Annotated in this window: 49 protein-coding genes and 1 pseudogene (1 of these 50 running past the window's edge); 33 read left to right on the top strand and 17 right to left on the bottom strand. The window is 72.0% G+C overall.

Going from position 1 to position 57671, the window contains the following annotated elements:
* The 4 genes from OHA98_RS07275 to OHA98_RS07290 form a co-directional block, all read left to right on the top strand.
* A protein-coding gene (locus OHA98_RS07275; RefSeq protein WP_266923504.1) for an anti-sigma factor crosses the window boundary here: on the top strand, window positions 1–591 show its 3' portion. The gene continues 408 nt to the left of window position 1, outside the view; 591 of the gene's 999 nt are visible here — the last part of the coding sequence; the start codon falls outside the window, past its left edge; its stop codon occupies window positions 589–591.
* An 89-nt stretch (window positions 592–680) separates the two neighbouring features.
* Window positions 681–2564: a S1C family serine protease gene (locus OHA98_RS07280; protein WP_266923506.1), complete on the top strand. Its 1884-nt coding sequence runs from the start codon at window positions 681–683 to the stop codon at window positions 2562–2564.
* A gap of 118 nt (window positions 2565–2682) precedes the next feature.
* The gene (locus tag OHA98_RS07285; RefSeq protein ID WP_266923508.1) at window positions 2683–3183 is read left to right on the top strand and encodes a sec-independent translocase; all 501 of its coding nucleotides are present in this window, start codon (window positions 2683–2685) and stop codon (window positions 3181–3183) included.
* A gap of 124 nt (window positions 3184–3307) precedes the next feature.
* Window positions 3308–3967 (top strand): hypothetical protein, encoded by a 660-nt coding sequence (locus tag OHA98_RS07290; RefSeq protein WP_266923509.1) that lies wholly within the window; start codon window positions 3308–3310, stop codon window positions 3965–3967.
* Between the two features lie 69 nt (window positions 3968–4036).
* Here the strand turns inward: OHA98_RS07290 and OHA98_RS07295 are convergent, their stop codons facing one another.
* Genes OHA98_RS07295 through OHA98_RS07305 form a run of 3 tightly spaced genes read right to left on the bottom strand, consistent with a single transcriptional unit; the run spans window position 4037 to window position 7038 of the window.
* Entirely contained in the window at window positions 4037–5170 is a 1134-nt protein-coding gene (locus tag OHA98_RS07295; protein WP_266923511.1) for an Mrp/NBP35 family ATP-binding protein, read from the bottom strand.
* Between the two features lie 43 nt (window positions 5171–5213).
* Window positions 5214–5774: a DUF1003 domain-containing protein gene (locus tag OHA98_RS07300; RefSeq protein WP_266923513.1), complete on the bottom strand. Its 561-nt coding sequence runs from the start codon at window positions 5772–5774 to the stop codon at window positions 5214–5216.
* Entirely contained in the window at window positions 5764–7038 is a 1275-nt protein-coding gene (locus OHA98_RS07305; RefSeq protein ID WP_266923514.1) for a CBS domain-containing protein, read from the bottom strand. Before OHA98_RS07305 ends, OHA98_RS07300 begins: the two co-directional genes overlap by 11 nt.
* Window positions 7039–7264: 226 nt before the next feature.
* On the opposite strand from OHA98_RS07305, the gene OHA98_RS07310 reads away from it, so the two are divergent.
* On the top strand, window positions 7265–8026 hold the full coding sequence (locus OHA98_RS07310; RefSeq protein ID WP_266923516.1) for a hypothetical protein: 762 nt from the start codon (window positions 7265–7267) through the stop codon (window positions 8024–8026).
* Window positions 8027–8050: 24 nt separating this feature from the next.
* Here the strand turns inward: OHA98_RS07310 and OHA98_RS07315 are convergent, their stop codons facing one another.
* Together OHA98_RS07315 and OHA98_RS07320 are read right to left on the bottom strand one after the other, a co-directional pair.
* Window positions 8051–8572 carry a hypothetical protein gene (locus OHA98_RS07315; RefSeq protein WP_266923517.1) on the bottom strand — a complete coding sequence of 174 codons (522 nt, stop codon included), beginning with the start codon at window positions 8570–8572 and terminating at the stop codon, window positions 8051–8053.
* Window positions 8573–8603: 31 nt separating this feature from the next.
* Window positions 8604–9734, bottom strand: coding sequence for a magnesium and cobalt transport protein CorA (locus OHA98_RS07320; protein WP_266923519.1), 1131 nt, complete (start codon window positions 9732–9734; stop codon window positions 8604–8606).
* 412 nt (window positions 9735–10146) lie between these two features.
* On the opposite strand from OHA98_RS07320, the gene OHA98_RS07325 reads away from it, so the two are divergent.
* The gene (locus OHA98_RS07325; protein ID WP_266923521.1) at window positions 10147–10731 is read left to right on the top strand and encodes a suppressor of fused domain protein; all 585 of its coding nucleotides are present in this window, start codon (window positions 10147–10149) and stop codon (window positions 10729–10731) included.
* A 60-nt stretch (window positions 10732–10791) separates the two neighbouring features.
* Here the strand turns inward: OHA98_RS07325 and OHA98_RS07330 are convergent, their stop codons facing one another.
* Window positions 10792–12024 (bottom strand): MFS transporter, encoded by a 1233-nt coding sequence (locus OHA98_RS07330; protein WP_266923548.1) that lies wholly within the window; start codon window positions 12022–12024, stop codon window positions 10792–10794.
* 157 nt (window positions 12025–12181) lie between these two features.
* Here OHA98_RS07330 and OHA98_RS07335 point away from each other — a divergent pair, with 157 nt between their 5' ends.
* From OHA98_RS07335 to OHA98_RS07345, 3 genes are all read left to right on the top strand, one after another.
* Entirely contained in the window at window positions 12182–12859 is a 678-nt protein-coding gene (locus tag OHA98_RS07335) for a DUF6758 family protein (protein WP_266923550.1), read from the top strand.
* An 88-nt stretch (window positions 12860–12947) separates the two neighbouring features.
* Window positions 12948–13814, top strand: a complete 867-nt coding sequence (locus OHA98_RS07340) for a PHP domain-containing protein (protein WP_266923552.1) — start codon at window positions 12948–12950, stop codon at window positions 13812–13814.
* Window positions 13815–13989: 175 nt separating this feature from the next.
* Window positions 13990–14595: a MarC family protein gene (locus tag OHA98_RS07345; RefSeq protein ID WP_266923553.1), complete on the top strand. Its 606-nt coding sequence runs from the start codon at window positions 13990–13992 to the stop codon at window positions 14593–14595.
* A gap of 118 nt (window positions 14596–14713) precedes the next feature.
* Here the strand turns inward: OHA98_RS07345 and OHA98_RS07350 are convergent, their stop codons facing one another.
* Window positions 14714–14866: a hypothetical protein gene (locus OHA98_RS07350; RefSeq protein WP_266923555.1), complete on the bottom strand. Its 153-nt coding sequence runs from the start codon at window positions 14864–14866 to the stop codon at window positions 14714–14716.
* A 212-nt stretch (window positions 14867–15078) separates the two neighbouring features.
* Between OHA98_RS07350 and OHA98_RS07355 the strand changes: the two genes are divergently transcribed.
* The gene (locus tag OHA98_RS07355) at window positions 15079–15990 is read left to right on the top strand and encodes an NYN domain-containing protein (protein WP_266923557.1); all 912 of its coding nucleotides are present in this window, start codon (window positions 15079–15081) and stop codon (window positions 15988–15990) included.
* A 57-nt stretch (window positions 15991–16047) separates the two neighbouring features.
* Here OHA98_RS07355 and OHA98_RS07360 read toward each other — a convergent pair whose 3' ends face one another.
* Together OHA98_RS07360 and OHA98_RS07365 are read right to left on the bottom strand one after the other, a co-directional pair.
* Window positions 16048–16911, bottom strand: a complete 864-nt coding sequence (locus OHA98_RS07360; protein ID WP_266923559.1) for an alpha/beta fold hydrolase — start codon at window positions 16909–16911, stop codon at window positions 16048–16050.
* Between the two features lie 102 nt (window positions 16912–17013).
* Window positions 17014–19194, bottom strand: a complete 2181-nt coding sequence (locus OHA98_RS07365) for a DEAD/DEAH box helicase (protein WP_266923561.1) — start codon at window positions 19192–19194, stop codon at window positions 17014–17016.
* Between the two features lie 450 nt (window positions 19195–19644).
* On the opposite strand from OHA98_RS07365, the gene OHA98_RS07370 reads away from it, so the two are divergent.
* Window positions 19645–20400: a ferritin-like fold-containing protein gene (locus tag OHA98_RS07370; protein ID WP_266923563.1), complete on the top strand. Its 756-nt coding sequence runs from the start codon at window positions 19645–19647 to the stop codon at window positions 20398–20400.
* Between the two features lie 62 nt (window positions 20401–20462).
* Here OHA98_RS07370 and OHA98_RS07375 read toward each other — a convergent pair whose 3' ends face one another.
* The 4 genes from OHA98_RS07375 to OHA98_RS07390 form a co-directional block, all read right to left on the bottom strand.
* On the bottom strand, window positions 20463–20735 hold the full coding sequence (locus OHA98_RS07375) for a hypothetical protein (protein ID WP_266923565.1): 273 nt from the start codon (window positions 20733–20735) through the stop codon (window positions 20463–20465).
* A gap of 288 nt (window positions 20736–21023) precedes the next feature.
* The gene (locus OHA98_RS07380; protein WP_073717986.1) at window positions 21024–21251 is read right to left on the bottom strand and encodes a DUF3107 domain-containing protein; all 228 of its coding nucleotides are present in this window, start codon (window positions 21249–21251) and stop codon (window positions 21024–21026) included.
* 135 nt (window positions 21252–21386) lie between these two features.
* Window positions 21387–22028, bottom strand: coding sequence for a TetR/AcrR family transcriptional regulator (locus tag OHA98_RS07385; RefSeq protein WP_266923567.1), 642 nt, complete (start codon window positions 22026–22028; stop codon window positions 21387–21389).
* A gap of 169 nt (window positions 22029–22197) precedes the next feature.
* The gene (locus tag OHA98_RS07390) at window positions 22198–22413 is read right to left on the bottom strand and encodes a hypothetical protein (RefSeq protein ID WP_266923568.1); all 216 of its coding nucleotides are present in this window, start codon (window positions 22411–22413) and stop codon (window positions 22198–22200) included.
* Between the two features lie 111 nt (window positions 22414–22524).
* Here OHA98_RS07390 and OHA98_RS07395 point away from each other — a divergent pair, with 111 nt between their 5' ends.
* The 12 genes and pseudogenes from OHA98_RS07395 (at window position 22525) to moeZ (ending at window position 35721) form a co-directional block, all read left to right on the top strand.
* A complete protein-coding gene (locus tag OHA98_RS07395; RefSeq protein WP_266923570.1) occupies window positions 22525–23490 on the top strand; it encodes an alpha/beta fold hydrolase in 966 nt (321 codons plus the stop codon).
* Window positions 23475–24959 (top strand): DUF3152 domain-containing protein, encoded by a 1485-nt coding sequence (locus OHA98_RS07400; protein ID WP_266923572.1) that lies wholly within the window; start codon window positions 23475–23477, stop codon window positions 24957–24959. The genes OHA98_RS07395 and OHA98_RS07400 overlap by 16 nt, the downstream gene beginning before the upstream one ends.
* Before the next feature lie 78 nt (window positions 24960–25037).
* A complete protein-coding gene (locus tag OHA98_RS42630; RefSeq protein ID WP_323179525.1) occupies window positions 25038–25133 on the top strand; it encodes an Ms4533A family Cys-rich leader peptide in 96 nt (31 codons plus the stop codon).
* Between the two features lie 248 nt (window positions 25134–25381).
* On the top strand, window positions 25382–27106 hold the full coding sequence (locus OHA98_RS07405) for an ABC transporter substrate-binding protein (protein WP_266923573.1): 1725 nt from the start codon (window positions 25382–25384) through the stop codon (window positions 27104–27106).
* 2 nt (window positions 27107–27108) lie between these two features.
* The gene (locus tag OHA98_RS07410) at window positions 27109–28203 is read left to right on the top strand and encodes an ABC transporter permease (protein WP_266923575.1); all 1095 of its coding nucleotides are present in this window, start codon (window positions 27109–27111) and stop codon (window positions 28201–28203) included.
* A complete protein-coding gene (locus OHA98_RS07415; protein ID WP_266923577.1) occupies window positions 28200–29189 on the top strand; it encodes an ABC transporter permease in 990 nt (329 codons plus the stop codon). The genes OHA98_RS07410 and OHA98_RS07415 overlap by 4 nt, the downstream gene beginning before the upstream one ends.
* Window positions 29186–30907 carry an ABC transporter ATP-binding protein gene (locus tag OHA98_RS07420; RefSeq protein WP_266923578.1) on the top strand — a complete coding sequence of 574 codons (1722 nt, stop codon included), beginning with the start codon at window positions 29186–29188 and terminating at the stop codon, window positions 30905–30907. The genes OHA98_RS07415 and OHA98_RS07420 overlap by 4 nt, the downstream gene beginning before the upstream one ends.
* Window positions 30908–31097: 190 nt before the next feature.
* Window positions 31098–32036 (top strand): annotated as a pseudogene (locus tag OHA98_RS07425) (DUF3492 domain-containing protein); the annotation flags it as partial.
* Window positions 32037–32104: 68 nt separating this feature from the next.
* On the top strand, window positions 32105–32533 hold the full coding sequence (locus OHA98_RS07430; RefSeq protein WP_266923580.1) for a hypothetical protein: 429 nt from the start codon (window positions 32105–32107) through the stop codon (window positions 32531–32533).
* Between the two features lie 146 nt (window positions 32534–32679).
* Entirely contained in the window at window positions 32680–33645 is a 966-nt protein-coding gene (locus OHA98_RS07435) for an NAD(P)-dependent oxidoreductase (protein WP_266923582.1), read from the top strand.
* Window positions 33633–34457, top strand: coding sequence for a spherulation-specific family 4 protein (locus OHA98_RS07440; RefSeq protein ID WP_266923584.1), 825 nt, complete (start codon window positions 33633–33635; stop codon window positions 34455–34457). The genes OHA98_RS07435 and OHA98_RS07440 overlap by 13 nt, the downstream gene beginning before the upstream one ends.
* 85 nt (window positions 34458–34542) lie before the next feature.
* A complete protein-coding gene (gene moeZ / locus OHA98_RS07445) occupies window positions 34543–35721 on the top strand; it encodes an adenylyltransferase/sulfurtransferase MoeZ (protein ID WP_266923586.1) in 1179 nt (392 codons plus the stop codon).
* A gap of 110 nt (window positions 35722–35831) precedes the next feature.
* Here moeZ and OHA98_RS07450 read toward each other — a convergent pair whose 3' ends face one another.
* From OHA98_RS07450 to OHA98_RS07460, 3 genes are all read right to left on the bottom strand, one after another.
* Window positions 35832–37421, bottom strand: coding sequence for an alpha/beta hydrolase (locus tag OHA98_RS07450; protein ID WP_266923588.1), 1590 nt, complete (start codon window positions 37419–37421; stop codon window positions 35832–35834).
* 101 nt (window positions 37422–37522) lie between these two features.
* Window positions 37523–39121, bottom strand: a complete 1599-nt coding sequence (locus tag OHA98_RS07455; protein WP_266923590.1) for an alpha/beta hydrolase — start codon at window positions 39119–39121, stop codon at window positions 37523–37525.
* Between the two features lie 241 nt (window positions 39122–39362).
* Window positions 39363–42182 carry a lysylphosphatidylglycerol synthase transmembrane domain-containing protein gene (locus OHA98_RS07460; RefSeq protein ID WP_266923591.1) on the bottom strand — a complete coding sequence of 940 codons (2820 nt, stop codon included), beginning with the start codon at window positions 42180–42182 and terminating at the stop codon, window positions 39363–39365.
* Between the two features lie 221 nt (window positions 42183–42403).
* Between OHA98_RS07460 and OHA98_RS07465 the strand changes: the two genes are divergently transcribed.
* From OHA98_RS07465 to nudC, 5 genes are all read left to right on the top strand, one after another.
* Complete coding sequence (locus OHA98_RS07465; protein WP_323179526.1) at window positions 42404–42892, top strand: MGMT family protein; 489 nt, start codon at window positions 42404–42406, stop codon at window positions 42890–42892.
* Window positions 42893–43141: 249 nt separating this feature from the next.
* Window positions 43142–46750, top strand: coding sequence for an ATP-dependent DNA helicase (locus tag OHA98_RS07470; RefSeq protein ID WP_266923595.1), 3609 nt, complete (start codon window positions 43142–43144; stop codon window positions 46748–46750).
* 175 nt (window positions 46751–46925) lie between these two features.
* Window positions 46926–50399: an ATP-dependent helicase gene (locus tag OHA98_RS07475; protein WP_266923597.1), complete on the top strand. Its 3474-nt coding sequence runs from the start codon at window positions 46926–46928 to the stop codon at window positions 50397–50399.
* A 10-nt stretch (window positions 50400–50409) separates the two neighbouring features.
* The gene (locus OHA98_RS07480) at window positions 50410–51816 is read left to right on the top strand and encodes a dipeptidase (protein ID WP_266923599.1); all 1407 of its coding nucleotides are present in this window, start codon (window positions 50410–50412) and stop codon (window positions 51814–51816) included.
* 44 nt (window positions 51817–51860) lie between these two features.
* Complete coding sequence (gene nudC / locus OHA98_RS07485; protein WP_266923601.1) at window positions 51861–52817, top strand: NAD(+) diphosphatase; 957 nt, start codon at window positions 51861–51863, stop codon at window positions 52815–52817.
* Window positions 52818–53017: 200 nt separating this feature from the next.
* Here the strand turns inward: nudC and OHA98_RS07490 are convergent, their stop codons facing one another.
* Window positions 53018–53272, bottom strand: coding sequence for a glutaredoxin domain-containing protein (locus tag OHA98_RS07490; protein ID WP_266923603.1), 255 nt, complete (start codon window positions 53270–53272; stop codon window positions 53018–53020).
* A 271-nt stretch (window positions 53273–53543) separates the two neighbouring features.
* On the opposite strand from OHA98_RS07490, the gene OHA98_RS07495 reads away from it, so the two are divergent.
* From OHA98_RS07495 to OHA98_RS07515, 5 genes are all read left to right on the top strand, one after another.
* On the top strand, window positions 53544–55763 hold the full coding sequence (locus tag OHA98_RS07495) for an ATP-dependent DNA helicase UvrD2 (protein WP_266923605.1): 2220 nt from the start codon (window positions 53544–53546) through the stop codon (window positions 55761–55763).
* A gap of 166 nt (window positions 55764–55929) precedes the next feature.
* Complete coding sequence (locus OHA98_RS07500; RefSeq protein WP_266923607.1) at window positions 55930–56265, top strand: hypothetical protein; 336 nt, start codon at window positions 55930–55932, stop codon at window positions 56263–56265.
* 173 nt (window positions 56266–56438) lie between these two features.
* Complete coding sequence (locus OHA98_RS07505; RefSeq protein ID WP_266923609.1) at window positions 56439–56816, top strand: WhiB family transcriptional regulator; 378 nt, start codon at window positions 56439–56441, stop codon at window positions 56814–56816.
* Complete coding sequence (locus OHA98_RS07510; protein ID WP_266923610.1) at window positions 56813–57172, top strand: hypothetical protein; 360 nt, start codon at window positions 56813–56815, stop codon at window positions 57170–57172. The genes OHA98_RS07505 and OHA98_RS07510 overlap by 4 nt, the downstream gene beginning before the upstream one ends.
* 180 nt (window positions 57173–57352) lie before the next feature.
* Complete coding sequence (locus OHA98_RS07515; protein WP_266927967.1) at window positions 57353–57619, top strand: hypothetical protein; 267 nt, start codon at window positions 57353–57355, stop codon at window positions 57617–57619.
* Window positions 57620–57671 lie beyond the last annotated feature (52 nt).

The raw sequence follows: 57671 nt of genomic DNA on the forward strand, positions 1-57671 counted from the left end.
GTCCTGCCGGGCGGCGGCCCGCGCGGCGCCTTCCGCATCCACGACGTGGCCCGTGACGCCGACCGGTCGCCCTGGCGCGGCCGGAGATTCGCCTTCGCCGCTGCCAGCGCGGTCTCGCTGGCAGCCATCGCGCTCGGCGGCACCCTGCCGCTGGACTCCGCGCCCGACAGCGCGCTCCGTGCCGAGGGCGCGGGCAGCAGCGTGACCCCGATCGACGCCGACGCCCGCGCCGACGCCAGCAATTCCGCGGCCAGCCGCCGGGGCAGCGGCGGTGGCGCGCTCGCCCTGAACGGCGGCGGTCCGGCCACCGGCACCGCGGCGGCCCCGCCCGTCGCCCCCGCGGCCACGCCCGCACCACCGGTCCTCGTGGCGGTGCCCTCGTTGCTCGGCGCCGCGCCGCTCACCGGGCACTCGTTCGCCCTCCCCGTCCTGAACGTGTCCCTGTCGCCGCTGATACGCCCGACCGGCACCACCCCGCTGCTCGCGGCCGCGCTCGGCAGCACTCCGGAACCGAAGCCGGCCCTGCCCCCGGCGCCGGCCTCGGGCATGCCGACCAACGATCACGCACTGCCGCATTCCTCCCGGCGCTGACGGGACCCTGCGCGAGGATTCGCAAACCTGGTTGAATTCCGGGAGGGACGCCTCTGTGGGGGCGTACAGAGGCCAGTTGCGGGGAGAGCATGGACGACGGGAAGCCCACCGGGCCGACGGCGAAGTGGTGGAGCCGCCCCACGCCGGGGCGCGACGACCGCACGGAACCGGCAGGCGTAGCACCCGTCGAGGACTCATCCGTCGAGGACGCCGCGGACGCCGCGGACTCCGCGAGCGCCACCGGCGTGACGAGTGACGCAGACGTCGCGAGTGCCGTGGATGTCGCGGGTGTCGCGGGTGTCGCGGGTGTCGCGGAACCGGCGGACGCCGTGGCGGTGGAGCGCCCGGCGACGGCCGATGAGCGTCCCGCCCCCGCCGGACCGCCGGCCCGCCCCGCCGAGGAGCCGCCGCGGCCGGCCCCCGCGAGGAAGCCCCTGCACGAACCCGACGAGTACAGCACCCCGCCGTACGGCGGTCCCGGCCCGTGGGCTCCCGCGCCGCCCGTCCAGCGGCCGGTGCCGACCCCGGCGCACGGCACCCCCGTACCCCCGCAGTACGCCGGGGCGCACGCGGCTCCCCCCACCGTCGACCCGGGGCCGCAGCCCGGCCCGGTACCGGGCGGTGTGCAGCCCCGGACCCCGCCGCAGCACCTCCCGCCCCATCAGCAGCTCCAGCACCCTGCCCCGCACGGACCGCAGCAGCTCACGCAGCCGGCCCCGCAGCAGGTCCCGCACCAGCAGACCGGGCAGCAGACCGGGCAGCAGACCCCCTCCCAGTGGCTCCAGTACGACCCCTGGGGCGCGCGGCAGCAGCCGCTGACCCAGCAGGGCCCCCCGCTCGGGACCGAACCCGTCGGGCGCCGGAGGAGCCGCCGCGGCACGGTCCTGATCGGGGCCCTTCTGCTGGCGGTGGTCGCGGGCGGGATCGGCGGCGGGATCGGCGCGTACATCGAGCGCAACGGCGGCCTGACCAGCGTCGAGCTGCCGCAGGCGGGCCGGGACAACGGCGGCCGGGCCCCCGACAGTGTCGCGGGGATCGCCGCCAGCGCCCTGCCCAGCGTGGTCACCCTGCACGTCAGCGGTTCCGCCGAGTCCGGCACCGGCACGGGCTTCGTCCTCGACAACGAGGGCCACATCCTCACCAACAACCACGTCGTCTCCCCGGCCGGCTCCAGCGGCGACATCACCGTGACGTTCAGCGGCGGCGAGACGGCGTCCGCCGAGATCGTCGGCAAGGACAGCGGCTACGACCTGGCCGTCGTCAAGGTCACCGGAGTCTCCGGGCTCAAGCCGCTGCCCCTCGGCAACTCCGACAATGTGCAGGTGGGCGACCCGGTGGTGGCCATCGGTGCCCCCTTCGACCTGTCGAACACGGTCACCTCCGGCATCATCAGTGCCAAGCAGCGGCCGATCACCGCGGGCGGCGAGAAGGGCGACGGCACCGACATCAGCTATGTCGACGCGCTCCAGACCGACGCCCCGATCAACCCCGGCAACTCCGGCGGCCCGCTGGTCGACGCCCAGGCCCATGTCATCGGCATCAACAGCGCCATCCGCGCGGCCGACACCGGCGCCGGACCCGAGGGCGGCCAGTCCGGTTCCATCGGCCTCGGCTTCGCCATACCGATCAACCAGGGCAAGCGGGTCGCCGAGGAGCTGATCAACACGGGCAGGGCGACCCACCCCGTGATCGGCGTCACCCTGGACATGAAGTACACGGGTGACGGGGCGAAGGTCGGGGCGAAGGGCGCGGACGGCGGCCCCGCGGTCACCGCCGACGGCCCCGGGGCCAAGGCCGGCATCAAGCCCGGCGACGTCATCCACGAGGTGGAGGGCCAGCGGGTGCACAGCGGCGAGGAGCTGATCGTGAAGATCCGCGCCCACCGGCCCGGGGACAAGCTGAACCTCCGGCTGACCCGCGGTGGTAAAGACCTGTCCATGACTTTGACGCTCGGCTCCGCGAGCGGCACGTAACGGTCACCGGAAGGTACCGCCCGGACAGCTTCGCCAGGTACCTTTGAGCGGTCCGGGCCCTCATCCGGCCTGGCAGGGAACACACGGAGAACACGCGGAGAACACGAGGAGCAGCTAGGTGTTCAATGACATAGGCGCACTGGAGCTGCTGACGCTCATCGTTCTCGCCGTGCTGGTCTTCGGTCCCGACAAGCTTCCGAAGGTCATCCAGGACGTCACGCGCACCATCCGTAAGATCCGCGAGTTCTCGGACAGCGCCAAGGAAGACATCCGCTCGGAGCTCGGGCCGCAGTTCAAGGACTTCGAGTTCGAGGACCTCAACCCCAAGACGTTCGTCCGCAAGCAGCTGATGGACGGCAATGACGACCTGGGGCTGAAGGAGATCCGCGAGAGCTTCGACCTGCGCAAGGAGATGGCCGAGGTCACCGACGCGGTGAACGGGCGCGAGAGCGCGTCGGCCTCCTCCGCCACCAGTGCGGCGAACGGATCGGCGAAGGAGTCGTCGGGCGGCCTCGCCGGCGGTACGGCGAACGGTGCCTCCAGCACCCCTGACCTGCTCAAGAAGCCCGCGCAGCCCGTCAAGGACGAGCGCCCGCCCTTCGACGCCGACGCCACCTGAGACCAGTCAATCCCGACTCGTCCGTACGGTATGGCTATTCTCCATCTGTCCGGTTGCGAGACGCCCGAGCCCGCGGGGGGCGGGCCGCTCCGGACCGCGACAGATCGAGGAGGCGGCCGGGCAGATGGAGACGACAAGTCGGGTAGGCGCGGAAGGTGCGCCCAGCACAGTCACCGCAGAGGGGGTGCCGGCGGCCCGGCGTACGGTCGACGGCTATCTGCGGGCACCGTTCCCCTGGTACGGGCTGGACGAGGCCTTCACCGGGCCGCGCTGGCTGATGCAGGTCGGCACCGCCGCGGACGGCACCGTGCAGCACGGGTCCACCGGACACGGTGACGAGCCCTCGCTGCGGTCCGACGCACGCACGGAGAAGGAACGCTTCGCGGTCGTCGTCACGGTGGCCAGCAGCCCCGTGCGGCGCAGCGGTGACGGTACGGGCGTGCTGGACGCCACCACGGTCTCCTCGGCGGCCTGGCTGGCGGGCTCCGGCCTGCTGGCGTACACCTGGCCGCCGCAGCTGGACCACGCGCTGCGGGACGACTGGCTGGACCAGCAGACCGAGACGGCGTTCGAGCTGGCCGACGACCTCGGCGGCCCGCCCTGGTCGAAGCTCTCGCTCCCGGTGGACGGCGTACCGGTGGAGTTCCACTACCGCGAGTCCGAGTTCGGCTGGGTGCTGGCCGGATCGGCGCACGACGGTGTGCACCTCGGGGCGTACGGGCGGGGGATGAGCGCGTACGGCCTGGGCTTCGCGGTGGTCGGCGACATCACCACGTACGCCTGAAGGTCCACCGGCACACGGCGGCCGGGGTACGACGGGACGACCACCCGTCGTACCCCGGCCGCCGTGCTGTCAGAACTTGTTGCGGGGGGTGATGCCCAGCGACATGCCGGACAGGCCGCGCTGACGGCCGCTCAGCTTGCCCGCGATGGACCGCAGCGCGCTGCCGGCCGGGGAGTCGGGGTCGGACAGGACCACCGGCTTGCCCTCGTCGCCGCCCTCGCGCAGCCGTACGTCGATCGGGATGGAGCCCAGCACCGGCACCTCGGCGCCGACCGTCCTCGTCAGGCCCTCCGCGACCCGCGCACCGCCGCCGGAGCCGAACACATCGACCATCTCGTCGCAGTGCGGGCACGGCATGCCCGACATGTTCTCGACGACGCCGACGATCTTCTGGTGGGTCTGTACGGCGATGGAGCCGGCCCGCTCGGCGACCTCGGCCGCCGCCTGCTGCGGGGTCGTGACGACGAGGATCTCCGCGTTCGGCACGAGCTGTGCCACGGAGATCGCGATGTCACCGGTGCCCGGCGGCAGGTCGAGCAGCAGGACGTCCAGGTCGCCCCAGTACACATCGGCGAGGAACTGCTGGAGCGCGCGGTGCAGCATCGGTCCGCGCCAGACCACGGGGGCGTTGCCCGGGGTGAACATCCCGATGGAGATGACCTTCACACCGTGCGCGGACGGCGGCATGATCATGTTCTCGACCTGGGTCGGCCGGCCGTCCGCGCCGAGCATCCGGGGCACGCTGTGCCCGTAGATGTCCGCGTCCACGACGCCCACCTTGAGCCCGTCGGCCGCCATCGCCGCCGCGAGGTTCACCGTCACCGAGGACTTGCCGACGCCGCCCTTGCCGGAGGCGACCGCGTACACCCGGGTCAGCGAGCCGGGCTGGGCGAACGGCACCTCGCGCTCGGCCGTGCCGCCGCGCAGCGACGACGCCAGTTCCTTGCGCTGCTCGTCGCTCATCACGTCGAGCGTGACGTCGACGCGCGAGACACCCTCGACCCGGGCGACCGCGTCGGTCACGTTCTTGGTGATCGTCTCGCGCATCGGGCAGCCGGAGACCGTGAGATACACCGTGACAGCGACTACACCGTCAGCATCGATCTCGACCGATTTCACCATGCCCAGTTCGGTGATCGGACGGTGGATCTCCGGGTCGTTCACTGTCGACAGTGCTTCACGCACCGCGTCTTCCGTAGCCATAGGGACGATGGTACGGCGCAAGGCCGTACGCGCGGGTAACCCCTCAGCGGTCGCCTTCGTCACTCTCCGCCGGGACGAGCACCTGCCGGTCCTCCATGTCCTTCACCATGTCCTGGAGTTCCGACCTGATCCAGTCCCGGGTGGCGACCTCGCCCAGGCCCATCCGCAGTGCGGCGATCTCCCGGGTGAGGTATTCGGTGTCGGCGATGGAGCGCTCGTTCTGCTTGCGGTCCTGCTCGTGGGTGACCCGGTCCCGGTCGTCCTGCCGGTTCTGCGCGAGCAGGATCAGCGGTGCGGCGTACGAGGCCTGGAGGGAGAGCATCAGCGTCAGGAAGATGAACGGGTACTCGTCGAACCGCAGGGCGGGCGGCGCGAAGATGTTCCACAGCACCCAGACGATGATGATCAGCGTCATCCAGACGATGAACCGCCCGGTGCCCAGGAAGCGGGCGATCCGCTCCGAGAACCGGCCGAACGCCTCCGGGTCGTACTCCGGCAGCAGCTTGCGGCGCGGGTCCTTCGGCTGGTCGATCCGGTTCCGCGGGGGGCGCACGATGCCCGAGGAGCCCGTCGACGCCGCCTTCGAACGCTCCTCACCCGCCATGGCTGATCCCCTCCTCGCCGTGGAAGTCCGTCTCGCGCCAGTCCTCGGGCAGCAGGTGGTCCAGTACGTCGTCGACGGTCACCGCGCCGAGCAGCGAACCGCTCTCGTCCACGACGGGCACCGAGACCAGGTTGTACGCCGCCAGATAGCTGGTCACGGTCGGCAGCGGGGTGTCCGGGGACAGCGGTACGAGGTCGCTGTCGACGATCGAGCTGACCAGGGTGAACGGCGGATCGCGCAGCAGCCGCTGGAAGTGCACCGTGCCCAGGTACTTGCCGGTCGGGGTCTCGTCCGGCGACCGGCAGACGTACACCTGCGCGGCCAGCGCCGGCGACAGGTCCGACTGCCTGACCCGGGCGAGCGCGTCGGCCACTGTCGCGTCCGGGCGCAGCACGATCGGCTCGGTCGTCATCAGCCCGCCCGCGGTGCGCTCCTCGTACGACATCAGACGGCGCACATCGGCCGCGTCGTCCGGCCGCATCAGCGCGAGCAGCCGTTCCTTGTCGTCCTCGGGCAGCTCGGAGAGCAGGTCGGCCGCGTCGTCCGGGTCCATCGCCTCCAGGACGTCGGCGGCCCGCTCCTCCTGGAGCTTGCCGATGATCTCCACCTGGTCGTCCTCGGGCAGCTCCTCCAGGACGTCGGCGAGCCGGTCGTCGTCCAGCGCGGCGGCGACCTCGGCGCGGCGTTTGGGCGAGAGGTGGTGCAGGGCGTTGGCCACATCGGTGGGCCGCAGCCGCTCGAACGTGGCGACCAGGCTCTCGGCACCCTGACCGTGCTCGTCCAGCGAGAAACCGCTGACCGCCGACCACTCCACCGTCAGCGTCTCGCCCTTGCGGCGCAGCGCCCCGCCGCGCCCCTTGCGGACGAAGTACTTGTCGATCTCCCAGTCGCGGCGGGCCGGCAGCTGCTGGATCGCCACATCGAGGACGGTGACCTCCTCGCCGGTCTCCACCAGCCGGACCCGCCGGTCCAGGAACTCACCGAGGATCAGACGTTCGGTGGGCCGTTGCTCGAAGCGCCGCATGTTGACCACGCCCGTGGTGATGACCTGGCCCGACTCGATCCCCGTCACCCGGGTCATCGGCAGGAAGATCCGCCGCCGGCTGAGCACCTCGACGACCAGGCCCAGCAGCCTCGGGGGGCGTCCGCCGACCCGCAGCATCGCCACCAGATCGCGGACCTTGCCGACCTGGTCGCCGTTGGGGTCGAAGACCGGCACACCGGAGAGATGCGAGACGAAGACCCTGGGGACGCCTGCCGCCATCCGATGCGCCTCCTTCGCCCGCCGGTGTCCGTCCGTGACGCGCGCACCGGCGGCACCACGCGTGCCGGCCGGTTCGATTGCGCCGTTATGCCGGGATCAGGCTAGCCCGTGCCGGGCCACTCCGCCCCGGCGGACCCGGCGGCCCGGCTCCCTGCCGAAGGACCCGGATGTCCCGGGTACGCTGCCGTCTGCCACCCCCGCCATGCAGATGAGAGGCAGTGCGCCCGTGACCTCCGTTGCCCCAGCCGTCCGGAACCGTCGCCGGACCGCTCTCGCCGTCGTGCTCTGTGCCGGGCTCACCGCAGCCCTCACAGCATGCGCGGGCGAGGACCCGGACAAGGGGACGAACGGCGTCGGCAGACTCCCGGCCGCCGAGATCGAGACGAAGACCAGAACGGCGGCGGACGCGGCGGACGCGGTGCGGCTCGCGGGCAAGCTCGTCAGCAAGGGCGGCACGTACACCCTCGACATGCAGCTCAACGAGGAGGGCGGCACGGGCTCCGTCACCTCGGGGAAGAGCACCTTCGTGCTGCTCCGGGTCGGTGACGAACTCTTCCTCAAGGCCGACTCCGCCTTCTGGAACCACGAGGAGAGCGACCAGGGTTCGGCCGCCGACCGGGAGGCCGCCGAGAAGCTCGACGGCAAGTACGTCAAGGTCCCCGAGGGCGACCCCACGTACAAGCAGCTGCGTGGCTTCACGGACAAGGAGATCCTGCTCGACGGCCTGCTCTCGCTGCACGGCAAGGTCAGCAAGGGCGACCGGGACACCGTCTCCGGGCTCCGCACGATCCAGATCTACGGCGGAAAGGGCGAGGGCGGCGCGCTCGATGTCGCCCTGGAGGGCAAGCCGTACCCGGTGCGCTTCGCCCGCGGCGGCGGCGGGGGCACCGTCCGCCTCCGGGACTGGAACAAGCCCTTCGTGCTGGAGGCGCCGGCCGAGGACGACACCGTCGACTACGGCGGCCAGCTCCCGAAGTCCTCGGGCTGAGCCGCACCCCGGTTGGGCGCCGCGTCAGCTCCGGCGGCGGCGCTTCAGCAGCAGCCGGGGGAGGGCGTCCGGCACCGGCCGGCGGGTGGTCGCCCCGGTCGGCAGCGGGGGCGCGGCGAGCGAGGTGTCCGGCAGCGCGGTCCGGATCTCGCCGGGCGTCAGCCGTACCACCACGCACTCGCGCGCCCAGCGTTCGGTCATCCGCTCGGCGTCCGGTGCGTTCAGCCGCTTGCCCTTGAGCTCGGCGACCGCGGCCTCCCACTCCTCGGAGTGCGGTACGAGCACGGCGACCGCCGCGTTCCAGACGACGAGACGGCCGCCCTTGTCCTTGCTCCGTACGGTGACCTCGGCGGCGGCCCCGTCGGTGATCCCGGGCGGGAAGGGCTGTTCACCGGGGCCGTCGCCGACGAGATGGGCCGCGCCCTCGTGCCAGACGTGCCACAGCGCGCGGGCGGGCCCGGTGCCCCGTACCCAGATCAGACCGGACTTCTTCGTGGCCTCCTCGACGAGGGCCCGGTCCAGCAGCACGTCAGCAGCAGCAGTCATGGCCGCACTCTATGGGACCGGGCCGGTGTGCTCAGAGCCAGCCGTTGCGCTTGAGGATGCGGTGGATGGAGAAGCAGACCACCCCGATGACACCCATCACCATGGCGTAGCCGTACTTCCACTGCAGCTCGGGCATGTGATCGAAGTTCATGCCGTAGACGCCGCAGATCATCGTCGGTACCGCGATGATGGCCGCCCAGGACGTGATCTTGCGCATGTCCTCGTTCTGGGTGACGGTCGCCTGCGCCAGATTGGCCTGGAGGATCGAGTTCAGCAGCTCGTCGAAGCCGATGACCTCCTCATGGACCCGGGCGAGGTGGTCGGCCACATCACGGAAGTACTTCTGGATGTCGGGGTCGATCAGCCGCATCGGCCGCTCGCTCAGCAGCTGCATCGGGCGCAGCAGCGGCGAGACGGCCCGCCTGAACTCCATCACCTCGCGCTTGAGCTGGTAGATCCGGCCCGCGTCGGAGCCGCGCCGGCTGCCCTTCGCGGGGGTGGAGAAGACATCGATCTCCACCTCGTCTATGTCGTCCTGCACGGCTTCGGCCACGGCGATGTAGCCGTCGACGACATGGTCGGCGATCGAGTGCAGTACGGCGGAGGGGCCCTTGGCGAGCAGCTCCGGGTCGTCCTGGAGGCGGCGGCGCAGGGCGCGCAGCGAGCCGTGCCCGCCGTGCCGGACGGTGATGACGAAGTCCCGGCCGGTGAAGCACATCACCTCGCCGGTCTCGACGACCTCGCTGGTCGCGGTCAGCTCGGCGTGCTCGACGTAGTGGATGGTCTTGAAGACGGTGAACAGGGTGTCGTCGTATCGCTCCAGCTTGGGGCGCTGGTGGGCGTGGACGGCGTCCTCCACGGCGAGCGGGTGGAGGCCGAACTCCCGCGCGATGACGGCGAATTCCTCCTCCGTCGGCTCGTGCAGGCCGATCCACGCGAAGCCGCCGCTCTCCCGCACCCGGAGCATCGCCTCGTGCGGGGTCGGGCAGGCGGACGCCTCGATGCGCCGTCCGTCGCGGTAGACCGCGCAGTCGACGACCGCGCTGGAGGCGGAGGGGTCGCGGGTGGTGTCGTAACCACCGCTGTACGGAGCGCTGTTCTTACGGAGGGACGGGCGCAGGGACGGGCGCACGGCGGCGCGCAGGTCGCGGATCATCGACATGGGCTGACTCCTTCACGGAGGGCCGTCGGCGGGGCGTGGAACAGCCCGGAATGGGGACGTGTGCTCACGTCCGCAAAGCGGGCGGCACCGCGCGGGCGCGATGACGGCATTCGCTACAGACAGGCAAAAACGAAAGGCTCTTCCGTGGTGCGAACTGCCGTGGGGCCGTGACCGGGAAGGGGTCAGATCACCGAGGGAAGGCGTCGTGCGGAAGAGCGGTCGGTACTGCACGGTCGACTTGGATCCATGGCAGTCCCCACCTCCTCCGGCCGGTCCCCCGTGAGGGACGACGTGTCGTCGGGACTGAGAGAGCGACGCTTCTGCGCGCTGTCCCGACCGGCGGCCAGGCTATCAGCCGCCCAGGGCCCAATCCCTTACTTTGCCCATTCGATACGCGCTCTATGCTCGCCGCATGGGAGAAATTCTTGCGCTGGTCGAGGCGCGGCTGCGGACGGCCCTGGGCGAGCCCGACGCACGCGCCGGTGTGACGTTCCTCGGTACCGAACGCATCGAGGTGCTCCGCTTCATCGACGGTGACGTGGTGCGCTACGCCACGCTCGGCATGTCCGCCCAGCCGATGGCCGATCCCACCTCGCCGCTCGCCGATCCGGTGAAGGGGCCCCGGGCCGAACTCGTCCTGTCGGTACGGGCGGGGCTCGCCGACACCGACCAGGTGCTGCGTCCGCTCGCCGTGCTGGCCGCCTCCCCGCAGGTGGAGGGCCTGATCGTGGCCCCGGGTGCCTCGCTGGACCTCGGGCAGCCGCTGTGGACGGCGGCGCCGTTCAGCTCGGTGCTGGTCGCCGAGCCGGGCGGACTGGTCGAGGATCTGGAGCTGGACGAGCCGTACGAGCCGGTGCGCTTCCTGCCGTTGCTGCCGATGACGCACAACGAGGCCGCCTGGAAGCGGGTCCGGGGGGCGCAGGAGCTCCAGGAGCGCTGGCTGTCGCACGGGACGGACCTGCGTGATCCGCTGCGTACGTCCGTGGCGCTGGACTGAACGGCGCGGCCCCCGGGGCGGGACCCGCCGGCCCCCGGGGGCCGGACCCGCGTACGCCGGTCAGTCGGCGAAGACCGTGACGCCGTTCTCGGTGGCGTGCTTCGTCGCCGGCTCCTCGGCCTCGTGGGTCAGCGCCGCGCGCCGGAACAGTACGACGGCCGCTCCGGCCAGCGCGGCGAGCGCGGCGACGACGAACGGGATGTGGATGTCGCTCCACTCCTCGATCCTCGGGGCGAGGAAGGGGGCCGCGGCCGCGGCGAACCAGCGGACGAAGTTGTACCCGGCGCTCGCCACCGGACGCGGCGCGTCGGAGACTCCGAGGGCCAGCTCGGTGTAGACGGTGTTGTTCATGCCGATGAAGGCACCGGAGACGATCGTGCAGACGATGGCCGTGGTGTGGCTGCCGTATCCGAGGACCAGCAGGTCGGCGGCGAGCAGTACCAGCGAGGCGCCGACCACCTTCAGCGAGCCGAAGCGCTTCTGCAGCCGCGGGGCGACGAGCACCGAGAAGACCGCGAGCAGCAGACCCCAGGCGAAGAACACCGCCCCCGACTTGTACGGGGTCATGTTCAGCACGAACGGGGTGAAGGCCAGGATCGTGAAGAACGCGTAGTTGTAGAAGAACGCCGAGGCCGCGACCGAGGCGAGGCCGCCGTGGCCGAGCGCCTTGAGAGGGTCCAGCAGGGAGGTCTTCCGCGCGGGCCCGGGCTGTTCGCGGAGGAACGCGGCGATGCACAGGAAGCCGATCGCCATCAGGGCCGCGGTGCCGAAGAAGGGGTAGCGCCAGCTGGCGTCCCCGAGCAGCGCGCCGAGCAGCGGCCCGCACGCCATGCCGAGGCCGAGCGCCGACTCGTACAGCAGGATCGCGGCGGCGCTGCCGCCGGCCGCCGCGCCGACGATCACCGCGAGCGCGGTGGAGACGAAGAGCGCGTTGCCCAGGCCCCAGCCCGCCCGGAAGCCGACCAGCTCGGCGACGGAGGACGAGGTCCCGGAGAGCGTGGCGAAGACGACGACCAGGGCGAGACCGGTCAGCAGCGTCCTGCGGCCGCCGATCCGGCTGGAGACGAAGCCGGTGACGAGCATCGCGACCGCGGTGATCAGGAAGTACGAGGTGAACAGCAGCGACACCTGACTGGGCGTCGCTTCGAGTCCCTCGGCGATGGACGGCAGAATCGGGTCCACCAGGCCGATTCCCATGAACGCGACGACGGACGCGCCCGCGGTCGCCCATACGGCCTTGGGCTGGCGCAGGATGCTTGACGCTTCCTCGTCGAACGGATCCTCTCCCTGCATGGGTTCTCTCGCTCTCCACTAGGTCGTTGTGTGATGCACAGAATAAGTTAGTCCGCCTAATAAGTGCAAGCTACATCTATTTCTGTGGGCGAGAGCCACGCTGCGGACGGGTGATCGTCCTTGACGCGGCGACCGCCGCGGAGGACCGTTGGCAGTTATGAGGGGCGAACCCAGTTGCCCGAAGTGCGGTGGCCGGGTCAGGGCGCCCGGTCTCTTCGCCGACTCCTGGCAGTGCCCCGCGCATGGTCAGATCCATCCGCTGCAGCCGGTGATCCCGCCCAGCGTCGAGGCGCTCGGGGTGGTCGTGAACCGCGCGCAGGTGCCGGTCTGGATGCCCTGGCCGCTCCCGGTGGGGTGGCTGTTCACGGGTGTGACGTCCGCGGGGGACGACCGCAGCGGAGGCCGCGCGACCGTGGTCGCCTGCTCCGGCCCGGGGCCGCTCGGCGGCATGGGGGAGCTGCTGCTCGTCGCCGAGGAACTGGGCGTCGGGCTCGGTGCGCGCTATGCGGGGATCGAGGGACCCGACCCCGGGCCGCGACTGTGCGTCGACGGAAAACCCGACGCCAAGGTCCTGGCCGCCGGACGCCCCACCCCCCTCTGGCACGTCAGGGGCACCCCGGAGGACCGGGCGGTCTTCGCCGGTGAGGCGCGCGGGCTGTGGCTCTGGGCGATTGTCTGGCCCGAGCAGGCGGGGCTGCTGCTCCACGACGAGCTGGTGCTGACCGATCTGCGTGACGCCGGAGGGGAGTCGGACCTCGTCCCGTGCGGGGCGCTCACTCCCCGGCTGCTCAACGCCCCCGACGGTCCGCCCCGGCAGGGGACCGCCGGGATATAGGGGGTTCGGGGCGGTTATCCTTGAGCGACCCGTCCGGCCCCACCTGTCACTTTCCCCGCCCGTCCCCGCGAGTTCTGGAGTACGCGTCGTGCGCATCGATCTGCACACCCACTCCGCCGCGTCGGACGGCACGGACACTCCCGCCGAACTGGTGGCGGCCGCCGCGGCCACGGGGCTCGACGTCATCGCGCTCACCGACCACGACACCGTCGCCGGACACCGTGAGGCCATCGGCGCGCTACCCGAGGGGCTCACCCTCGTCACCGGCGCGGAGCTCTCCTGCAAGCTCGACGGCGTGGGCCTGCACATGCTGGCGTACCTCTTCGATCCCGAGGAGCCCGAACTGGCCCGCGAACGCGAGCTGGTACGGGACGACCGGGTGCCGCGCGCCCAGGAGATGGTCCGCAAACTCCAGGCGCTCGGTGTCCCGGTGACCTGGGAGCAGGTCGCCCGCATCGCCGGGGACGGCTCCGTCGGCCGGCCGCACGTGGCCACCGCGCTCGTCGAACTCGGCGTCGTCGGGACCGTCTCCGACGCCTTCACGCCCGACTGGCTCGCGGACGGCGGACGGGCGTACGCCGAGAAACACGAACTCGACCCGTTCGACGCGATCCGGCTGGTCCGGGTGGCGGGCGGCGTCACCGTCTTCGCCCACCCGGCCGCCGTGAAGCGCGGCGCCGTGGTGCCCGAGTCCGCCATCGCCCGGCTCGCCGCCGCGGGGCTCGACGGCATAGAGGTCGACCACATGGACCACGACGAGCCCACCAGGGCCCGGCTGCGCGGGCTCGCCCGTGAACTGGGACTGCTGACGACCGGGTCCAGCGACTACCACGGCACCCGCAAGACCGTCCGGCTCGGCGAGTACACGACCGACCCCGAGATCTACGGCGAGATCACCCGGCGCGCCACGGGAGCCTTCCCGGTGCCGGGCGCCGGCGGAACCGGCCACTCGTAGCACCCCCGTTCGCGCGCTCGCGCGCGATCCCGTACCGCACGCACCGCACCACCGCACACGCTCCCGCGCGCCCGGCCGCCGTCATGCGGCAGCCCCCGGCCGCCGCTGAGGCTGCCCCGGCCCGCGGCCGCGCACACTCCCCGTACCGCCCGTTTCTCTCCTCGCAAGGCTCACTGTGTTCGACGTCGCTGTCTTCGGATCCCTTTTTCTCACGCTTTTTGTGATTATGGATCCGCCCGGAATCACTCCGATCTTCCTCGCTCTCACCGCGGGCCGCCCGGCCAAGGTGCAGCGCAAAATGGCGCTCCAGGCGGTCATGGTCGCCTTCGGGGTGATCGCCGTCTTCGGCCTGCTCGGCCAGCAGATCCTGGACTACCTGCATGTCTCCGTGCCCGCGCTGATGATCGCGGGCGGGCTGCTCCTGCTGCTCATCGCGCTGGACCTGCTGACCGGCAAGACCGACGAGCCGACCCAGACCAAGGACGTCAACGTCGCGCTCGTACCGCTGGGCATGCCGCTGCTGGCCGGGCCCGGCGCGATCGTCTCCGTCATCCTGGCGGTGCAGCACGCGGACGGGGTGGGCGGTCAGGTCTCGGTCTGGTCGGCGATCGTCGCCATGCACGTGGTGCTCTGGCTGACCATGCGCTATTCGCTGCTGATCATCCGGGTGATCAAGGACGGCGGTGTGGTGCTGGTGACCCGGCTCGCCGGAATGATGCTCTCGGCCATCGCCGTGCAGCAGATCATCAACGGCGTCACTCAGGTCATCCAGAACGCCTGATCCCGGGCGCGCGCACCACAGCGCCCCCGCGCATCACGGCCCCGCACACCACAGCGCCCCCGCACGGACCATCCGTGCGGGGGCGCTTCGTCTTTACGGCGCAATGCGTGACAAGGCGTTACGAAGCCGAACTGTCGGCCGGGCGGATATAGATGCGCCGGCCCACTGCTGCGGCCTGCTGCACGATCCGGTTGACGGAGGCGGCGTCCACGACGGTGCTGTCCACGGCGGTACCGTCGACATCGTCGAGTCGCATGATCTCGAAGCGCACAAGGCTTCCCTTCGTCTGATCCTCCTGCTGGAGAACTGCTGGGAGGACGGGGCGGGCCCGTCCGCAAGGATGAAGAGCGCAAGGCGTCAGCGTCTCGCGCTCCACAGGGGGTACAACGGCTTGCCCCCTGCAATCATTCCCTACGCTAAGGAAATTTTTTGGATGTCTAAGTACCCGCCAGTAGCTGCGCATGCGCAGACGACGAGGTCCGTATGAACGAGGCGGACGCAGAACCATTCGGCCGGGCCGAGATCGAGGAGCGCCTGGACCGCACCAATCAGCTGCTCCAGCGCGTGCTCGCCGAGGTGTCGAAGACCCCCTCGACGCACGCGATCTTCGTGGACGCGGGCTATGTGTACGCGGCGGCCGGCCTGCTCGTCACCGGCACCGAGGACCGCCGTTCCTTCGACCTCGACGCGGAGGGGCTGATCGAGGCCTTCATCGACAAGGCCCGCACGATCTTCGCGGACAGCAGACTGCTGCGCGTCTACTGGTACGACGGGGCCCGGCGCCGTATCCACACCGTGGAGCAGCAGTCCATCGCCGAACTTCCCGACGTCAAGGTGCGGCTCGGCAACCTCAACGCCAACAACCAGCAGAAGGGCGTCGACTCCCTCATCCGCACCGACCTCGAATCACTGGCCAGGCACCGCGCCATCAGCGACGCGGCCCTCGTCGGCGGCGACGAGGACCTGGTGTCGGCGGTCGAGGCGGCCCAGGGCTACGGCGCCCGCGTCCACCTCTGGGGCATCGAGGCCGCCGAAGGCCGCAACCAGGCCGAGCCGCTGCTCTGGGAGGTCGACAGCCAGCGGACCTTCGACCTCGACTTCTGCCGCCCCTATGTCACCCGGCGGCCCGTCACCACGTACGAGGACGACGCCCCGGCCCCCTCGCGCGAGGACGTCCGCTTCGTCGGTGCGCAGATCGCCGCCACCTGGCTCTCCGCCCGCGGCCGTGAGTCCCTCGCCGACCTGCTGCCCGGACATCCCTATCTGCCGGGCTCGGTCGACCAGGACCTGCTGGTCGAGGCGGAACGGCTGCTCCAGCACTCCCTGCGCGGCCACGCGCACCTGCGGCGCGCGCTGCGGGACGGGTTCTGGCAGCACCTCCAGGCGCAGTACTGAGGCATGACGCGGCCGGGCCGCGCGGGCGATGACGGCCACCGATGCCCTGAAGGGGTGTCAGAGGCTGTCCCAGAACGCGGCCAGGGCAGCGGCCGTCTCCCGCGGCCGGGCCGTGTTGGGGGAGTGCTCGGCGCCCTCGACCGTGGTGCGGCGGGCCCCCAGCCGCCGCGCCATCGCGTCGAACCGCTCCACCGGCCAGACGTCGTCGCGCTCGCCGGAGATCACATGGACGGGCAGCGCGAGGGCGGCCAGTTCCGCCACCCGGTCCGGTTCGCCGGCCAGCTGGGCGCCGGTGGCGATCAGCTGCGCCGGGCTGTGCAGCAGCCAGCGGCGGCGCAGCGCCTCGCCGCCACCGGTGTCCGCGTCCTGCGGCGGGTCGAGGGCCCGCATCGCCTCCCACACCTCGGCCATGCTCAGCACCGACAGCGCGTCGCTGAGCATCTTCACCTTGTCCCGCTGGGCGGCGACGACCTCGGCGGGGCCCGAGGACATGAGCGTCAGGGAGCGGAAGGGGGTGGCGTCGAGCAGGACGGCGGCTCGGGCGATCTGGCCGCCGAGCGAGTGGCCGAGCAGGTGGATCCGGCCGGGGGCGCCGTCGCCCCCCTCGGTGAGCGCGGCCGCCTGGGCGAGTACGTCGCGGGCCAACTCCTCCTGGGCGTATGACTCCTGACGATCCGTCCTCTCGGTCTCGTACTGCCCGCGGCCGTCGACGGTGACCACGCGGTACCCGGCGTCGGAGAGCGGTTCGAGCAGGGCGATGAAGTCCTCCTTGCTGCCGGTGTATCCGGGCAGCAGCAGGGCGGTGGAGTGGGGTGTCCCGGTACGCGGTGCGGCATCCAGCACGGCGAAGTCCCCGCGTGCGGTTCGCAGCACACGGGCACGGGCACAGGAGGGCGGGGTGAAGGTGGGCGGCCGGCTCATACGACGAGGCTATCCCCGGATGTACGTATCGCGCCGGACAGCCGTACGGCCCCGTTCCCGCGAGCTGCGGGAACGGGGCCGTACGGGAGTGATGCGCGGCTGTCAGCCCTCGGTCGTGGCAGCCTCGGCCTTGGCCGTCGCGCGGGTGGCCCGGCGGCGGCGCGGCTTGGCCGGGGCCTCCGCGTCGGCGGCCCCGCCCACCACGGCCTCGGCCTCGGCGACCACGGCGGCCTCGGTCCCGATGGTGGCGGCGCGGGTCGCCCGGCGGCGGCGCGGCTTGGCCTCGGCCTCGTCGGCCGGAACCTGGGTCACCGTCTCCGCGGCGGCCTTCGTCCGCGTGGCCTTCTTCGCCGCGGTCTTCTTCGCCGTGGCGGCCGCCTTCGGCTTCGACTCGGCCTTCGGCTCGGTCTTCGACTCGGCCTTCGGCTCGGTCTTCGGCTTCGCGGCGGCGCGGGGCCGGCGGCGCGGCTTCGTCTCCGGCTCGGGCTCGGACGCCGGGGCGATCTGGAAGTCGACCTCGTCGACGGCCGGCTTCACGACCCGGGCGCGGCGGCGCGGCTTTGCGGCCGGCTCGGCCACCGGCTCGGCGAAGCCGACGGCGACGGCCACGGTCTGGAACTCGGCCGGCGCCTTGACGGCCGGTGCCCCGACCGCGGGGGTCCTGGCCGGGGGTGCCTGCGTGACCGCGTCCTCCACCGGCTTCGCGGCGGCGGTACGGGTGCGGCGGCGGCGCGGCTTGCTCTCCGCCACGGGCTCCGCCTCGGTCACCACAGCGGCGACCGGTGCCGCGGGGGCCTCCGCCACGGCCACAGCGGCCTCGGCGGCGGCCTCGGGGGCACCCACCCGGGTACGGCGGCGGCGACGCGGTGTACGCGGCTCCGCCGGGCCCTCGGCGGCCTCAGGGGCGACGGTGGCCTCGCCGGCCGGTGCGGGCACCGTGGCGGTGCCCTCCTCCAGCGCGGCCCCGCTGCGGGTGCGACGGCGCTGACGCGGCGTACGCGTACGCGGCTCGCGCTCCTCGCGGGCGGGGGCCGGTGCGCTCGCGGCGGACTTGCGGCCCCGGCCGCCCGTCTCGCCGAGGTCCTCGACCTCTTCCGCGCGCAGACCCGCACGGGTGCGCTCGGCACGGGGCAGTACGCCCTTGGTGCCCGCGGGGATGCAGAGTTCCTCGAAGAGGTGCGGCGACGTGGAGTACGTCTCCTGCGGGTCGGGGAACTTCAGGTCCAGCGCCTTGTTGATGAGCTGCCAGCGCGGGATGTCGTCCCAGTCGACCAGGGTGATCGCGATGCCCTTGGCGCCCGCGCGGCCGGTCCGGCCGATGCGGTGGAGGTAGGTCTTCTCGTCCTCCGGCGACTGGTAGTTGATGACGTGGGTCACACCCTCGACATCGATACCGCGGGCCGCGACGTCGGTGCAGACGAGAACGTCCACCTTGCCGTTGCGGAACGCGCGCAGCGCCTGCTCGCGCGCGCCCTGGCCCAGGTCGCCGTGGACCGCGCCGGAGGCGAAGCCGCGCTTCTCCAGCTGCTCGGCGATGTCGGCGGCCGTCCGCTTCGTACGGCAGAAGATCATCGCGAGCCCGCGGCCCTCGGCCTGCAGGATGCGCGAGACCATCTCGGGCTTGTCCATCGAGTGGGCGCGGTAGACGAACTGCGCCGTGTTCTTGACGGTCGAGCCCTCGTCGTCGGGCGACGTGGCGTTGATGTGGGTGGGCTGCGACATGTAGCGGCGCGCGAGGCTGATGACGGCGCCGGGCATGGTCGCCGAGAACAGCATGGTCTGGCGCTTCGGCGGCAGCATCGTGATGATGCGCTCGACGTCGGGCAGGAAGCCGAGGTCCAGCATCTCGTCGGCCTCGTCGAGGACGAGCGCGCGGATGTGGGACAGGTCGAGCTTGCGCTGGCCCGCCAGGTCGAGCAGCCGGCCCGGGGTGCCGACGATCACGTCGACGCCCTTCTTGAGGGCCTCGACCTGGGGCTCGTACGCACGGCCGCCGTAGATCGCGAGAACGCGGACGTTGCGGACCTTGCCGGCGGTCAGCAGGTCGTTGGTGACCTGCTGGCACAACTCACGGGTGGGAACGACGACCAGGGCCTGCGGGGCGTCGGTCAGCTTCTCGGGCGCGGCGCGCCCGGCCTCGACGTCGGCGGGGACGGTGACGCGCTCCAGGAGCGGCAGTCCGAAACCGAGCGTCTTGCCGGTGCCGGTCTTGGCCTGGCCGATGACGTCGGTGCCGGAGAGCGCTACGGGGAGCGTCATCTCCTGGATGGGGAACGGGGACATGATGCCGACTGCCTCAAGGGCTTCGGCCGTCTCGGAAAGGATCCCGAGGTCGCGGAACGTAGTCAGGGTGCTGCCTCTTCTGTGAGACGCGGTCCGAGGCGAACGCGGGGGGTCGTACCGTGCCGGGGTTGGTCATCCGGCCGTGGATGGGCCGGGTGGCGCGGGACCACTGCCGTCGCTCGAGCGCTCGTGCCGCTGAGGGGGCCCCTCATCTGCGGTCGTACGTGTCGTACGCCTCGCGTGGAGGGCTGTCGGGTCGGAGCCGATCGGGCCACCGACCGGGCATCCTCATTCAAGGTCGCGTCCCTGGCACAGGAAAATGCTCAGTAGACGCAATACCACTGTACCCCGGATTCGCGCATGTGTGTTGGGCGAATTCATCGGAACGGTGTGATGTCCGTCGTCGGCCGGGCCTCTCGGCACTCCGCCGAGCGGGCTATTGTGCGCTCCATGGAGACGCCTGACAACGCCGCTGAACCCGCCAACGAAGCGCCCGAATCCCCCGCACCCACCGGAATCGCCGCCCAGGACTGGGCCACCGCGTCCGCCGAGCCGCAGTACCGCGCCGCGGTCGTGGATCTGCTCGGCGCACTCGCCTACGGCGAGCTGGCGGCCTTCGAGCGGCTGGCCGAGGACGCCAAACTCGCACCGACTCTCGGTGACAAGGCGGAACTGGCGAAGATGGCCTCCGCCGAATTCCATCATTTCGAGCAGCTGACGGACCGGCTCACCGCCATCGAGACGGACCCGACCGCCGCGATGGAGCCGTTCGCCAAGGCACTCGACGACTTCCACCGGCAGACCGCGCCGTCGGACTGGCTGGAGGGCCTGGTCAAGGCGTACGTGGGTGACTCGATCGCCAGTGACTTCTACCGCGAGGTCGCGGCCCGGCTCGACACCGACACCCGCTCGCTCGTCCTCGCGGTGCTCGACGACACGGGGCACGGGAACTTCGCGGTCGAGAAGGTGCGCGCCGCGATCGAGGCCGAACCGCGGGTCGGCGGCCGGCTCGCGCTGTGGGCCCGCCGGCTGATGGGCGAGGCGCTCTCCCAGGCCCAGCGGGTGGTCGCCGACCGGGACGCCCTGTCGACGATGCTCGTGGGCGGTGTGGCGGACGGTTTCGACCTGGCCGAGGTCGGACGGATGTTCTCCAGGATCACCGAGGCCCACACCAAGCGCATGGCCGCGCTGGGCCTGGCCGCGTAACCCGCCGGACCCGGCGGTCCCGCCCCGGCCCGGCGGTCCCGCCGCACCGTCGGGTGGCCGGGCTACTGGGCCGCCGCCGCCCGGCCGAGGCGGCGGCCGCGCGGCCGGATCAGCAGGGACAGGGTCACCGCCCCGACGAGCACCGCGCCGGTCAGGGTCGCCAGGACATGGCCGGAGCCCAGCGCCGTGTGGGTCAGATAGGCGCCGAACAGGGCGCCCAACGCGCCGGTGAGGAACACGGGACGGCCGGACGGCAGACGGCCGGGCAGTGAGCGGAGCGCCGCCCAGGAAAGGGCGAGTCCGAGCACGACGGAGCCGAAGGTTTCCCAGATCACAGAGGATCACCTCGCGGGGGTGTGCGGGGCGGGTAAGTCGGTCGAGGCGGTACTACCCGTGGGTCACCGGGCGCAACCCTCCCGCGAGCTGCGGAAACCCGGCCGAGCGCACCCGGCTCCGTGGGGCCCGGGGAAGCGGTCCCGGGAGCGGGGGACAGGGGCCGGGGGAGTGCGGGGAAGCGGCCCGGGAAAGCAGCCCGGGAACACGGGGAAGCAGCCCGGGAACATGAAGAAGCGGTCCGGCGGGATTCCCGCCGGACCGCTTCCCCGTTCACTGCGTCGTGTCGGCTACAGCGCGCCGAACCCCACACGCCGGGTGCTGGGCTCGCCGATCTCCACGTACGCGATCCGGTCGGCCGGCACCAGGACCTTGCGGCCCTTGTCGTCCGTGAGGCTGAGCAGCTGCGCCTTGCCGTTGAGAGCTTCGGCGACCGCGCTCTCGACGTCCTCGGCGGAAAGTCCGCTCTCCAGCACGATCTCGCGGGGCGTGTGCTGCACCCCGATCTTGACCTCCACGGCTATGTCCCTCCGACGGTCAGTCCCTGCGCGGTGAGCCGCGCCGTACGCAGCCACACTAGCCCGCAGGCGCCGGAGGTCATGGCCCGACCGGCAACGCCCGCAGCGAACACGGCCGGCGGCCGCCGCCGTCGGTCAGTGCTGATCGATGCCGTGCAGCGGGAAACCCGCGATGCCGCGCCAGGCGAGCGAGGTCAGGAGCTGGACCGCCGTGTCGCGCGGGATGCTGGACCCGCTGGAGAGCCAGTAGCGGGCCACCACCTGAGAGACACCGCCCAGGCCGACCGCGAGCAGCATGGACTCGTCCTTGGACAGTCCCGTGTCACCGGCGATGACGTCGGAGATGGCCTCCGCGCACTGGAGGGAGACCCGGTCGACCCGTTCGCGGACCGCGGGCTCATTGGTCAGGTCGGACTCGAAGACCAGCCGGAACGCGCCGCCCTCGTCCTCCACGTACGCGAAGTAGGCGTCCATCGTCGCCTCGACACGGAGCTTGTTGTCCGTCGTGGAGGCCAGCGCCGTGCGCACGGCCTGGAGCAGCGACTCGCAGTGCTGGTCGAGCAGGGCCAGATAGAGCTCCAGCTTGCCCGGGAAGTGCTGATAGAGCACCGGCTTGCTGACCCCGGCACGCTCGGCGATGTCGTCCATGGCCGCGGAGTGGTAGCCCTGCGCGACAAAGACCTCCTGCGCGGCCCCCAGCAGCTGATTGCGTCGGGCGCGGCGGGGCAGCCGGGTGCCCCGCGGGCGCGCTGCCTCTGTCTGCTCGATGGCTGTCACGCCGCCTCCCAAATTTGTGATCAAGCACAGCCGTTTCCGTACACGCTGCGCCGTACAGCCATCGTACTTTTCGGTAACCCGGGTGCGCGCGGCGCGGACGCAGAATTTCACGGACCGGACGACTGCGGTAGCCACAGAATCATCGAGTCAGGGAGCAAAGCGGGGCGAATTAGCGGTAATCGTCTTCGTCCTGTGCGACTGTCCGGCTCTGTTCCGCGGCATCCGCCTCATCGACGGTGTTCCGGTCGATGTCCGTCAGCGGTTCGTCGGTCCGCTGCTGGAGGTCGGTCCGCTGTTCGGCGGCGTCGGCTTCGGGGGTCTCCGGGCCCGGTGCGTCCGGCTGAATGTCCTCGAAGGTCTCCGGGTCGCTCGGGTCGACCGTCATGGTGGCTCCCTTCCTTCCCTTGAAGCGTAGGAGCAACCCTCCCGCGCCGCGATGTGTCCTGTGACCGCGAACACATGAATCAGCGCGTGATCGTCTCGTAACATTGCCCGCATGTCTTCGACCGAGCTGCCGGGTACCCGCGCCGCCGCCGCAGCGGTGGCCCCCACGGTCAGTGCCGTCAGGGTCGCGGAGGGCGAGAAACTGCGCTCCGTCTCGCTGCCGGGACTCAGCCTGACCGTCCGTGCCCGGCCGGCGCGGCGGGCCGGGCTGGCTCCGGCGCTCTATGTGCACGGGCTCGGCGGCTCCTCGCAGAACTGGTCGGCGCTGATGCCGCTGCTGGCCGACGTGGTCGACAGCGAGGCCGTCGACCTGCCCGGCTTCGGGGACTCGCCGCCGCCGGACGACGGCAACTACTCGGTGACCGGACACGCCCGTGCGGTGATCCGGCTGCTCGACGCGGGAGGGCGCGGCCCCGTCCATCTCTTCGGCAACTCCCTGGGCGGCGCGGTCGCCACCCGGGTCGCCGCCGTCCGCCCCGACCTGGTGCGCACCCTGACCCTCGTCTCGCCCGCGCTGCCCGAGATCCGGGTGCAGCGGCCCGCCGTGCCGACCGGGCTGCTGGCGAGCCCCGGAGTGGCCAGTCTGTTCTCCCGGCTCACCAGGGACTGGACGGCGGAGCAGCGCACGCGCGGGGTCATGGCACTCTGTTACGGCGATCCGGCGCGGATCTCCGAGGAGGGCTTCCGTCACGCGGTGGCCGAAATGGAGCGACGGCTGGAACTGCCGTACTTCTGGGACGCCATGTCGCGCTCCGCACGGGGCATCGTCGATGCCTATACGTTGGGCGGGCAGCACGGGCTGTGGCGCCAGGCCGAGCGGGTGCTCGCACCGACCCAGCTGGTGTACGGCGGACGGGACCGGCTCGTCTCGTACCGGATGGCACGCAGGGCGTCCGCGGCCTTCCGCGATTCGCGGCTGCTGGCACTGCCCGACGCCGGGCACGTGGCGATGATGGAGTACCCGGAGGCGGTCGCCCAGGCGTTCCGGGAACTGCTCGACGAATGTGGCGGGAGCTGATCCGGGGCGTGGGACGACACAGCCGAAAGGGCCCCGAGGCCACCCGTCCGGAGGCCCCGGCCGCACCGGACCCGGGCGGCGAGCGCGCGACACCCCGCTCCGCACCGGGCAGCGGGCGGCGCAGGCGGACGGCCCCCGGGCCGCCCGGGGGAGAGGGGCACACCCCGTTCCACGAGGCCCCGCAGGTCCGCGGCGGCCACCCCGAACACCGCGAACAGGGCGGCGGCTGGGGAACCGGACCGCAGCACCCGTGGTCCGAGGACCGGCAGATGCCGGGCCGGCCGGCCGTTCCGGGCCAGGGCGGACCGCCCCGCGGGTACGCCGGACCTCCCGGGTCCACGGCCCGTCAGGAGGCCGTGGCGCGCCAGGTCTCGGCCCAGCGGGCGGCGCAGCGCGCGGCCGACGGGCGCACGGCGGCGCGGCCCGCACCCGGCGGCACCCCGCTGATACCGGGCCCGCGCAGGGAGTTCGTCGACGCCTTCGACACCGTGGAACCCTCCGCCGCCCCGCCCCCCGGGATGCCGGGGGCGGTCGCCCCTCCCGCCGGCCCGCGCCTCCCGGACACCGACGGGCAGGACGGCCCCCGGGGTCCGTCCGGCACCGGGCGTCCGTCCGCCCCCCGGGGCGCCGGTGACCGCGGTGGCTCCCGGTCCGGCCGGGGCGGCATGGGCCGGACCGTCACCGGTATCGCCGCCGCGGCGGTGACCACCGTGCTCGCGGTCGTGGTGGCCGGACAGGTGGCCCAGGACGCCGAGGAGCGGTCGGGCACCCCGCGCACGGCAGGCGTGGACCGGGACGACGCCGGGGACACCTCGCGCTCCGACGCCAGGCCCGCCCCCAAGGCGGAAGAGGCGGCGGTGAAGCCCCTTTCGTACGCGGAAAAACTGGCCAAGCCCTATCCGCTCGATCCGAAACTGAAGGCGACCGGGAAATTCGACGCCGTTCCGGGGCTGGCGAAGGCGCCGGGCAAGGGGCATAAGTACCGCTATCGCATCGATGTGGAAAAGGGACTCGCGCTCGACGGCGGATTCTTTGCCGAGGTCGTTCAGAAAACGCTGAATGACGACCGGAGTTGGGCGCACGGCGGTGCGATGACATTCGAGCGGATTTCCTCCGGTGAACCGGACTTCGTGATAACTCTGGCCAGCCCCGGGACCACCGCCGACTGGTGCGCGAAATCCGAGCTGGATATCACCGTCGACAATGTCTCCTGCGACTCCGCCGCGACTCCCCGGGTCATGATCAACGCCTATCGGTGGGCGCAGGGCTCGTCCACCTACGGCCCGGACGCATTGCTGGCCTACCGTCAGATGCTGATCAATCACGAGGTCGGTCATCGTCTCGGCCATGACCACGAGAGCTGTGACACACCGGGCTCGCTGGCTCCCGTGATGCAGCAGCAGACGAAGTCCCTGAAAGTGGACGGGATCAAATGCAGGGCCAACCCGTGGGTGTACCCCGGCAGTTGATCCGCAAGGTCCACATTCTGAGATAGGCGTCTCATTCCGCGTTGACATCGCCGGGGCCGGTCGTTCATATTTCTCGGCATGTCACGCAACCTGGTCACCTCCGAGCGCGCCGCCATCGAGCTGGCGCTCATCGGCGTGGCCGGGCATTGCGTAGCCGACGTTCTCTGTCGCTGACGCCCGCCCGAGCGCGCGTCGACCCCTTCCTCCGTGAGCCCGTTCCGGGCTCCGCCGAGCCCGCCCGCGGGCTCCATGGATCGCCCCTGACCGCCGCGCCCGGCACCTTCCGCCCGTAGGCGCGGCTTTTCGGCATTCTCCGGCACTCCGGTGCCCCGGTATCCCCTCTCGCTGCCGCCTGCACGGGTCATTTTTCTGCTTTCTTCACACTCATCCTGTTTGCAGGACACCCGAGAGGTCATCTTCCGATGCGTCAACCGTCCGTCATATCGCGCCGCGTGGCAGCGGCAGCCGTGGGTCTCGTACTGGCTGCGGGTGCCGCGGCCTGCGGGCCCGAGGACAGCAAGGGCGGCGACGGCAGCTCCGGCGCCGAGGGCAAGCCGCAGAAGGGCGGCACCCTCACCGTCCTCAACAGCAACCCGCAGCAGGACTTCGACCCCGCGCGGCTCTACACCTCCGGCGGCGGCAACGTCCCCTCGCTCGTCTTCCGCACGCTCACCACCCGCAACCGCGAGGACGGCGCGGAGGGTGCGAAGGTCGTCCCCGACCTGGCCACCGACCTGGGCACGCCCAGCAAGGACGCCACCGTCTGGACGTACACCCTCAAGGACGGCCTCAAGTACGAGGACGGCACCGCGATCACCTCCGCGGACATCAAGTACGGCATCGAACGCTCCTTCGCCGCCGAACTCTCCGGAGGCGCCCCGTACCTGCGGGACTGGCTCATCGGCGGGGCCGACTACCAGGGCCCGTACAAGGACAAGAAGGGCCTCGACTCCATCGAGGTGCCCGACGCGAAGACCATCGTCTTCCACCTCAACAAGCCCGAGGGCGAATTCCCCTACCTCGCCACGCAGACCCAGACGACCCCGGTGCCCGAGGCCGGGGACAAGGGCACCAAGTACGAGGAGCACCCCGTCTCCTCGGGGCCGTACAAGGTCGTCAGCAACGAGAACGACGGCGAGCGGCTCATCCTGGAGCGCAACCCGCACTGGTCGGCCGGCACCGACGAGGAGCGCAAGGCCTACCCCGACCGGATCGACGTACGCTCCGGGCTCGACTCCGCCGTCATCAACCAGCGGCTCTCCGCCTCCCAGGGCGCCGACGCCGCGGCCGTCACCACCGACACCAACCTCGGCCCGGCCGAACTCGCCAAGGTCACCGGCGACAAGAAGCTCGCCGACCGCGTCGGCACCGGACACTTCGGCTACACCAACTACATCGCCTTCAACCCGAAGGTGAAGCCGTTCGACAACCCGAAGGTGCGCCAGGCGATCTCGTACGCCGTCGACCGCTCCTCCGTGGTCAACGCGGCGGGCGGCTCCTCGCTCGCCGAGCCCGCCACCACCTACCTGCCGAACCAGAAGTCCTTCGGCTACACGCCCTACGACCACTTCCCGGCAGGGAGGACGGGCAACGCCGAGAAGGCCCGGGAGCTGCTGAAGGAGGCCGGTTACGCCAAGGGGCTGACCGTCACCCTGACCCACTCCAACGACAAGGACTTCGAGACCAGCCCGGAGATCGCCACCGCCCTCCAGGCCGCGCTGAAGAAGGCGGGCATCACGGTCGAGCTCCAGGGGCTGGAGAGCAACGACTACTCCGACACCACCCAGAGCGCCACCAAGGAGCCCGGCTTCTTCCTCGCCCACTGGGGAGCCGACTGGCCCTCCGGCGGCCCGTTCCTCGCCCCGATCTTCGACGGCCGGCAGATCGTCGAGGACGGCGCCAACTTCAACTCCGGCTTCCTGAACGACCCGGCGGTCAACAAGGAGATCGACGAGATCAACAAGCTCACCGATCTGAGCGCCGCCGCCGAGCGCTGGGGCGCCCTCGACAAGAAGATCGGTGAGCAGGCGCTGACCGTGCCGCTCTTCCACCCGGTCTACAAGCGGCTCGTCGGGCAGGACATCAAGAACGTCGTCATCAGCGACTGGACCGGCGTCCTCGACATCTCCCAGGTCGCGGTCAAGTAGCCATGTCGCAAGCACTTCTGGTCCAGGAGGCGGGAGCGGCGGCCGCCGCCCCCGCCTCGGGGGCCCGGCTGTTCTGGCGGAGGCTGCGCGCCCAGCGCGCGGCCACCGCCGCGGCGGTCGTGGTCCTCCTGCTCGTCCTGGTCGCACTCGCCGCGCCGCTGCTCACCGCGCTGGCGGGCCAGGACCCCAACACCTACCACCCCGACCTCGTCGACTCGGCGGCCGGCGGAGTGCCCATCGGCCCGTTCGGCGGCATCAGCGCGGATCACTGGCTCGGTGTCGAACCCCAGACCGGCCGCGACCTGTTCGCCCGTATCGTCCACGGAGCCCGGGTCTCGCTCGGCGTCGCCGTCGTCGCCACGGTCCTCCAGATCGCGATCGGCCTGGTCGTCGGCCTCGCCGCGGCCCTCGGCAGCCGCTGGGTCGACCAGGTCCTCAGCCGCATCACCGATATCAACGTCGCCCTGCCGATCATGGTCATCGCGCTGGCGCTCCTCGCGATCGTCCCGGAGACCTTCCCCCGCCCCGTACTGATCGCCCTGGTCATCGGCGGGATCAACTGGGCGGGTACGTCGAAGATCGTGCGGGCCCAGGCCCTCGCCCTGAAGTCCCTCGACTTCGTCTCGGCGGCCCGGCTCAGCGGCAGGGGCAAGTGGAGCATCGCCCGGCGCGAGCTGCTGCCCGCGCTGGCCGCGCCCGTCATCACGTACGCCGCGCTGATGTTCCCCACCAACATCGTCGTCGAGGCGGCCCTGTCCTTCCTCGGCGTCGGCATCAAACCGCCCACACCCTCCTGGGGACAGATGCTCACCGAGGCCGACACCTGGTACCAGGCGGCGCCCACCTATCTCCTGCTCCCCGCCGGACTGCTCTTCGTCACCGTGCTCGCGCTGACCGTTCTCGGCGAGGGCGTCCGTACGGCGCTCGACCCGCGCGCCGCGTCCCGGCTGCGGATCGGCACCGGACGCGGGGAAGCGAAGAAGGCCGAGGCGGCGAAGTCCGTGACGGTGACGCGGCCGGCGAAGGCGGCTGAGGCGGAGAAGCCCGCCGAGCCCGTCGCGCCCGCCGGGGGACACCCTGAGGAGGACCGGGGATGACCGGATTTCTGCTGCGGCGGCTCGGGGGAGCCGTCTTCGTCCTTCTCTCGCTCACCGTCATCCTGTACGCGATCTTCTACGTCGCCCCCGGCGATGTCGCCCAGATCGCCTGCGGGCCGCGCTGCTCACCCGCCCAGGTCGCCCAGGTCACCGAGCAGCTGCGGCTGGACGACCCGGTGTACGTGCAGTACTGGCACTTCCTCCAGGGCATCGTCGCCGGACGCGACTTCTCCACCGGCACCGGCGTCGAGCACTGCTCCGCGCCCTGCCTCGGAGTCTCGTACCAGAGCGACCAGCAGGTCACCCGGCTGATCCTGGCCAAGCTGCCGGTCACCGCCTCCGTCGTGATCGGCGCCTTCGTGGGCTGGGTCCTGCTCGGCGTCGGCACCGGGGTGCTGTCCGCCTGGCGGCGGGGCCGGATCACCGAGCGGGTGCTGACCTGGCTGACCCTGGCCGGCACCGCCACGCCCGTCTTCGTCATCGGGCTGCTGCTCATCATCGTCTTCTGCTCCACGCTCCAGTGGCTGCCGTCGCCGACGTACGTACCGTTCACGGAGGACCCCGAACAGTGGGCCTGGGGACTCCTGCTGCCCTGGGTGTCGCTGGCTCTGATCGAGTCCGCCAAATACGCCCGGCTGACCAGGAGCTCCATGCTGGAGACGCTCGCCGAGGACCATGTGCGCACGTTCCGCGCGTACGGCGTCGGTGAGCGCGCCATCATCGGGCGGCACGCGCTGCGCGGTGCGCTCGCACCCGTGATCGCGCTCAGCGCGCTCGACTTCGGTTCGATGTTCGGCGGTGCGGTCCTGACCGAGTCGCTCTTCGGCATCCCCGGCATCGGGCGCGAGATGGTGCACGCCGTCAAGGTCGTCGACCTGCCCGTCGTCGTCGGGATGGTGCTGGTGACCGGCTTCTTCGTGGTGCTCGCCAATGCCGTCGCGGACGTCCTGTACGCGCTGGCCGACCGACGGGTGGTCCTGTCATGACATCTCCCTCCCCACTGGTCGAGGTCAGGGACCTCACCATCGACTTCGGTGACGTGCGGGCGGTGGACGGGCTCTCGTTCGGTCTGGAGGCGGGCGGCGCGCTCGGCGTCGTCGGCGAGTCCGGCTCCGGCAAGAGCGCGTCCGCGTACGCCCTGCTCGGACTGCACCGGGGCACGGGCGCGCGGGTCGGCGGTTCGATCCGTGTCGCCGGTACGGACGTGGGCGCCGCGGACGATGCCGCGCTGCGGGCGCTGCGGGGCGCGAAGGCCGCCATGGTCTTCCAGGACCCGCTGTCCTCGCTCGACCCGTACTACACGGTCGGTGACCAGATCGCCGAGGTGTACCGGGTGCACAACTCCGTCTCCGGGCGCGCCGCCCGCGCCCGCGCCGTCGAGGTGCTGGACCGGGTCGGCATCCCGGACGCGGCACGCCGGGCCCGCTCCCGGCCGCACGAGTTCTCCGGCGGCATGCGGCAGCGGGCGCTCATCGCGATGGCACTGGCCTGCGAACCGCGGCTCCTGATCGCGGACGAGCCGACCACCGCCCTGGACGTGACCGTGCAGGCCCAGATCCTGGACCTGCTGCACGGGCTGCGGCACGAGACGGGCATGGGCCTGCTGCTGGTCACCCATGACGTGGGGGTGGCGGCGGAGAGCGTCGACGAGGTGCTCGTCATGCGGGCGGGCCGCGAGGTCGAACGCGGCCCGGTCGCCGAGGTGCTGGGCGCCCCGCGCGAGCCGTACACCAGGGAACTGCTCGCGGCGGTCCCGAGGATCGACGTGAAGCGGGTGGCGCCCGCCGGGGTGCCCGTGCCCGTCGCGGCGGCCGGGTCCGGTTCGGTGGCCGCGCCTGTCGCGGTGCCCGTGCCGCGCGACGGGGCGGCCGACGCCGTAGTCGGCGCGCCGCCGCTGCTCGAAGCGGTGGATCTGCGGCGCGAGTTCGGCCGCGGGCGCGCCCGGGTCACCGCCGTGGACGGGGTCTCGCTCACCGTGCACGCCGGGCGGACGCTCGGCATCGTCGGTGAGAGCGGCAGTGGCAAGACGACGCTGGGACGGATGCTGGTGCGGCTGCTCGATCCGACGGCGGGCCGGCTCCGTTACGGGGGTACGGAGATCGGCTCGCTCTCCGAGAAGGGCCTGCGGCCGCTGCGCCGCGAGCTCCAGATGGTCTTCCAGGACCCCGTCGCCTCGCTCAACCCGCGCCGCTCGATCGGTGAATCCGTCGCCGACCCGCTCCGGGCGGCGGGGGAGCGTGACGAGACCCGCATCCGGGACCGGGTGGGCGAGCTGCTGGAGCGCGTGGGCCTGGACCCCGGCCGGTACGAACGCTATCCGCACGAGTTCAGCGGCGGACAGCGCCAGCGCGTCGGGATCGCCCGCGCGCTGGCCGCCGAACCCCGGCTGATCGTCTGCGACGAACCGGTCTCCGCGCTCGATGTCACCACCCAGGCGCAGGTCATCGCGCTCCTGGCCGAGCTCCAGCGCGAGCTGGGCATCGGCATGGTCTTCATCGCGCACGACCTCGCGGTCGTCCGGCAGGTCAGCGACGAGGTCGCGGTGATGCGCCAGGGGGCCGTCGTCGAACAGGGATCTGTCGACGAGGTCTACGGTTCGCCCCGGCACCCGTACACGAAGCAGCTCCTGGCGGCCGTGCCGGCCCTCGATCCGGGGCTCGCGGCGGTGCGCAGGGCGGCCCGCAGAGAGCTGGCCGCCGCCTGACCCTGTGTAGCGAAGTGGACCCATAGCGCGACGGAACGCTGTCGGGCCGGGAAAGTTACGACGGTTCACCCCTTTCGGTGGTGCGACGGACAACCGTCCGTCGCGCCACCGGCGTATCCGCTTACGGTCGTCCCGCTGCGAGTCGCCATTCCAACGGCGGCTGCCCACAAGGGAGATCGGGGGTGTGCTCGTGCGGATCGGACTGCTCACCGACGGTGGTCATCCGTATGCGACCGGTGAGTCCAGGCTCTGGTGCGACCGGTTGGTGCGCGGTCTGCCCCAGCACGAGTTCGACCTCTTCGCGCTGAGCCGCGCCGCCCACCCGGAGGAGTGGGGCCGGGTCCGGCTCGTGACGGGGGGCCGGGGCTCGTACGGCAGGCGCGGGCGACGGCGCTTCACGGCGTACCTGACGGCGCTCGCCACGGCGGTCTGCGCGTCCGGCTCCGGTACGGACACGTCCGGCTCCGGCACGGGCGGCTCCGGTACGGGCGCCGGCGGCGGCTCCGGTACGGGCGGACCGACCCGCGCCCTGCGTTCGGAGACGACCGTACGCATCCTGGAATCGGCGTGCCGGGCCCGTGGTACCGGCCGGACCGTCCAGAGCGCCACCGACCGCGACCATCCGGCCTTCGCGGCCGAGCCGGAGCGGATCCCGCGCCCGCTCTCCCCCGACCGGTACGACCGGGAGAGCCTCGGCGCGGTCGACGTCTGCCACGCGGCCTCGGGCGGTGCCGCCGCTCTGCCGGGCCTCCTGGGCAAACGCTTCTTCGGGGTGCCGCTGCCGGTGACGGAGCACAGCGTGCCGCTACGGGCGCACTACCTGGCCGCTCCCGACGCCCCCTTCAGCGCGCTGGTGCACGCCCTGCTCGCGAACTACCACCGGCGGCCGGCCGCCGAGGTCTACCGGCAGGCCGAGACCATCACCCCGGGCAGCGCCGATGTGCGCCGCCGGCAGGAGCGGTGCGGAGCCGACAGCGCCGAGCTGCGCACGGTTCGCCCCGGCATGGCCGCCGACCGCTTCACGGACGTCGGGGAGGGCGACGACCGCGGCGGCCCGGACGCGCTGGTCCGGGTCGGCCGGATCGAGCCCGCCAAGGACCTGATCTCCCTGCTCCACGCGTTCGCCGAGGCGTGCCGCAGGACGGGGGGACGGCGATGCGTGACCACCTGACGGGCCACGACCACGGAGGTTTCCCGATGGGCCGACCGATCGAAGGGCACGGCGTCCGTGCGTCAACGGCAGCGACCGGCTCCGTCACCTCGGCGACCTCGGTCACCGCACTCTCCGATGTCTCCGAACCCCCGTGGAGCCTGTCGTCCGGCACGAACCCGCCGGACGGGGAGCAACCCGCGCCGCGGGCCCCCACATCGGGCTCGCCCCTGTCGAAGGCCCCTGCGGCGAAGGAGTCCGGAGCGGCCGAAGGCCCCGGGCCCGCGCCGCGCCGCCCCTCCCCCCGCCGTCCCGCAGACGTCCGCCGGGGACCCGCCGACCCCGTGAAGCCGCTCATGCGCCGGCACCGCGATCTGCGCGAACGCGCTGTCGACGCCCTGGAGATCGCCGCCCTGGGGCTGCTGATCCACGCCGCGGCCGCCCTCTCCCGGGCGTCTGCCCACACGAGGGTCTGACCACCCCACCGCACCACCGCACATTCCCGCGGAGCCGACGCCGCGGGCCCACCCCGCATCGCATGCAACTGCCCCAAGGAGACACCGGACATGACCGCCCAATACCCCGTACCGGCAGCCAGCCGTCGGCACCGAAGGGGTGCATGATGAGGGTGCTGCTGCTCGGAGCCAACGGATTCCTCGGCCGATTCGTCGCCGACCGCCTGCTCGCCGACCCCGCCGTCCACCTCACGGCACTCGGCCGGGGCGACGACGCGGACGTCCGGTTCGACCTCGCGGGCGGCAGCCCGGGAGCGCTCACCCGCTTCCTGGACGCCGTCCACCCCGGGGTCGTCGTCAACTGCGCGGGCGCCACCCGCGGCGGTGCCCGCGACCTGACCAGGCACAACACCGTCGCCGTCGCCACCGTCTGCGAGGCCCTGCGCCGCAGCGGCTGCGGGGCCAGGCTCGTCCAGGTCGGCTGCGCCTCCGAGTACGGGCCCTCGCAGCCAGGCTCCTCCACGGCCGAGGACGCCATCCCGCGCCCCGGCGGCCCGTACGGCGTCAGCAAACTCGCCGCCACCGAACTCGTCCTCGGTTCCGGTCTGGACGCCGTGGTGCTCAGAGTGTTCTCACCGGTCGGCCCCGGCACCCCGGCGGGCTCCCCGCTCGGCCGGCTCGCCGAGGCCATGCGCCGGGCCATGCAGTCCGGCGACGGTGAGCTCAAGCTCAGCGGCCTCGGTGTGCAGCGCGACTTCGTCGACGTACGGGACGTGGCGCGCGCCGTGCACGCCGCCTCGCTCTCCGCCGCCCAGGGCGTCGTCAACATCGGCACCGGGCGGGCCGTCCGGCTGCGCGACGCGGCCGCCGTCCTCGCCAGGGTCGCCGGGTACGCCGGCGCGCTCCACGAGCTGGACACGCCCCCGGCCCGCATCCCCATCGGCGCTCCCCGCGCCTCCACCGAATCCGTCGTCGAGCACCTCTCGGCCACCCCGTCCCCCTACCCCGACGGCTGCGGAGCCTGGCAGCAGGCCGATGTCCGCACCGCCCGGGACCGGCTCGGCTGGCGGCCGCGGATCAATCTGGAGGAGTCCCTCGCCGACATCTGGATGGAGGCGGCATGCCGTATCTGACGAGCACCGGAGCGGCCCGGCGGACGTGCGGCGGCGAACAGCTCGGCTTCGGTGTCCCCGGATACGCCCATCCGCTGCTCGCGCCCGCCGAATGGGCCGAGCTGGTCCGGCCGGGCACCCCGCTGCACTGGGCGGTCCTCAACATCGCCGGCGGGCCCGGCTCCCGGCCGGACCCGCACTGTCTGGAGGCCGCGGGCCGGCTCCGCAACGCCCGGGAGCGGGCGCTGCACGGCGAGGCCCCGGACGACCACGTCCGGGCCTCGGGCGGCAGGCTGCTCGGCCACCTCGACCTGGCCTTCGGCGACCGCCCGTTCGACGAGCTGATCGCCGACGCGCGGTCCTTCCTCGACTGGTACCGGGTCGGCGGCTTCTATCTCGACCGGTGTCCGGCCGAGCGCGCCGGCCTCCCGGCGGTCCGGCGGCTCACCAGCACCCTGCACGCGCTGCTGGAGGGGAGCGACAGCGTGGACGAGGGCGGACATCTCGTCCTGGGCCATGGCACCCACCCGTATCCCGGGTACGCCGAGACCGCCGACCAGCTCGTCACCTTCCGCGGCCGGTGGGCCGACTACCGCTGGTCGCAGGTGGCCCAGTGGACCGCCGACTACCCGCCGGACCGTTTCGCGCACTTCGTCCACGGCGTCCCGCGCACCCATCTGGAAGAGGCCATGCGCATCGCCCGCTGGCAGGGGGCCGGGACGATCTTTTTCACCGATCGGGACGGCCGGACCGGACAAAGCGATCCATTTGCGGCGCTGCCCAGTTACTGGGACGAAATCGTCTCGCGGATCGGACCTGGTATCTCGGAATGAGAGGGGGCGTGGCAGTGTTACCGGAAGAACAACCGTACGTAGATGAAGTACGTAGAATCCGACCACCTGCATTGTTGAGGTTCCTGTGTCGCTGCCACCCCTGGTCGAGCCAGCTGCTGAGCTCACCGTCGACGAGGTCCGCAGGTACTCCCGCCACCTGATCATCCCGGATGTCGGGATGGACGGACAGAAGCGCCTGAAGAACGCGAAGGTGCTCTGTGTGGGCGCCGGCGGTCTCGGCTCACCGGCCCTGATGTATCTGGCCGCGGCGGGCGTCGGGACGCTCGGCATCGTGGAGTTCGACGAGGTCGACGAGTCGAACCTGCAGCGCCAGATCATCCACAGCCAGGCCGACATCGGCCGGTCCAAGGCGCAGTCCGCCAAGGACTCGGTGCTGGGCATCAACCCGTATGTGAACGTCGTCCTTCACGAAGAGCGGCTCGAAGCCGAGAACGTGATGGAGATCTTCGCCCAGTACGACCTGATCGTGGACGGCACGGACAACTTCGCCACCCGCTATCTCGTCAACGACGCGGCCGTGCTGCTGAACAAGCCGTACGTGTGGGGCTCGATCTACCGCTTCGACGGCCAGGCGTCCGTGTTCTGGTCCGAGCACGGCCCCTGCTACCGCTGCCTCTACCCGGAGCCCCCGCCCCCCGGCATGGTCCCCTCCTGCGCCGAGGGCGGCGTGCTGGGCGTGCTCTGCGCGTCCATCGGCTCCATCCAGGTCAACGAGGCCATCAAGCTCCTCGCCGGCATCGGTGATCCGCTGGTCGGCCGCCTGATGATCTACGACGCCCTGGAGATGCAGTACCGCCAGGTGAAGGTCCGCAAGGACCCCGACTGCGCGGTCTGCGGCGAGAACCCCACCGTCACCGAGCTCATCGACTACGAGGCCTTCTGCGGCGTCGTGTCCGAGGAGGCCCAGGAGGCGGCGCTCGGCTCCACGATCACTCCCCAGCAGCTCAAGGAGTGGATCGACGCCGACGAGAAGATCGAGCTCATCGACGTCCGCGAGCCGAACGAGTACGAGATCGTCTCGATCCCGGGCGCCAAGCTGATCCCGAAGAACGAGTTCCTGATGGGCAGCGCCCTGACCGGCCTCCCGCAGGACAAGCGCATCGTCCTGCACTGCAAGACCGGTGTCCGCAGCGCGGAGGTCCTCGCGGTCCTCAAGTCGGCAGGCTTCGCCGACGCGGTGCACGTGGGCGGCGGCGTGATCGGCTGGGTCCACCAGATCGAGCCCGGGAAGCCGGTCTACTAGGGCGTCGTGAGCCAGGCGGGACTTTCGGCACACGCCCCAGAACACGGCTGAACTGCCGAAGGGGCCGGTCCGCATCGTGCGGACCGGCCCCTTCGTCCGTCTGTACGCCGTCAGGAGCAGGTCTTGCCGTCCGCCGGGACCTTCCCCTCCAGGAAGTACGTGTCCACGATCGAGGTCACGCACGCGCTCTCGCCGTACGCGCCGTGCCCCTCGCCCTTGTTGGTGACCATGATGCCGACGCCGGAACCCAGCTCGTCGGCCATCTTCCGCGCACCCTCGTACGGCGTCGCCGGGTCACCGGTCGTGCCGATCACCAGGATGGGACCCGCGCCCGGGGCACTCGCCTCCGGGGTGTCGTGCTCACCCTCGACCGGCCACTGGGCGCACCAGCCGGCGGTGTCCCAGGCGAGGAACGGGCCGAAGACCGGGGACAGTTCGCTGAACTCGGGCAGCAGCGCCCGGGCCTCGTCCGCTGTGGGCCGCGCCGTGGAGTCGGCACAGGAGATGGCCCGCTGCGAGTGGTTCTGGGTGTCGTAGTGCCCGTTCTCGTCACGGCCGTTGTACGAGTCGGCCAGCTGGAGCAGCCCGTTGCCCGTACGGCCGTTCTCGGCCTCGTCGAGCGCCTCCGTCAGATTCGGCCAGCTGCTGCGGGAGTAGAGCGGGGTCACGATGCCGGTGATGGCGAGCGACTCGTTGAGCATGCGGCCCGTGCTGGTCGGCAGCGGGTTCTTGTCGATCCGCTCCAGCAGCCGGGCGATCCGCTCGGTGCCCGCCTTCGGGTCCTGGCCCCGGTCCTTCAGGTAGTTCTCCAGGGCCCGCTGGAAGCCCGTCGCCTGGTTGCGGGCATGTCCGACCCCGTCGGCCGTCGGGTCGACGACCGCGTCCAGCACGGTGCGTCCCACCTTCTGGGGGAAGAGGTGCGCGTACGTCCCGCCGAGCTCCGTGCCGTACGACATGCCGAAGTAGGAGAGCTTCTTGTCGCCGAACACCTGCCGGATCACGTCCAGGTCGCGGGCGGCGTTCGTCGTCCCCACATGGGGCAGGACCTTGGCGGAGCGGCGCTCGCAGCCCGCGCCGAAGTCCGCGCCGTCCTTGATGAACGCCGCTTCCTCCGCCGCCGTGTCCGGGGTCATGTCGACGCTCCGGTAGGCCTGTTCCTGCTCCTTGTCGGTGCGGCAGTTCACCCCGGCGCTGGCCGCCACCCCACGCGGGTCGAAACTCACCAGGTCGTAGCGGGAGTTGAGGTTGCCGTACGCACTTGCGGCGCGCGGGAGTATGTCGACGCCGGAACCGCCGGGGCCGCCGAAGTTGAAGAGCATCGAGCCGAGCCGCCCGCTCTTGTTCCGGGCCTCCTTGCGGATCAGCGCGATGCCGATCGTCTCACCGGCCGGCTGCGCGTAGTCCAGCGGTACGTCCACCGTCGCGCACCGCCAGCCGGAACCGGGGGCGGTGCCGCCCGCGGGGGCCTTGCAGCGCTTCCAGTCCGGGAGCTGAGAGGTGAGGGACGCGGGCAGCGGGGGCGACTTCGGCGTCTGTGCCGGGGGAGCGGCGGCGGTGGCGGACGGTGAGCCGGGCCGTTCGGACGGCTTGGCGGAATCGGCCGGCTCCGGGCTCGCGGTGCAGCCTGCGAGGGCTCCCGCCGCCAGCAGGGCCGCCCCGGTCAGGGCCACCGCCCGATGAGTCCGTCCATGTACGCGCATGTGCTGGAATCCCTCCCCGAGGCCCGAAGGCGTGGGGGACGCGCCGGGCGGAACAGATGTGCGGCCATGCTAATCGCCCCGTCGGCACGGCGGTTCGGGCCTCAGCCGCACACCGTCCCCGCCGCCGGGACCCTGCCGTTCAGCAGATAGCCGTCGACCGCCCTCTGCACGCAGGCGTCGCCGCTGTTGTAGGCGCCGTGCCCCTCGCCCTCGTACGTCATCTGGATGCCGACGCCCTTGCCCAGTTCCTCGGCCATCGCCTTCGCCCCCTTGTACGGGGTCGCCGGGTCGCCGGTGTTGCCGATGACCAGGACGGGCCGCGCGCCCGGGGCGCTGACGTCCGGGGTGTCCCAGGCGCCCGCGACCGGCCAGCCGGTGCAGCCCAGCAGCCCCCAGCCCAGATAGTCGCCGAACACTGGGGAGACCTTGCGGTATTCGGGGAGCGCGGCCTTCGTCTGCTCCAGGGAGAACCGCTGCTTGGAGTCCGCGCAGCTGATGGCGGTGTTGGCGGCGCCCGAGTTGTCGTAATGACCTTCCTGGGAGCGGCCGTTGTACGAGTCGGCGAGCGCGAGGAGCAGTGCGCCGTCGCCGCCGTCCGCCTCGTCGAGGCCCTGTTCGAGCAGGGGCCAGGTCTCCTGGGAGTAGAGGGCGGAGGCGACGGCGGTGGTGGCCTGCGTCTGGGTCAGCTGCCGGTCGCCGAGGCCGTCGACCGGCTCCTTCTCCAACTGGCCGAGCAGATCGGCGATCCACTGCTCGACCTCCTTGCCGGTGGAACCGGGGAGCGCGCAGTCGTCGCGGCCGGCGCAGTCCGCCGTGAAGCTGTCGAAGGCGAGCTGGAAGCCCCTGGCCTGGGCGAGGGAGGACTGCGCGGAGTCCTGGGTGGGGTCGACCACCGCGTCCAGGACCGCCCGGCCGACGCGGTCGGGGAACAGGTGGGCGTAGACGCCGCCCAGCTCGGTGCCGTACGAGATGCCGAAGTAGTACAGCTGGTCGTCGCCGAGCACCTGGCGCATCAGATCCATGTCGCGGGCGGCGTTCGTCGTGCCGACGAAGGGGAGTTCGGCGCCCGAGTTCTTCTCGCAGTCCGCGATGTACGCCTTCTGGTCGTCGAGCAGTGCCTTCTCCTCGGCGGCGTCGTCGGGGGTGGCGTCCTTCTGGTTGCTGGCGTCGAGCGTCGCGTTGTCCGCGCATTCGACGCCCTCGCTGCGGCCGACCCCGCGCGGGTCGAAGCTCACCAGGTCGTAGCGGGTGCGGAGCTTCTCGTACTCGGTGCCGAAGGAGGGGAGCGTGGCGACGCCGGAGGCGCCGGGGCCGCCGAAGTTGAACAGGAGGGAGCCGATCCGGTTCTCCTGGTTCCTGGCCCTGCCCCGGACCAGTGCCAGCTCCAGTGTCTCGCCGTCGGGCTTCGCGTAGTCGCGCGGCGCGTCCATGAACGCGCACTCCCACACGGTGCCGCCGGGCAGCGGGGAGGGCGAGCCACCGCCGCCCTGAGCCTCGTTCGGGGGCGGACAGGGCTGCCAGTCGAGCTTCTGGGACGACAGCTTCTCCGCCGTCGAGGACGGTGAGGCGGTCGATGCCGTCGAGGGCTCGGACCGGTCCGTACCGCCGCTGTCGTCGCTGTCCGAGCAGGCGGCCAGGGGCAGCAGCACGGTGGCGGTGGCAGCGAGGGCGGCGGCACGCAGGGCGGGGGAAGTCCTCATGAGCCCATCGTGCGGCGGGGCACGGGGGAGCGCGCGGGGCGCGGTCCATGCGAGTGGCGCGGGTGATGCGGGTGGTGCGGGCCGGTCGTGCTCCGGCGGGTGGTGCGCCGTGGTGCGGGCCGGTCGCGTTCCGGCGGGTGGTGTGCCGTGGTGCGGGCGCGCGGGTGGTGCGGGCCGGTCGTGCTCCGGCGGGTGGCGCGGGGGCCGGCGGGTGGCGCGCGGGCCGCGGGGCGGAGTGTGTCTAGAGCTCGCCCTTGCGGGTCAGCTGGTTGAAGCAGATCCAGCCGGGCAGCACCGGCAGCCACAGCGTCATCACGCGGTACAGCAGCACCGCGGGTGCCGCGACCTCCTTCGGCAGGCCGACCGCGATCAGGCCCAGCGTCAGCGCACCCTCGACCGCGCCCATGCCGCCCGGGGTGGGCGCCGCCGACCCCAGGGCGTTCCCGGCGAGGAAGACCACCGCGATGCTCGCGTAACTGAGCTGGGGCACGTCGGGGCCGCTGAAGGCCCGGATCGACGCGTCCAGGCAGAGCACGAACAGGCCGGTCAGCAGCAGCATGCCGCCGATGCCGGTGAGCAGCTTCTGCGGGCGCTGCACGACGTCCAGCATGCGCGGGACGACTCCGGCGAACAGCGACCGCACCCGCGTCACCACGAACTTCCGCAGGAACGGGATCGCGGTCACCACCAGCACCAGCACCGCGACCGTGAGCAGCCCGGCGATGACCGTACGGGACGGGGTGAGGGAGTCCGGGGTCTTCTCGGTACCGGTCAGATAGCCGAACAGCGCCAGCAGCAGGATGTGGCAGCCGAGCCCGAACAACTGGGAGGCGCCGACACTCGCGACGGCCAGCCCGGGGCGCACCCCGGACCGTTGCAGGAAGCGGGTGTTCAGTGCCACACCGCCGACCGCCGCCGGAGCGACGATCTTCACGAACGAGCCGGCCACCTGTGCCAGCACGGTCTTGCCGAACGGCACCCGCTCCGGCACGAAGCCCAGCAGGCTCATCGCCGCCGCGACATAGCTGAGGGCCGAGAAGCCCAGGGCGGCCGCCACCCAGCCCCACTCCGCCTCCTCGACGACCGTGCCGAAGTCGGCCTGGGTGACCTGGGAGATCAGGAAGTACGCGGCGATGGAACCGGCGATGAAGCTGAGGAGGGTACGGGGCTTGATGCGTTCGAGGCGGACCGGTTCGACCGGTGCCTGCGGCCGGATCAGCAGCACCTCGCGGCGGATCTGGGTGAGCAGATCCTCCTCGCGGGCCTCCTCCAGCGCATCGTCGATGGCCCGCTTCTCGGCCTGCTTCTCGTTGCGCAGCGACTTGCGGTCCGCCTTGCGGTCACCGGCGGACGCCGCCGCCCCGCCGTCCGCCGCGGCCGCCGAGGCCTCGCCCGTACGCAGCTGCTTGGCCGCGTGGGAGGCCTCCAGCACCGCGTCGCGCTCGCGCTGCGAACGCTCCCGGGCGATCCTGCGCAGCGCCGCCCGGGTGGAGCGGCTCAGGGCGATCGGCTGGAGCAGGGGCAGTGAGTCGGCGACGGCGTCCGGCCCGAGCACGGCGAGTGCCCCGGCGACGGACCGCTCGGCGCCCACCCGCAGCCCGAGGGTGGTGAGCAGCTGGGCGACGTCCATGCGCAGGACCAGGTCCCCGGCCGCGATCTCACCGCCGCGCAGATCGGTGACGAACGCCTTGCCGTCGCGGTCCACCAGGATCGCGTCGCCGGTGAGCCTGCGGTGGGCGATCCGGCGGGACTGGAGGGCCTTCACCTGACGCCAGGCGCTGCGCACCAGGTCGTCGGTGATCTCCTCGTCCTCCATCGCGTCCAGGGAACGGCCGCCGATGTGCTCGTACACGAGCATCACCGCGTCGGGCCCCAGCTCGGAGGTGGCGATCAGCTTGGGCGCGTTGGCCCCGGCGGCGATCGCCGCGTAGGCGAGCAGCGCCTCCTGCTCCAGGGCCTGGCGCAGCGACTGGATGGACCGGCGCTGGGTGATGCCGCGCAGGGTGAGCCTGCGCCACACCCGGTAGAAGAACCCCTGGGCCTGCTGCTCACGGTCGACGACCGTCACATCGAGCGGCGGCCCGTCCTCCAGGGTGACCAGATAGCGCCGCCCCCGGTCGTTCTGGTCGGCGTTGTCGGGGGTGTCCTCGGCGCGCATCGCGGCGACCGGCCGGAAGCCGACATGGCGCAGACCCGCCATCAGGTGCTGCCCGGTCGGCCGCACATTGGGCGAGCCGACCGCGTACAGCGTGCCGTAGGCGACGGTCCAGCCGATCAGCACGGTGAGGATGATCGAGAACGGGGTGGTGTAGCCGCTGACCAGCATCGCGAACGCGTCCAGGAGCAGCACCACCCACAGCACGACCCGCCAGCGCGGCCGTCTCGCCATCCCGACCGCGGTCATATAGGCGATGACGGGGGCGAGGTAGCCGTGCACGGGATCGGTGAGGCCGTCACCCGGCTGTGGCTGGGTCAGCGCGTCCTGGATGGTGCCGGGGGCCGAACCGGAGACCCAGAGGTCGGTGGCGAGGGTGACGCCGTGGGCGAGCACGGCGGCGAGCACCCCGTCCGCGATGCGCAGGCCGTCACGTTTGACCAGGCGTTCGATGGCGAAGGCGACCGGGACGAGCAGCACGGCGATGCTGGACACCAGCCCGGCGATCTTGATCAGCAGATCGGGGGCCTGTTCCGTGCCCTTGGAGATGTCGTCCTCAAGGCCGGTGGTGGTGCCCTGGGCGAAGGCGGAGATGGTGAACAGGACGATGATCGCGAGGATCCCGACGAGGAGCCGCAGGAGGTCGGAGGGGCGGTGCACCCGGGCGGGCAGCAGCGGCTCGTCGCCGGAGACCCGGTCGGTCAGCTCCGCCCCGGCGCCGGCGAGGGTCGAACCGGCCAGGTGCTCCCGCTCCGGCTCCCGCTCCGGCTCCCGCTCGGTGGCAGGTGCCGGTGACAGTGCCGGAGCCGCGTCCGGGGCGGTGTCACGGGGGGTCTCCCCGGTGGTTCCCGGCGCGTCGGGGCGCGGCTCGGCATCAGAGGCGTCCGCCGCCTTCGGTGGCTGCACGCCCTGCTCCTTCGTCGCCTCTGAATGATCTTCGTGTTCTCGTATCACCGGTCACCGCCCGCATGATGGTGGCACGGCACGCAGACAGAGGGGGGCATCAGGGTGCATCGCGCAGGTGCGAGATGCGCAAGATACGCTCCTTTGTGCCTGCTCGCACGCTCCGTGTCCGGACGGACACGGATCCGGCGGCACTGTCGGTGGCGTACGGCAGGATGGAGCGGATGAGCCAGAACCGGATGAGCGAAGACGGGGCGGCCGGGGACGGGGCGGCCGGGGACCGGGAGGGCGGGCGCGCTTCCGGCGCCGCCCCGGCCGGTGCCGAGCTGCCGGAGTACGCGGAGCGGGTCCTCGACGTCGCCGACCTGATCCCGCCCGGCCGCGTCATGACGTACGGCGATATCGCGGAGTGGCTGGGTGACGGCGGCCCGCGGCAGGTCGGCCGGGTCATGGCGCTGTACGGCTCCGCGGTGCCGTGGTGGCGTGTGGTGCGGGCCGACGGGGCGCTGCTCCCCGGCCATGAACTGCGGGCGCTGGACCACTACCGCGAGGAGGGGACCCCGCTCCGCGAGGCGTCGCGCGGCGCCGCCGGGCATGTGCCGCGCCTCGACATGAGACGCGCGCGCTGGGACGGCGTGACCGGTGCGGCCGACGTCACCGGTACGGGCGACGAGGCCCACGGTGCGGGCAGGGGCGAGGAAGCTCACACCTGACAGCTTCCGCCATCCGGCCCTCCCAGCGGCGGTGCCGGGCCCGTACGGGAAACGCGTCGCCGTCACGGAACCGGCCGGTCCCGTGGGCCCGGACGGCTCCACCGGCCGTACGGACATCCCCCGTCCGATACGTGACGAGGGACGCAGCGGACTCGCTGCCTCCCGCGCCACCGCTGGCGTAGCGTCGTCAACGCGCGGCACGCTCCGCCCCTCTCCTCACCAGTACACCCACCAGGACCGGCGACCCACGTGAGTTCCTCCTTCTCCACCCGGCACAGTCCGCACCGTGAGTCACGGCAGCGGACCCCGGGCGCGTACCGACTGGTGCGTACCCCGCCGGGCTCCGTGGCTCCCCCCCTCCTGGACGCGAGCCAACGCGCGGTGGTTGACCACCGGGGCGGCCCGCTGCTGGTCCTCGCCGGACCGGGCACGGGCAAGACCACCACGCTCGTCGAGGCGGTGGCGGCGCGGGTGACGGCGGGTGCCGACCCGGCCCGCATCCTGGTCCTCACCTTCAGCCGCAAGGCGGCCGTGGAACTGCGCGACCGGATGGCGGCCCGGCTCGGCGCCGCCCGGGGCCCGCAGGCCACCACGTTCCACTCGTACTGCTACGCCCTGGTCCGGGCCCATCAGGACGCCGATCTCTTCGCCGATCCGCTGCGTCTGCTGTCCGGCCCGGAACAGGACGTCACCGTCCGCGAGCTGCTGGCCGGTCAGCTCGACCTGGAGAAGGCGGGCCTCGCCCACGTCCGCTGGCCGGACGAGCTGCGGGCCTGTCTGACCACCCGCGGGTTCGCCGACGAGGTGCGCGCGGTGCTGGCCCGCAGCCGCGAGCTGGGCCTCGGCCCGGACGCGCTGGCCGCCTTCGCGCGCCGTACCGGCCGCCCGGACTGGAGCGCGGCGGCGCAGTTCCTCGCGGAGTACCTGGACGTGCTCGACGCCCAGGGCGTCCTGGACTACGCGGAGCTGGTGCACCGCGCGGTGCTGCTCGCCGAGCGCCCCGAGGTGTCGGCGCTGCTGGCGGGGCAGTACGACGCGGTGTTCGTCGACGAGTACCAGGACACGGACCCGGCGCAGGTTCGGCTGCTGCACGCGCTGGCCGGCAACCGGGGCCGCGGTCCCGGCCGGGGCGGCGGCCGGACCCTGGTCGCCTTCGGCGACCCGGACCAGTCGATCTACACCTTCCGGGGCGCCGATGTGAACGGCATCCTCGACTTCCCCGAAGCCTTCCGGCGCGCCGACGGGGAGCCCGCCCCCGTCGGTGTCCTCACCACGTCGCGCCGCTCGGGCGCCGGACTCCTCGCCGCGACCCGGCTGCTCACCCGCCGGATGCCGCTGACCCGGCTCCCGTCCGGGAAGGTGCGCGCCCACCGCGAGCTCGCCGCCGTCCGCGAGGGCGGACGCGTCGAGACGTACACCTTCCCGACCGCGTCCACGGAGCTCGACAACATCGCGGACCTGCTGCGCCGCGCGCACCTGGAGGACGGGGTGCCGTGGCACGAGATGGCCGTGCTGGTACGGGCCGGAGGCCGCTCGATCCCCGCCGTCCGCCGTGCTCTGACCTCCGCCGGGGTGCCCCTGGAGGTGGACGGCGACGACGTGGCGCTGCGCCATGAACCCGCGCTCGCCCCGCTCCTGACCGCGCTGCGGGCCGTGGCCACGGCCGCGCTCCAGAGTCCGGCCGAGGACGGGGGCACGGAGGCGGAGGAGGCCGGAATCCGCACGGAGACCGACGCCGCCGGCGCCCACACGGAGACTGCCGGCGCCGACACCCGCACGGAGACCGACGCCGCCGGCGCCCGCACGGAGACTGTCGGCGCCGACACTCACACCGAGACCGAGACCGAGACCGAGACCGAGACCGAGACCGAGACCGAGACCGACACCGACACCGCCGACACCCACACCGAGACCGACACCCACGCGGCTCCCGGCCGGGGGGACGCGCAGGCCGCAGGTGCTGCCGCCCCCCGGGGACGGACGACCTGGCTGGACACCGAGACGGCCCTCACCCTCCTCACCTCCCCCCTCGGCTCCATGGACGCCGCCGATCTGCGCCGGCTCGGCCGGGCCCTGCGCGACGAGGAACGGGCCGCCGGGAACCGGGTTCCCGCGCCCTCCGGCGAACTGCTCGCCCGCGCACTCGCCGAGCCCGAACGCCTCGTCACGCACGACCCCGCGTACGCCCGCGGAGCCCAGCGCCTCGGCGCGCTCCTGCGCAAGGCCCGGGAGCTCCTCGAAGGCGGCGGCACCGCGGAGGAGGCCCTGTGGACCCTGTGGAACGGCACCCCCTGGCCGGGCAGACTGGAGCGGGCCGCGCTGCGCGGCGGCGCGGCCGGCCGCAACGCCGACCGTGATCTCGATGCCGTCTGCGGTCTCTTCGACACCGCCGCGCGCGCCGAGGAACGCACCGGCGGACGCGGGGCGCTCAACTTCCTGGAGGAGGTCGACGCCCAGGACATCGCCGCGGACACCCTGTCCGGGCGTACGGTGCGCCCCGACGCCGTACGCCTGATGACCGCGCACCGCTCCAAGGGCCTGGAATGGCGACTGGTCGTCATCGCCGGAGTGCAGGAGGGGCTCTGGCCCGACCTGCGCCGCCGGGGTTCCCTGCTGGAGGCGGACCGGATCGGCCGCGACGGCCTGGCAGAACCCCTCACGCCCGGTGCCCTGCTCGCCGAGGAACGCCGCCTCTTCTACGTCGCCGCGACCCGCGCCCGCGAACGCCTCGTCGTCACCGCCGTCAAGGCACCCGCCGACGACGGCGACCAGCCGTCCCGCTTCCTCACCGAGCTGGGGGTCGAGCCCCGCGATGTCACCGGCCGGCCCCGCCGCCCTCTCGCCGTCGCCGCGCTCGTCGCCGAACTCCGCGCCACGACGGTCGACCCCGGCGCTTCCGACGCCCTGCGCGACGCCGCCGCCCACCGGCTCGCCCGGCTCGCCGCGCTCACGGACGACGAGGGGCAGCCGCTCGTCCCCGCGGCCCATCCGTACCGGTGGTGGGGCCTGTACGAGCCGACCCGCTCCGCCGTACCGCTGCGCGACCGCGACCAGCCCGTCGCGCTCTCCGGCAGCGCTCTCGACCAGCTCGCCAACACCTGCTCCCTCCAGTGGTTCCTGGGGCGCGAGGTGAAGGCGGACGCCCCGGCGACCGCCGCGCAGGGCTTCGGCAACGTCGTCCACGTACTCGCGGACGAAGTGGCCTCCGGCCGCACCCCCGCCGACCTGGACGTCCTCATGGAACGCCTCGACTCCGTCTGGAACGGGCTGGTCTTCGACGCGCCGTGGAAGTCCGAGCAGGAGAAGGGCCAGGCCCGCGCCGCCCTCGAACGCTTCCTGCGCTGGCACGTCCTGGACCGGTCCGGCCGCACCCCCGCCGCCAGTGAGCACGGCTTCGACGTGACGCTCGAAGCGGGCGAGTACGCGGTCCGCATCCGGGGCTCCATGGACCTGGTCGAGCAGGATGCCGAGGGCCGGGCGTACGTCGTCGACTTCAAGACCGGCAAGCAGTCACCGACGAAGGACGAGGTGGCCGCCCACCCCCAGCTCGCCGTGTATCAGCTGGCCGTCCGGGAAGGCGCCCTCGACGATGTCTTCGACGGGCGGCGGCCGGACTCCGGCGGAGCCGAACTCGTCCAGCTGCGCCAGCCCGCCCCCAAGAAGGAGGGCGGCGACGCCCATCCCAAGGTCCAGGCCCAGGAACCGCTGTCGGGCGAGTGGGTCTCCGACCTGCTGGCGACGGCGGCCGGCCGGGTCCTGGACGAACGGTTCACGCCCACGACCGGCCAGCACTGCACCCACTGCACCTTCCGGGCCTCGTGCAGCGCGCAGCCGGAGGGCCGTCAGGTCGTGGAGTAGTCCTGAAGCAGTCCTGAAGCAGTCGTGACGTAGGGGAGCAGGGAGTATACGGAGCAGGGGCGCGGGAGGCCGAAGCGGGGAACGGCGGAGCCGGAGCAGGGGAACGGGCGCCGGAGGACCGGCAGGTTGTCAGTGGTGTCCGGACGTTGTCAGTGTGTCCGGTTACCGTTCTGGGGTGTCCTCACGTCTCACCGATCCCGAGCAGCTCAAGGAGCTCCTGGGGATTCCCTTCACTCCGGAGCAGATGGCCTGCATCACGGCGCCGCCCGCCCCGCAGGTGATCGTGGCCGGAGCCGGCTCGGGGAAGACCACGGTGATGGCGGCCCGCGTGGTCTGGCTGGTCGGGACCGGACAGGTCGCCCCCGAGCACGTCCTCGGCCTGACCTTCACCAACAAGGCGGCGGGCGAACTGGCCGAGCGGGTCCGCAAGGCCCTGGTCGCCGCCGGGGTCACCGACCCGGAGACCATCGACCCCGACCATCCGCCGGGCGAGCCCAGCATCTCCACGTACCACGCCTTCGCCGGCCGTCTCCTGACCGAACACGGTCTGCGCATCGGGCTCGAACCCACCACCCGCCTCCTGGCCGACGCCACCCGCTACCAGCTCGCCGCCCGGGTGCTGCGCGAGGCCCCCGGCCCGTATCCGGCACTGACCAGGTCGTTCCCCACCCTGGTCAGTGATCTGCTGGCCCTCGACGCCGAGCTGGCCGAACACCTCGTACGCCCCGAGGAGCTCGCGCGCCACGACACCGGTCTCCTCCGCACGCTGGAGACGGCCAGGCTCACCAACGCCGAGCTGCGCAAGATCCCCGAGACGGCCGCGGCCCGCCGCGAGCTCCTCGGACTGACCGAGCGGTACCGCACCGCCAAGCGCGGCCGGGACCTCCTCGACTTCGGCGACCAGATCGCCCTCTCCGCCGAGCTGGCCCTCACCCGGCCCGAGACCGGCGCCCTCCTCCGCGAGGAGTTCCGGGTCGTCCTGCTCGACGAGTACCAGGACACCTCCGTCGCCCAGCGCCTGCTGCTCTCCGCCCTCTTCGGCAACGGCCCCGAAGGAGCGACCGGCCACGCGGTGACCGCCGTCGGCGACCCCTGCCAGGCGATCTACGGCTGGCGCGGTGCCTCCGTCGCCAACCTCGACGACTTCCCCCTCCACTTCCCGCACCCCGACGGCACCCCCGCCACCCGCTACAGCCTCAGCGAGAACCGCCGCAGCGGCGGTCGTCTCCTGCACCTCGCCAACGGCCTCGCCGACCCGCTGCGGGCCATGCACGAAGGCGTCGAGGCACTGCGCCCCGCCCCCGGGGCCGAGCGTGACGGCACCGTGCGCTGCGCCCTGCTGCCCACCCACACCGAAGAGATCGACTGGCTCGCCGACTCGCTCGCCCATCTCGTCAGGACGGGCACACCGCCCGGCGAGATCGCCGTACTGTGCCGCACCGCCGGGGACTTCCCGCAGATCCAGGCCGCGCTCGTCGCCCGCGACATCCCGGTCGAGGTCGTCGGCCTCTCCGGACTCCTGCACCTGCCGGAGGTCGCGGATCTCGTCGCCGTCTGCGAAGTCCTCCAGGATCCGGGGGCCAACGCCGCCCTGGTCCGGCTGCTCACCGGACCGCGCTGGCGGATCGGGCCCCGTGACCTCGCGCTGCTCGGCCGCCGCGCCCGCCTGCTCGTCCACCACGCCGCCCACGCCGACGACGAGGACTTCGACCCAGACCGCCGCCTCGCGGAGGCCGTCGAAGGCATCGACCCGGCCGAGGTGATCTCGCTCGCCGACGCCCTGGACACCTTCCTGGTCACGGGCGACGGCCAGGACGACGGACTGCCGTTCTCCGCGGAGGCCCGCGTCCGCTTCGCCCACCTCGCCCGTGAGCTGCGCGATCTACGGCGTTCGCTGGCCGACCCCCTCATGGACGTACTGCACCGGGTCCTCGCCGCCACGGGCCTCGAAGTCGAGCTCTCCGCCTCCCCGCAGGCCCTCGCCGCCCGCCGCCGTGAGACCCTCGCCAACTTCCTCGACACGGCGGCGGGCTTCGCGGCCCTCGACGGCGAGGCCACCCTGCTGGCCTTCCTCGGCTTCCTGCGCACCGCCGCGCAGTACGAGAAGGGCCTGGACAACGCCCTGCCCGGCGGTGAGAACACCGTCAAGGTCCTCACCGCCCACAAGTCCAAGGGCCTGGAGTGGGACGTCGTCGCCGTTCCCGGACTGGTCACCGGGCAGTTCCCCAGCACCCAGTCGCGGGACGCCTGGACCTCGCAGTCCAAGGTGCTGCCGCACGCCCTGCGCGGAGACGCCGCCACCCTTCCGGAGATTCCCTCCTTCGACGCCAAGGGCCTCAAGGCGTTCAAGGAGGAGATGAAGGAGCACCAGCACACCGAGGAGCTCCGCCTCGGCTATGTCACCTTCACCCGCCCCCGCACGCTGCTCCTCGGCTCCGGCCACTGGTGGGGGCCGACCCAGAAGAAGACGCGCGGCCCGTCCGCCTTCCTCCACGCCCTGTACGAGCACTGCGCCGCCGGATACGGCGAGATCGAGGCCTGGGCGGACGAACCGGCCGACGACGAGGAGAACCCGGCGCTGGCTGAGCGGGACACCGATCAGGCCTGGCCGCTCCCGCTGGACGGCACCGCCCTGGCCCGCCGCCGCGCCGCCCGGGACACGGTGCTGGCCCACCTGGAGTCCCTGGCCGCCGCCGGCCCCGTACCCCCGGCCGGCGTTCCTTCCGAGCCGTCCTTCGACGACCCGTTCCCGGAACCGTACGACGACCGGGACCCGGACCCGTACGGCGATCCGTTCGCAGACCCGTTCGACGACCCAGTAGGAGGGGAGGACGTGGATGTGGACGTGGACGTGGACTGGGACGACCTTCCGGCCGAGCGCCCTGCGGCCCCGCACGTCCCCGCCGCGCGCCACGGTGACGACGGAGACCCGGTCCGCCCGGGACCGCTCACCCCGGAGGAGTCGCGCACCCTCGCCTCCTGGGACCGGGACCTGGACGCCCTGGCGGGCGAACTGCGCCGCGCCCGCGCCACCGTGCGCGATGTCCTCGTACCCGCGTCGCTCTCCGCCACCCAGCTGCTGCGCCTGGCCGAGGACCCCGACGCCTTCGCCCAGGAGCTGGCCCGGCCGATGCCGCGCCCGCCGCAGCCCGCTGCCCGCCGCGGCACCCGCTTCCACGCCTGGGTCGAGTCCCGGTTCGAGGAGCTGCCGCTGCCCATGCTCGGCCCCGACGAACTGCCCGGCGGGGACGGGCGCGACACGGAGATCGCCGACGAACGGGATCTCGCCGCGCTCAAGGAGGCGTTCGGGCGCACGGAGTACGCCCGCCGCACCCCGTACCGAGTGGAGACCCCGTTCCAGATCACGCTGGCGGGCCGGGTGATCCGGGGCCGTATCGACGCGGTCTACCGCACGGATGACACCTACGAGATCGTCGACTGGAAGACCGGCCGCCACCGCACGGCCGATCCGCTCCAGCTCGCGGTCTACCGCCTCGCCTGGGCGGAGCTGCACGATCTGCCGCTCGACTCGGTCACCGCGACGTTCCTCTACGTACGCAGCGGGGAGAGCGTCCGCCCCACCGGGCTGCCCGGCAGGGCGGAGCTGGAGCGGATCCTCCTGGACGAGCCACCCCCGCGGGGCCGATAGGCTCAACAGCATGAGCGACACCCCGGACAGCGCCGTCCGTACGTACACCGAGCAGCACCGCACAGCCTTCCTCGACGACCTCGCCGCGTGGCTGCGCATCCCGTCCGTATCCGCGCAGCCGGAGCACGACGGGGACGTACGGCGCAGCGCCGAGTGGCTGGCCGCCAAGTTCAAGGAGACCGGCTTCCCGGTCGCCGAGATCTGGGAGACCCCCGGCGCCCCGGCGGTCTTCGCCGAATGGCCCTCCGACGACCCGGACGCACCGACCGTCCTCGTCTACGGCCATCACGATGTGCAGCCCGCGGCCCGCGAGGACGGCTGGGACACCGACCCGTTCGAGCCGGTGATCCGCGACGGCCGGATGTACGGGCGCGGCGCGGCCGACGACAAGGGCCAGGTGTTCTTCCACACCCTGGGCGTCCGGGCCCACCTCGCCGTCACCGGCCGGACCAGCCCCGCCGTCCACCTCAAGTTCCTGATCGAGGGCGAGGAGGAGTCGGGGTCGCCGCACTTCCGCGCCCTGGCCGAACAGCGGGCCACCCGCCTCGCCGCCGACGCGGTGATCGTCTCCGACACCGGCATGTGGGACGAGACGACCCCGACCGTCTGCACCGGGATGCGCGGCCTGGCCGAGTGCGAGATCGAGCTGTACGGCCCCGCGCAGGACATCCACTCCGGTTCGTTCGGCGGTGCCGTCCCCAACCCGGCGACCGCCATGGCCCGCCTCGTCGCGGCCCTCCACGACGATCAGGGACGCGTCGCCGTCCCCGGCTTCTACGACGGTGTGGCGGAGCTCACCGACACCGAGCGGGCCCTCTTCGCCGAGCTGCCGTTCGACGAGGCCACCTGGCTGCGTACGGCCGGGTCGCGGGCCGCGCACGGCGAGGCCGGCTACTCCACGCTGGAGCGCATCTGGGCCCGCCCCACCGCCGAGGTCAACGGCATCGGCGGCGGCTACCAGGGCGCGGGCAGCAAGACGATCATCCCTTCCTCGGCCATGGTGAAGATCAGCTTCCGGCTGGTCGCGGGCCAGGAGCCGGAGCACGTCCAGCAGGCGGTGCGGGCCTGGGCGCAGACGCGGATCCCGGACGGTGTCCGGCACCGCATCACGTTCTCGCCCGCGACCCGCCCCTGTCTGACCCCGCTGGACCACCCCGCCCTCCAGGCCGTGGCCCGCGCGATGGGCAAGGCCTTCGGCAAGAAGATCCTCTTCACCCGTGAAGGAGGCTCGGGCCCGGCCGCGGATCTCCAGGACGTCCTCGGCGCACCCGTCCTCTTCCTCGGCATCTCCGTGCCGTCCGACGGCTGGCACGCCCCCAACGAGAAGGTCGAACTGGATCTTCTGCTCAAGGGCGTGGAGACGACCGCCCATCTGTGGGACGAGCTGAGGGGCTCGCTGCCCGCGGCACTCCGCTGAATCCTCTGAACACCCGATCCATCCCGGGGGAGTAGGAAGCACCTGTGAGCACCTTCGACAACGCCACCGCAGACCGCCCGATCGGTCTCACCGCGCCCAGCGGCATCGACCGCGCGGCACATCACCGCCTCGACGAGGCCTGGCTGTCCGTCGCCTGGAGCCACCCGACGACAAGGGTCTTCGTCGTCTCGGGCGGGCAGGTGCTGATCGACGACACCGCCGACGGCGGCACCGAGATCGTCATGACTCCGGCCTTCGAGGCGCCGGTCACCGAGACCCACCGCTACTTCCTCGGCACCGACGAGGACGGCGTCAGCTACTTCGCACTCCAGAAGGACTCCCTGCCCGGCCGCATGGACCAGTCGGCGCGCCCGGCGGGCCTGCGCGAGGCAGGACTGCTCCTCGGCCCCCGCGACGCGGGTCTGATGGTGCACGCGGTCGCCCTGGAGAACTGGCAGCGTCTGCACCGCTTCTGCTCCCGCTGCGGAGAGCGCACCGTGATCGCGGCGGCCGGGCACATCCGCCGCTGCCAGGCCTGCGGCGCGGAGCACTACCCGCGTACCGACCCGGCCGTGATCATGCTGGTCACGGACGACCAGGACCGCGCCCTGCTCGGCCGCCAGGTGCACTGGCCGGAGGGCCGCTTCTCGACGCTCGCCGGTTTTGTGGAGCCGGGGGAGTCGATCGAGCAGTCCGTGGCGCGCGAGGTGTACGAGGAGGCGGGCGTCACGGTCGGCGAGGTCGAGTACATCGCCAGTCAGCCCTGGCCCTTCCCGTCCAGCCTGATGCTCGGTTTCATGGCGCGGGCGACCTCGTCGGAGATCAATGTGGACGGCGAGGAGATCGAGGAGGCCCGCTGGTTCTCCCGCGAGGACCTCACGGCCGCCTTCGAGTCGGGCGAGATCCTGCCCCCGTTCGGCATCTCGATCGCGGCCCGCTTGATCGAGCTCTGGTACGGCAAGCCGCTGCCGAGGCCCGGAACCGCGACCCGGAAGAACTGACCCGGGCCGGTCCCTTCCCGGTCGACGCGGGCGGAGCACGGCCCGACCGGAGCACGGCCCGCTCGGAAACGGGCCCGCTCGGAACCCGGCCCGCTCGGAACCCGGCCCGCTCGGAACCCGACCGCCCCCAGCACACGACTGCCCCCTGCGGCGGGTGCCGAAGGGGGCAGACCGGTGGAGCCGGCGCCGGAGCTGGAGCGTCAGGCGGCCAGGGCCTGCTTCACCTGGGCCAGCGAGGGGTTCGTCATGACCGACTCGGTGCCGGAGGGCGCGACGATGAGAAGCGTCGGAACCGTCTGGTTTCCGCCATTCGCCTTCTCGACGAACGCCGCCGACTCCGGGTCCTGCTCGATGTTGACCTCGGTGTACGCGATGCCTTCGCGGTCCATCTGACCCTTCAGCCGGCGGCAGTAGCCGCACCACGTGGTGCTGTACATCGTCACAGTGCCCGGCATGTCGCTGGTGCTCCTCTGTCTCGTCCGGCTCGCTGCACAAGCCGGCGGCTGAAAAATATGTGCGTTCCCGCACGGTCTGAACGCACGGGACCCGCCCACCATTCCCGCGGCGGCCGGGCACGGGCCGGGTAAGGCCCATGGGGAGGCCCGGTACGGCCCGGGAGAGGCCCGGGGCGACGGAGGGCCGGTAGCCCGGGAACCAGTACGACAGAAACACCACCCCTGTGGACAACTTCCGCACCCGCCCCGTGCGACCTGGCAGCATGGCGGGGTGACAGCAGCAACGCACTCCACCCTCTTCCCCCAGGTTCCCGAGTCGCCGGACGCGGTGCTCGACGGGCTCGACCCCGAGCAGCGCGAGGTGGCCCTGGCCCTGCACGGACCCGTGTGTGTGCTGGCCGGAGCCGGTACGGGCAAGACGCGGGCGATCACGCATCGCATCGCGTACGGGGTGCGGGCCGGGATCCTCCAGCCGACGACCGTGCTTGCCGTCACGTTCACCAACCGGGCCGCGGGGGAGATGCGGGGCCGCCTCCGGCAGCTCGGCGCCACGGGGGTGCAGGCCCGGACCTTCCACTCCGCGGCGCTGCGCCAGCTCCAGTACTTCTGGCCGAAAGTAGTCGGTGGCGAGCTGCCCCGGCTGCTGGAACGCAAGGTGCAACTGGTCGCCGAGGCGGCGGCCCGCTGCCAGATCCGGCTCGACCGCAATGAGCTGCGGGACGTCACGAGCGAGATCGAGTGGGCCAAGGTCACCCAGACCGTGCCCGCCGACTACCCGGCGGCGGTGGCCAAGACCCAGCGGGACGCCCCGCGCGACCCGGCGGAGCTCTCCCAGATCTACGCGATGTACGAGCAGCTGAAGCGAGACCGCTCAGTGATCGACTTCGAGGACGTGCTCCTCCTCACCGTCGGCATCCTCCAGGACCGGCACGACATCGCCGACCACGTGCGCGGTCAGTACCAGCACTTCGTGGTCGACGAGTACCAGGACGTCAGCCCGCTCCAGCAGCGTCTGCTCGACCTCTGGGTCGGCGACCGGGACAATCTGTGTGTCGTCGGCGACGCCAGCCAGACGATCTACTCCTTCACCGGGGCCACCCCCGATCATCTGCTGAACTTCCGCACCCGCCATCCCCACGCGACGCTGGTCAAGCTGGTGCGCGACTACCGCTCCACCCCACAGGTCGTCCACCTCGCCAACGGCCTGCTCAGTCACGCCCGCGGCAAGGCGGCCGAGCACCGGCTCGAACTGGTCTCGCAGCGCGACAAGGGCCCCGAACCCTCCTACACGGAGTACGCGGACGAACCCACCGAGGCCGAGGGCACCGCCCGCCGCATCCGCGACCTGATCGCCGCGGGCGTCCCGGCCGGTGAGATCGCCGTGCTCTACCGGGTCAACTCGCAGTCCGAGGTCTATGAACAGGCGCTCGCGGACGCGGGTGTGCCCTACCAGCTGCGTGGCGCGGAGCGGTTCTTCGAGCGCGCGGAGGTACGGGAGGCGGGCATGGCGCTGCGGGGCGCGGCGCGCGCCGGGGGCAACGACTCGCTGCTCGACCTGGCGGAGGGCCTGCCTTCCCAGGTGCGTGCGGTGCTTTCCACCAAGGGCTGGACCAGCAGGCCGCCCGCCGGCTCCGGAGCGGTGCGGGACAAGTGGGAGTCCCTGGCCGCGCTGGTACGGCTCGCCGAGGACTTCGAGGCGGCCAGGCCCGGGGCGACCCTCTCCGACCTGGTCATGGAGCTCGACGAACGGGCCGCGGCCCAGCACGCCCCCACGGTCCAGGGAGTCACCCTCGCCTCGCTGCACTCGGCGAAGGGCCTGGAATGGGACGCCGTGTTCCTGGTCGGCCTCACCGAGGGCATGATGCCGATCGCGTACGCCAAGACCGACGAGCAGGTCGAGGAGGAGCGGCGCCTGCTGTACGTCGGGGTCACCCGGGCCCGCTTCCACCTCTCGCTGTCCTGGGCGGTTTCCCGTTCGCCCGGCGGCCGCGCGAGCCGTCGTCCGAGCCGCTTCCTCAACGGGCTGCGGCCCGGCTCCGCGACGCCCGGCGCCCGGGGCGGCGGTGCGGGGGGCGCGGGCGGCATCGACCGCGGCTCCGGTACGGCCGGCGGCGGTCAGGCGCCGGTGGTCCGGCGGAAGCACCGGGGCCCCGTGCGCTGCCGGGTCTGCGGCAGGACGCTCACCGAGGCCGGTGAGATGAAGCTGATGCGCTGCGAGGACTGCCCGTCCGACATGGACGAGGCGCTGTACGAGCGTCTGCACGGCTGGCGCGCGGGCCAGGCGAAGGAGCTGGGGCAGCCCGCCTACTGTGTGTTCACCGACAAGACCCTGATGGCGATCGCCGAGGCGGTCCCGGGCAGTGAGGGCGAGCTGGTCGTCATCGCCGGAGTCGGCAACCGGAAGCTGATCCGCTTCGGGGCCGATGTCCTGGCCATCTGCGCAGGTGAAGCGGTGGATGAGGAAGGCGGGAAGAGTGACGGGGAGCAGTGAGGAAAACTCGTCGAGAAAATAGTTTGCGCCTGCCCCAGTCATCACCATAGGTTCTTAACCACGGGAACAGCGTCTTCTCTGAAGCCCTGATTCCGTGCTGTACTTATCCGAATACGCAGGACCGGTTCCGGCCGGTCCCCTGAGACGCCGAGAGGAGGCGATTCCTGTGATCAGCATCACCAACACCATCAAAATGACCGATCGCTCGGTCGTCTCCGCCTGCTCGCTCGGCCTCGCCTGCTCTTCGGAATCCTCGCTTCGTGGCACCGGTCTGTCCGGCATCTCCATCTCCGCCGTCAGCCCGCTGTCCCCGGCAAGCCTCCCCGTGACGCGGGATCGCAATGAGCGACCGATCCAGGCACCGGCGGCAGCAGTAGCGAAGGCGACACAGGCTCAGGCCTATGCCTTTGCGGCAGTCGGTGCCGGAGCCAAGCAGCAGACGACGCAGCACCACACGATGTGGGCCTTCCGTGGGCCTGAACCCTGGAGTGATCCAGCCTGATCCAGCATCAGGCCGGCGCCTTCAGGGCCGCGGAACCCCACTCGGGATCCGCGGCCCTTTTGTTTTGTCCGAACGGATGAGACGCGACGAAGGAGCCTCGGGACAAGCAGTACCTGGTACCAGCCGCCAACCGGCCAACAGGCCGGCACGACCAGACGAGGACACCACCCACCGTGCAACTCGAAGCGCACGCCCCGTCCGTACCGCCTTCCGACACGATCTCCCCGCCCGGCCTCACGGAGGACTCCACCTTGACCACGCTCGCCCCGCTCACCTCGCTCACCGCGCTCGACGACGCCATCGAGAACCTCGGTGTGCCCGTCCCCTGCCGTTCCTACGACCCGGAGGTCTTCTTCGCCGAGTCGCCGGCCGATGTCGAGTACGCCAAGACCCTCTGCCGGACCTGCCCGCTCGTCGAGGCCTGCCTCGCCGGTGCCAAGGAGCGGCGCGAGCCGTGGGGCGTGTGGGGTGGCGAGCTCTTCGTGCAGGGCGTCGTCGTCGCCCGCAAGCGGCCGCGTGGTCGTCCGCGCAAGAACCCGGTCGCAGCGTGACCGCCGGCCTGGGGGTCAAGGCCCCCACACGAGTGAAGCGCCTCGGAACCATCGACCGTCCCCAGACCCATGACCCCCGGAATCAGGCACCAATGATCACCCCCACGAAGGAGCCCGTCGGCTCCGCCACCCCCGACGTCACCATCATCGGCGCGAACGACTCGCGTCAGAACAGGACCCGCGAGATGCAACTCATCCCAGAAGCCCTGGCTCGTGCGCATATGCACGACCGCCTGAGGGAAGCCGAGGCCGGCCGTCAGGTCGTGCGCCTGGTGACCGCCAGGCGGATGCAGCGCCGTGCGGAGCGCGCCTCGATGCGCGCCCGCCGTGCGCTGGCCATGGCTGTCATGCACTGACGGTGGGTACCCCTCCGGCCTGACGGCCGGGAACGGGGCACCCACCGGAAACACCCGGCTGCCCGGCAACCGCTCTGCCCGGTGAGCAGCCACCACCCCCACCGCGGGGCCGTCCGAACAGGACGGCCCCGCGGTGCGTTGTGCCGCGGGCGCATCGAGCCCCGGCGCTATCGTCACGAGGTGGACGAGGAAACGCATCCCCCGGAACAGCCGGAACCGCCCGAACAACGAGAACCGCCAGAACAGCGCGAACCGCCGGAACCGCCCGAACAGCCGGACGCCGAACCTGTGGTGTGTGCTCGCTGCGGTGCTGCCGCCGAGGGCGGGAGCGCTCCGCCGACCTGGATCTGTTCCGTGGAGAACGGCGTCCGCCACTACTTCTGTGACGACTGCGCCCGCAAGCACATCAGGTCCATCGAAAGCCGCCTCGACTCCGACTGGTGGTGACCCGGCCCCTCAACAGCCCGGCTCACCCCGCCCCCGCGAACCTGTGAGCTGG

Source organism: Streptomyces sp. NBC_00654 (assembly GCF_026341775.1).
Lineage (GTDB): Bacteria > Actinomycetota > Actinomycetes > Streptomycetales > Streptomycetaceae > Streptomyces.

Coding starts and splice junctions, on each gene's coding strand:
- OHA98_RS07315 (WP_266923517.1), bottom strand. CDS start 8,572: ATGACTGCTGCTGCTGACGTGCTGCTGGACCGGGCCCTCGTCGAGGAG.
- OHA98_RS07300 (WP_266923513.1), bottom strand. CDS start 5,774: ATGGCGGGTGAGGAGCGTTCGAAGGCGGCGTCGACGGGCTCCTCGGGC.
- OHA98_RS07455 (WP_266923590.1), bottom strand. CDS start 39,121: ATGAGGACTTCCCCCGCCCTGCGTGCCGCCGCCCTCGCTGCCACCGCC.
- OHA98_RS07435 (WP_266923582.1), top strand. CDS start 32,680: ATGAGGGTGCTGCTGCTCGGAGCCAACGGATTCCTCGGCCGATTCGTC.
- OHA98_RS07320 (WP_266923519.1), bottom strand. CDS start 9,734: ATGTCGATGATCCGCGACCTGCGCGCCGCCGTGCGCCCGTCCCTGCGC.
- OHA98_RS07415 (WP_266923577.1), top strand. CDS start 28,200: ATGACCGGATTTCTGCTGCGGCGGCTCGGGGGAGCCGTCTTCGTCCTT.
- OHA98_RS07335 (WP_266923550.1), top strand. CDS start 12,182: ATGAGGGGCGAACCCAGTTGCCCGAAGTGCGGTGGCCGGGTCAGGGCG.
- OHA98_RS07390 (WP_266923568.1), bottom strand. CDS start 22,413: ATGACGGTCGACCCGAGCGACCCGGAGACCTTCGAGGACATTCAGCCG.
- OHA98_RS07480 (WP_266923599.1), top strand. CDS start 50,410: ATGAGCGACACCCCGGACAGCGCCGTCCGTACGTACACCGAGCAGCAC.
- OHA98_RS07400 (WP_266923572.1), top strand. CDS start 23,475: ATGTGGCGGGAGCTGATCCGGGGCGTGGGACGACACAGCCGAAAGGGC.
- OHA98_RS07405 (WP_266923573.1), top strand. CDS start 25,382: ATGCGTCAACCGTCCGTCATATCGCGCCGCGTGGCAGCGGCAGCCGTG.
- OHA98_RS07330 (WP_266923548.1), bottom strand. CDS start 12,024: ATGCAGGGAGAGGATCCGTTCGACGAGGAAGCGTCAAGCATCCTGCGC.
- OHA98_RS07355 (WP_266923557.1), top strand. CDS start 15,079: ATGAACGAGGCGGACGCAGAACCATTCGGCCGGGCCGAGATCGAGGAG.
- OHA98_RS07490 (WP_266923603.1), bottom strand. CDS start 53,272: ATGCCGGGCACTGTGACGATGTACAGCACCACGTGGTGCGGCTACTGC.
- OHA98_RS07365 (WP_266923561.1), bottom strand. CDS start 19,194: ATGTCCCCGTTCCCCATCCAGGAGATGACGCTCCCCGTAGCGCTCTCC.
- OHA98_RS07305 (WP_266923514.1), bottom strand. CDS start 7,038: ATGGCGGCAGGCGTCCCCAGGGTCTTCGTCTCGCATCTCTCCGGTGTG.
- OHA98_RS07325 (WP_266923521.1), top strand. CDS start 10,147: ATGGGAGAAATTCTTGCGCTGGTCGAGGCGCGGCTGCGGACGGCCCTG.
- OHA98_RS07465 (WP_323179526.1), top strand. CDS start 42,404: ATGAGCCAGAACCGGATGAGCGAAGACGGGGCGGCCGGGGACGGGGCG.
- OHA98_RS07370 (WP_266923563.1), top strand. CDS start 19,645: ATGGAGACGCCTGACAACGCCGCTGAACCCGCCAACGAAGCGCCCGAA.
- OHA98_RS07360 (WP_266923559.1), bottom strand. CDS start 16,911: ATGAGCCGGCCGCCCACCTTCACCCCGCCCTCCTGTGCCCGTGCCCGT.
- OHA98_RS07410 (WP_266923575.1), top strand. CDS start 27,109: ATGTCGCAAGCACTTCTGGTCCAGGAGGCGGGAGCGGCGGCCGCCGCC.
- OHA98_RS07395 (WP_266923570.1), top strand. CDS start 22,525: ATGTCTTCGACCGAGCTGCCGGGTACCCGCGCCGCCGCCGCAGCGGTG.
- OHA98_RS42630 (WP_323179525.1), top strand. CDS start 25,038: ATGTCACGCAACCTGGTCACCTCCGAGCGCGCCGCCATCGAGCTGGCG.
- OHA98_RS07290 (WP_266923509.1), top strand. CDS start 3,308: ATGGAGACGACAAGTCGGGTAGGCGCGGAAGGTGCGCCCAGCACAGTC.
- OHA98_RS07280 (WP_266923506.1), top strand. CDS start 681: ATGGACGACGGGAAGCCCACCGGGCCGACGGCGAAGTGGTGGAGCCGC.
- OHA98_RS07440 (WP_266923584.1), top strand. CDS start 33,633: ATGCCGTATCTGACGAGCACCGGAGCGGCCCGGCGGACGTGCGGCGGC.
- OHA98_RS07430 (WP_266923580.1), top strand. CDS start 32,105: ATGGGCCGACCGATCGAAGGGCACGGCGTCCGTGCGTCAACGGCAGCG.
- OHA98_RS07295 (WP_266923511.1), bottom strand. CDS start 5,170: ATGGCTACGGAAGACGCGGTGCGTGAAGCACTGTCGACAGTGAACGAC.
- OHA98_RS07420 (WP_266923578.1), top strand. CDS start 29,186: ATGACATCTCCCTCCCCACTGGTCGAGGTCAGGGACCTCACCATCGAC.
- OHA98_RS07450 (WP_266923588.1), bottom strand. CDS start 37,421: ATGCGCGTACATGGACGGACTCATCGGGCGGTGGCCCTGACCGGGGCG.